Source organism: Streptomyces sp. NPDC017890 (genome assembly GCF_044328675.1).
GTDB lineage: Bacteria > Actinomycetota > Actinomycetes > Streptomycetales > Streptomycetaceae > Streptomyces.
The window spans coordinates 1-46,082 of sequence record NZ_JBIRHU010000031.1; the positions used below are offsets into that span (position 1 = coordinate 1).

The window sequence follows — 46,082 nt, forward strand, 5'->3', positions numbered from 1 at the left end:
CGGGGCCCCCCCCCCCCCCCCCCCCCCCCCGGCCCCCCCCCCCGCCCCCCCCCGCCCCGCGGGGGGGGGGGGGGGGGCCCCCCCGCCCCCCGGGGGGGCCCGCCCCCCACCACCGGTGCCGCGCGCCGCGCCGCCGAGCGCGCCAGTACGCCGAAGGCGCCGGACCCCTCGAAGGAGGGCCGGCGCCTTCGGCGTACCGACGGGCTGACCGCTACACCCCCGCGATGGCCTCGGCCGCCGCCCGGCCACAGACGCGGGCCGCGCCGTGGGTGGCCAGGTGAAGGGCGCCGCGGGGCTCGGCGCGGGGCACGCCCATCTCGACCACGATCGTGTCGGGGCGGGCCGCCAGCAGGGTGTCGAGAGCCGCCGCCATCCAGGGGTGGCGGTGCTCGTCGCGGACCACGGCCACGACGCGGCGCCGGCCGGCCGCGGCCAGCACCTCGCTCCCGGCGTCCGCTCCGGTGAAGCTGCCGGTCTCCGTGCCGGGGAGCAGGCGGAAGAGTTCGGCGGCGACGCCCCAGGGGGTCTCGTCACCGACCGCGATGTTCGCGACGGGCGTGAGGGCGGCGACGTACGGCGGTTCGGTGAGGGGGGTGAAGCCCTCGGCGCCGGTGATCCGCACGGCGCGGCGGGCGGCGCGCAGGCCCACGTCCCCGTCCTCGCCGGTGGTCTCCGGGCCCCGGAGGTCCGTCCGGTTGGCCGTGGCCCAGCGGGCCAGGGCGCGGACGCGTTCCGCCGCGTCGGCCAGGCGCTCCTCGGGCAGCTCGCCCGAGCGGACGGCCCCGACCAGCGTGTCGCACAGCCGCCGCACGATGTCCTCGTCGGCCAGTCCGCCGCCCACGCAGATGGCGTCGGCGCCGGCCGCGAGGGCCAGGACGCTGCCGCGTTCGATGCCGTACGTGCCCGCGATGGCCTGCATCTCCATGCCGTCGGTGACGATCAGGCCGTCGTAGCCCAGCTCGCCGCGGAGCAGGTCGGTCAGGATGCGGCGGGACAACGTTGCCGGATGGTCCTGGTCCAGGGCCGGGACCAGGATGTGGGCGCTCATCACCGCGCGGCTGCCGGCGGCGATGGCCGCGCGGAACGGGATCAGGTCGCGTTCGGCCAGCACCTCGGCGGCCACGTCGATGCGCGGCATGGCGAGGTGGGAGTCGACGCCCGTGTCCCCGTGCCCCGGGAAGTGCTTGGTGCAGGCCGCCACGCCCGCCGACTGCATGCCGGTGACGTAGGCGGCGGTGTGCCGGGCCGCCAGGCCGGCGCCGGCGCCGAAGGAGCGCACGCCGATGACCGGGTTGTCCGGGTTGGAGTTGACGTCGGCGGACGGGGCCCAGTTGAAGTTGACGCCGCAGGCCGCGAGCCGGCGGCCCAGTTCAGCGGCCACCTCCCGGGTGAGCCCGACGTCGTCCACCGCGCCGAGGGCGAGGTTGCCGGGGAAGGAGGAACCGGTGCGCACCTCCAGCCGGGTGACGTCGCCGCTCTCCTCGTCGATGGCGACGAGGACGTCCTCGCGCTCGGCGCGCAGCTGTGCGGTCAGCGCGGCCACCTGCTCGGCCGAGGCGATGTTGCGCCCGAACAGGCCGACGGAGGCCAGGCCCTCGCCGAGGCGGCGCAGCAGCCAGTCGGGGGCGGTGGTGCCGGTGAAGCCCGGCTGGAGAACGGTGAGCGCGTCACGCGTGAGGGTGTCGGTGGCCCTGGCGATGGTCGTCATCGTTGGCGTTATCCCTTCACGGCGCCGGCGGTCAGACCACTGACGGCCTTGCGCTGCAGGAAGACGAAGAGGATCAGGATCGGGATGGCGAAGAGCGAGGACGCGGCCATGGTCGCACCCCAGTTGTCGCCGAAGACGGTCTGGAAGCTGGTCAGCCACAGCGGCAGGGTCTGGGACTCGGCCTCCTTGTTGACGACCAGGATGAGGGGCAGCTCGTTCCAGGCGGTGATGAAGCCGAACATCGAGGTGGACATCAGGCCCGGGGCGAGCAGCGGCAGGATGACCCGGCGGAACGCCTGGCCGCGGGTGCAGCCGTCGACCAGCGCGGACTCCTCCAGCTCCCTGGGCACGGCGGCGACGAAGCCGCGCAGCGTCAGGATCGTGAAGGGCAGGATCATCATCATGTAGAAGAGGGTGAGCGGCACGAGGCTGTTCAGCATCGACGCGTCGCGCACGATCATGTAGATCGCGATGACCATGACTTCCCAGGGCGCCATCTGGGCGAGCATGAAGCCGACGATGAAGCCGCGCCGTCCCCTGAACCGCATCCGTGCCAGGGCGAACGCCCCGGCCAGCGCGATGACCAGCGAGAAGACGACCGCGCAGACGGTGACGATGAACGAGTTGCCGACGTACGTCCAGAAGTGGTCGGCGTTGACCGCGGTCTTGAAGTGCTCCAGGGTGACGTCGGTCGGGAACCAGACCGGGTCCTCCGAGATGATGTCACCGGTCGGCTTGAAGGCCGTGGCGAACATCCAGTAGACGGGGAAGACGAGGCCGATGAACAGGACGACGGCCGTGACGTTGGGCCACAGGCGGCCGAAGAGCGAGCGCTTCACAGCTCGTCCTCCTCTTGCTTGAGCACGATCCTGAGGTAGTAGGCGGTCAGGCCGAGCAGGATCAGGATGGTCAGGACGGCGATCGCCGCGCCCATGCCGTAGTGCTGATTGCCGACACCCTCGATATAGGCGTAGACGGGCAGGATCTCGGTGAGACGGTCCGGGCCGCCGCCGTTGAACGTGTAGACCTGGACGAACGCCTTGAAGATCCAGATGATCTCCAGGAAGGTCGTGGCGTAGAGGAACGGCCGCAGGACCGGCAGGGTGACCGTGGTGAAGCTGCGCCAGGCGCCGGCTCCGTCGAGGGAGGCGGCCTCGTACAGCTCGGCGGAGATGGTGGTGGTCGCCGCGTACAGGTTGATCGCGACGAACGGGACGGACATCCAGACGATGAGCACGGTGACGACGAAGAAGGTCGACATCTGGCTGCCGGTCCAGCTGTAGTCGGCCATGGAGTGCCAGCCGAGCTTGTCCAGGACCCAGTTGACGACGCCGAAGCGCTGGGCGAAGAGCCACTGGTAGACGGTGGTCGCGGCGACCACCGGCATGGCCCACGCCAGCACCAGGCCGATCAGCAGAACGAGCCGCATCACCCTGCCGAGGCGGGCGAGCAGCAGGCCGATCAGGCCGCCCACCACCATGGTGAGGGCGACGTTGACCGCGGTGAAGATGATCGAGCGGACGGTGACCCGCCAGAAGTCCTCGCCGGTGAGGACCTCCTTGTAGTTGTCGAGGCCGTTCCACTCGGTGACGTGCTGGATCAGCTGCGACATGTTGAGGTTCTGGAAGGACAGCAGGGCGTCCTTCAGCAGCGGCCAGCCGAGCAGCAGCACGGTGGCCGCGCAGGCGGGCAGCAGCAACAGGTACGGGAGGAGCGCGCCGGTGCGCGACGCGGCTCTCTGTTTCGGCCCGCCGGCCTCCCCGCCGTCCGTCTTGCGGACGTCCGCCGGGCCTGAGGGCGGCCGTTCGGTCTGCACGGTCATGCTCGCGGTCTCTCTCTTCTCGACCTGTTCACCTCGACGCCGGGGCGGGGGCCGTCCTGTGCCGGCCCCCGCCCCGGCTCACCCGGTGCTACTGCTGCTGCGCCAGGCGCTTGTTGAACTCGCCCTCGACCTGCTTGGCGGCCTCGGCCGGGGTCTTGCCCTTCAGCACGGCCGTCAGATAGGTCTTGATCGGGTTGGGGTCGTTCTCGACCGCGGCCCACTCCGCGATCAGCGGCGTGGTGTCACCGAACTCGGCGGCGGGCGCGGCCGCCTCGGCGGCGGCGTTGCCCTGCAGGTTGCTCTGCAGCGCCTCCTTGTTCGGGATGACGCCGTTGGCCTTGGCCAGCGCGCCCTCGTACTTGTCGGACAGCGCGATCTTCAGGAACTCCTTGGCCAGCTCCTGCTTCTTGCTGCCCGCGGCGACGGCCAGGTTGGAGCCGCCGAGGAAGACGCCCTCGGGCTTGTCCGCCGTGGCGCCGGGGATGGTGAAGTAGCCGAGGTCCTTCTCGATCGCCGGGTTGGTGGTGATCGCGGTGGCGCCCTCCCAGCCCATGCCGATGATGGCGCCGGTCTTGCCCTTGGCGAAGATCTCACCCTGCTGCGGGGTGGCCTCGTCCTTGTCCTTGGGCGCCTTGGAGAGGGCCTGGAACTTCTTGTAGGTCTCGGTGGCGGCTGCGACCTTCGGGTCGGCGAGGTTGGAGACGTACTTGTCGCCGTCCTTCTTGACCAGCTCGGCGCCCTCACCGATGACCAGGCCCACGAAGTGGTACCAGTTCTGGCCGGGCAGGTAGATCGGCTCGGCGTCGGTCTTCTCGCCGATCGTCTTGAGGGCGTTGTAGAACTCGTCGCGGGTCTTGGGCGTGCCCTTGATGCCCGCGTCAGCCCAGATCTTCTTGTTGTAGACGACCACGCGGTTGACCACGAACCACGGGGCCGCGTACTGCTTGCCGTCGTAGACGGCGGACTTGTTGAGGGACTCGGACCAGTCGGTGCCGATCTCGCTCTTGAGGTCGCTCAGGTCGGCCAGGCCGCCGGTCTTGGCGTAGGCGGGGGTCTGGGTGTTGCCGATCTCGAAGACGTCGGGCGGGTTCTCCTCGGAGAGGGCGGTGGTCAGCTTCTGCTGGATACCGTTCCACTTCTGGATCTCGAACTCGACCTTGGCGTTGGTCTTCGCCTCGAACTCCTTGGCGAGGTCCGCCTGCCAGCCGTCGGGCGAGGAACCGTCCATCACCCACACCTTGAGCGTCTCGCCGGCGGCCCCGGACTCCTCGCCGTCGTCGCCCCCGCACGCCGCGACCGAGACCATCATGCCCGCGATACCGATCGCGGCTATCAGCTTGCGCTTCACGCCAACCCTCCTCAGGGATGCCACACAACCCCCCTGCCTCCCCGCGGTTGCTCGTCGACGCGGACCGCCCATGGGGCCGGGACCTGGACCAATGGTGTAGACCAGTACGGGGAGCTTGGCCCAGACCAATAGGGCTGTCAAGGGTGTTCAACCGCGCTCGACACGTCCGTGATGCGACCGAGATATGCAGGGACCTTTCATTGCGCAAGCGACAGATCGGGCAGACCTGCACCGGGTGTACCACCTCCTACCGAATGACGTGCCGATACGGTTCCGAACGCGCGTACCAGCGCCTCTGGGCGGCGCTGTGGACTAGACCAGCGTGGGTCCCGGAGGTATACAGAAGGGATCACGGAGCGTGCGGGACCATACCGGCACGGAGCCGTGCCACGATGTGAGCCGTGGCCGCCAGGGGTATCGGTCGCTTCGGCACCCGGAGCCGGGAAGGCAGAGCATGAGCACCGACGTCAGCAGTGCGGAGAACGAGGGTGGGGCGACCGTCCGTACCGCGCGCGTGCCCAAGTACTACCGACTGAAGAAGCATCTGCTCGACATGACCCGGACACAGACCCCGGGCACCCCGGTCCCGCCCGAGCGCACGCTGGCCGCGGAGTTCGACACCTCGCGCACCACCGTGCGCCAGGCCCTGCAGGAACTGGTGGTCGAAGGCCGGCTGGAGCGCATCCAGGGCAAGGGCACCTTCGTCGCCAAGCCCAAGGTGTCGCAGGCCCTGCAGCTCACCTCGTACACCGAGGACATGCGGGCACAGGGCCTCGAACCCACCTCGCAGTTGCTGGACATCGGCTACGTCACCGCCGACGACCGGCTCGCCGGACTGCTGGACATCACGGTCGGCGGACGGGTGCTGCGCATCGAGCGGCTGCGCATGGCCAACGGCGAGCCCATGGCCATCGAGACCACCCACCTCAGCGCCAAGCGGTTCCCGGCGCTGCGCCGCTCCCTGGTGAAGTACACGTCCCTGTACACGGCACTCGCCGAGGTGTACGACGTCCATCTCGCCGAGGCCGAGGAGACCATCGAGACCTCCCTGGCCACCCCGCGCGAGGCCGGCCTGCTCGGCACCGACGTGGGCCTGCCCATGCTGATGCTCTCCCGGCACTCGCAGGACCGGACGGGCCAGCCGGTGGAGTGGGTGCGCTCGGTGTACCGGGGCGACCGCTACAAGTTCGTGGCCCGGCTGAAGCGGCCCCAGGACTAGTCCCGGGCCGGCTCCGGGACCGGCTCCGACGGCTGGTGCGTACCCGGCAAATCCCCGCACGCGCGGCCGCGAAGTTGCAGTTGAGGACCGATATACGGACGAGGTCTTCCGCTGTCTCGACACCGTCCCCTACATTTCGTGCGCACTGCACGAGGTGATCAGCGAGGGGACGGAGCCACCGCATGTCACAAGCCCCGGAAGTGAGCAGAGGGCCGACGGTGACGCCGGTGCGCGTCGTCATCGGCCTCTGCCTCGCCGCACCGTTCGTAGCCATGCTGTGGGTGGGTTCGTACGCGAAGACGGACCCGACCCTCATCGGCATCCCCTTCTTCTACTGGTACCAGATGGCATGGGTGATCGTCTCCACCGTGCTCACGGTGATCGCCTACAAGCTGTGGCAGCGTGACCAGCGCGCCCGCCGGGAAGGCGGGGCCAAGTGAACGACGGCGTGAACGGCGTCGCACTCGCCGTCTTCATCTTCTTCTTCGTCCTCGTCACCGCCATGGGCTTCCTGGCCGCCCGCTGGCGCCGGGCCGCGAACGACCAGAGCCTCGACGAGTGGGGCCTGGGCGGCCGCTCGTTCGGCACCTGGGTGACCTGGTTCCTGCTGGGCGGCGACCTGTACACCGCGTACACCTTCGTGGCCGTGCCGGCGGCGATCTACGCGGCGGGCGCGGCCGGTTTCTTCGCAGTGCCGTACACGATCCTGATCTACCCGCTGATCTTCACCTTCCTGCCGCGGCTTTGGTCGGTCTCCCACAAGCACGGGTACGTGACGACCTCGGACTTCGTGCGCGGCCGGTTCGGCTCGAAGGGGCTGTCGCTGGCGGTCGCCGTGACCGGCATCCTCGCCACGATGCCGTACATCGCGCTCCAACTGGTCGGCATCCAGGCCGTGCTGGACGTGATGGGCGTCGGCGGCGGCGAGGACACCAACTGGTTCGTCAAGGACCTGCCCCTGCTGATCGCCTTCGGCGTGCTGGCGGCGTACACCTACTCGTCGGGGCTGCGCGCGCCCGCGCTCATCGCGTTCGTCAAGGACACGCTGATCTACATCGTGATCGCGGTGGCCATCATCTACATCCCGATCAAGCTCGGCGGCTTCGACGACATCTTCGCCGCGGCGAACGACAAGTTCACCGAGTCGGGCAACGGCGGACTGGTGCCGGACCACGGCGGCCAGTGGACGTACGCCACCCTGGCGCTCGGCTCGGCGCTCGCCCTCTTCATGTACCCGCACTCGATCACCGCGACGCTGTCCTCGCGCAGCCGTGAGGTGATCCGGCGCAACACCACCATCCTGCCGCTGTACTCGCTGATGCTCGGCCTGCTCGCGCTGCTCGGCTTCATGGCGATCGCGGCGGGGGTGAAGGTGGAGAACGGGCAGCTGGCCATCCCGCAGCTGTTCGAGAACATGTTCCCGGACTGGTTCGCCGGCGTGGCCTTCGCGGCGATCGGCATCGGCGCCCTGGTCCCGGCGGCGATCATGTCGATCGCCGCCGCGAACCTCTTCACCCGCAACATCTACAAGGACTTCATCAAGCCGGACGCCACCCCGGCCCAGGAGACGAAGGTCTCCAAGCTGGTGTCCCTGCTGGTGAAGGTGGGCGCGCTGGTCTTCGTCCTGGGCATGGACAAGACGGTCGCGATCAACTTCCAGCTGCTCGGCGGCATCTGGATCCTGCAGACCTTCCCGGCGCTGGTCGGCGGCCTGTTCACCCGCTGGTTCCACCGCTGGGCGCTGCTCGGCGGCTGGGCGGTCGGCATGGTCTACGGCACGGTCGCCGCCTACGGTGTCGCCTCGCCGACGCAGAAGCACTTCGGCGGCTCCTCGAAGGAGATCCCCGGCATCGGTGAGATCGGCTACATCGGCCTCACCGCCTTCGTGCTGAACGTCCTGGTCACCGTGGTCCTGACCTTCGTCATGAGGGCCCTCAAGGCGCCCGACGGCGTCGACGAGACCAAGCCCGGCGACTACACGGCGGACGCCGGCGACCCGGGCGTCGAGACGGAGCTGCCGCCGGCCACGGCCGGCACCTCGCACTGACCTCCCGCACGCGTCGGGCCGTCGGGCCGCCGGAGGAATCCGGCGGCCCGACGTCGTCCGCGGCCGCGTACGGCCGCGGAACACGGCCCGTGAACTGACGCACCGGCACGGAGGTACGGCACTACATCTGGGGGTGCTCGCGGAGCACGGCACAAGATGTATGCTCATGCTCGCTGTCGCCGCAGGGGAATCCGGTGCGAATCCGGAACTGTCCCGCAACGGTGTACTTGCGTGCTTCTGTACGTGAGTCCAGTCCGAGGACCTGCCGACAGTGCGCCCGGCCGTCCCGGTCCGGGTGCCATGACGTCCGGGCCTCGTGGAATGGGCCGGTGGACGCGACGCCGTGTGCGCTCGTGAGCTGCCCCTGCCCTCCGCCAGGCCCCGTGCCGAGCGAGGGAGTGCCCCCACGTGACCATCGCGCCAGCCGACCCGGCCTCAGCGACCCCGGTGACGACCTCAGCGACCCCGGTGACCGAGGAACCCGACGGCCCCGGTGCCGCCCTGCTGCGGACCCTGACCGAGCTGACCGCCGACCTCCCCGACGCCGACCCCGGCCGGGTCGCCGCCGCCGCACTGCGCGGCCGGTCCGCCCGCGCGGACGAGTCCGAGCTGCGCGAGCTCGCCACCGAGGCGGCGGCCGGGCTCATCTCGGAGGACCCGGCCTACTCCCGGCTGGCCGCCCGGCTGCTGACCCTCGGCATCCGCGCCGAGGCCGCCTCCCAGGGCGTCACCTCCTTCACCGGCTCGGTCGCCGCCGGCCATCGCGAGGGTCTGATCGCCGACCGCACCGCCGCGTTCGTACGGCTGCACGCGGACCGCCTGGACGCGCTGATCGACCCGGCCGCCGACGACCGTTTCGGCTACTTCGGGCTGCGCACCCTGTACAGCCGCTACCTGCTCCGGCATCCGATCACCCGCAAGGCCGTCGAGACGCCCCAGCACTTCCTGCTGCGCGTCGCCGCCGGGCTCGCCGAGGACGACACCGTGCGGTCCTTCGACGAAGTGGCCGCCCTCTACGGACTGATGAGCCGCCTCGACTACCTGCCCTCCTCCCCCACGCTCTTCAACTCCGGCACCCGGCACGCCCAGATGTCGTCCTGCTACCTCCTCGACTCCCCCAAGGACGAGCTGGACTCCCTCTACGACCGCCTCCACCAGGTCGCCCGCCTCTCCAAGCACGCCGGCGGCATCGGCATCGCCTACTCCCGCGTCCGCGCCCGGGGTTCGCTGATCCGCGGCACCAACGGGCACTCCAACGGCATCGTCCCGTTCCTGAAGACGCTTGACGCCTCGGTCGCCGCCGTGAACCAGGGCGGCCGGCGCAAGGGCGCGGCGGCCGTCTACCTGGAGACCTGGCACGCGGACATCGAGGAGTTCCTGGAACTGCGGGACAACACCGGTGAGGACGCCCGCCGCACGCACAACCTGAACCTGGCACACTGGATCCCCGACGAGTTCATGCGCCGGGTGGACACCGACGGGCAGTGGTCGCTGTTCTCCCCCGCCGACGTGCCCGGGCTGACCGACCTGTGGGGCGAGGAGTTCGACACCGCGTACCGGAGGGCGGAAGCCGCGGGGCTCGCCCGCAGGACCCTCCCCGCCCGCGAGCTGTACGGCCGCATGATGCGCACCCTCGCGCAGACCGGCAACGGCTGGATGACCTTCAAGGACACCGCCAACCGCACCGCCAACCAGACCGCCGAGCCGGGCCACGTCATCCACTCCTCCAACCTCTGCACGGAGATCCTGGAGGTCACGGACGACGGCGAGACGGCGGTCTGCAACCTGGGCTCGGTCAACCTCGGCGCGTTCGTGGACCACGCGGCCGGCGACATGGACTGGGAGCGGCTGGACGCCACCGTCCGCACCGCCGTCACCTTCCTGGACCGGGTCGTCGACATCAACTTCTACCCGACCGAGCAGGCGGGCCGCTCCAACGCCCGCTGGCGCCCGGTGGGCCTCGGCGCGATGGGCCTCCAGGACGTCTTCTTCCAGCTCCGCCTGCCCTTCGACTCACCCGAGGCCAAGGCGCTCTCCACCCGCGTCGCCGAGCGGATCATGCTCGCCGCGTACGAGACCTCCGCCGGCCTCGCCGAGCGGAACGGCCCGCTGCCGGCCTGGGAGAAGACCCGGACGGCCCGGGGTGTGCTGCACCCCGACCACTACGGCGTCCAACAGGCCTGGCCGGAGCGCTGGGCGGCCCTGCGCGAGCGCATCGCCGCGACCGGCCTGCGCAACTCCCTGCTTCTCGCGATCGCCCCGACGGCCACCATCGCCTCCATCGCGGGCGCCTACGAGTGCATCGAGCCGCAGGTGTCCAACCTGTTCAAGCGCGAGACGTTGTCCGGCGAGTTCCTCCAGGTCAACTCGTACCTGGTGAACGACCTGAAGCGGCTCGGCGTGTGGGACGCCCGCACCCGCGAGGCACTGCGCGAGGCGGGCGGCTCGGTGCAGGACTTCACGTGGATCCCCGACGACGTCCGCGCCCTGTACCGCACCGCCTGGGAGATCCCGCAGCGCGGGCTGATCGACATGGCCGCCGCCCGCACCCCGTACCTCGACCAGGCGCAGTCCCTGAACCTGTTCCTGGAGACGCCGACCATCGGAAAGCTCTCCTCGATGTACGCGTACGCCTGGAAGCGCGGCCTGAAGACCACGTACTACCTGCGCTCCCGCCCGGCGACCCGCATCGCCCGCGCGGCCGCCCGAGCCACCGTCCCCGTGCAGGCCGGCCCGGACCCCGAAGCGGTCGCCTGCTCCCTGGAAAACCCCGAGTCCTGCGAGGCCTGCCAGTGATGACCACCGAGACCCCCGCGACCCCCGCCACGAAGAACCTGCTCGACCCCGGCTTCGAGCTGACCCTGCGCCCCATGCGCTACCCGGACTTCTACGAGCGCTACCGGGACGCGATCAAGAACACCTGGCACGTCGAGGAGGTCGACCTCCACTCGGACGTCGCCGACCTGGGAAAGCTCAGCCCCGAGGAACAGCACCTGATCGGCCGGCTGGTGGCCTTCTTCGCCACCGGTGACTCGATCGTCGCGAACAACCTGGTGCTCACCCTCTACAAGCACATCAACTCCCCCGAGGCACGGCTGTACCTGAGCCGCCAGCTCTTCGAGGAGGCCGTCCACGTCCAGTTCTACCTGACGCTGCTGGACACCTACCTGCCCGACCCGGAGGACCGCAACGCGGCCTTCGCCGCGGTCGAGAGCATCCCCTCGATCCGCGAGAAGGCCGGGTTCTGCTTCAAGTGGATGGACTCGGTCGAGTCGCTCGACCGCCTGGAGACCAAGGCCGACCGGCGCCGCTTCCTGCTCAACCTCATCTGCTTCGCCGCGTGCATCGAGGGCCTGTTCTTCTACGGTGCCTTCGCCTACGTCTACTGGTTCCGCAGCCGGGGCCTGCTGCACGGCCTGGCCACCGGCACCAACTGGGTGTTCCGCGACGAGACCATGCACATGTCCTTCGCGTTCGACGTCGTCGACACCGTGCGCAAGGAGGAACCGGAGCTCTTCGACGACGCGCTCGAGCAGCAGGTGACCGACATGCTGAGGGAGGCCGTCGAGGCCGAGCTGCAGTTCGCGCGCGACCTGTGCGGCGACGGCCTCCCGGGCATGAACACCGATTCGATGCGGCAGTACCTGGAGTGCGTGGCCGATCAGCGCCTGACGCGCCTCGGCTTCGCCCCGGTGTACGGCTCCGAGAACCCCTTCTCCTTCATGGAGCTGCAGGGTGTTCAGGAGCTGACCAACTTCTTCGAGCGGCGTCCCTCGGCGTACCAGGTGGCGGTGGAGGGCACCGTCGACCTCGACGAGGACTTCTGAGCCTCCTTCTCCATCCCGTGGTCCTCCTGGGCCTCCCTGAGCTGACGGTCGATGCGCCTGTCGCGCACGATGCCGATCACCGAGGGGAGGACCACGAGGACGAGGAGTCCGAAGGCCACGAGCATTCCGATCAGGGCTTCTGTCTGGTTTCCGGTCATGACACCACTGTCGCGCCGGATACTCCTTACCGGGAGTGGCAGGACTGCCGTAGGACCTCGATTTCCTGCCACTTCCGAGGCACACTGGCGGCATGCTGCAGAACGTGGCCGCCGTCCTGATGGACGGCGCGCATCCCTTCGAACTCGGTGTGGTCTGCGAGGTCTTCGGCATCGACCGGAGCGACGAGGGCCTGCCGGGGTACGACTTCGCCGTGGTCTCCGCGGAGGGCCCGGAGCTGAGCACCCATGTCGGCGGGCTCTCCGTCTCCACGCCGTACGGGCTGGACCGGCTGGAGGAGGCCGACCTGATCGCCGTGCCGGCGGGGAACGACTACGCCCGCCGGGAGTATCCGCCCGAGCTGCTGGACGCCCTGCGGCGGGCGGTGGACCGGGGCGCGCGGGTGCTGAGCGTGTGCTCCGGGGTGTTCGTGCTGGGCGCCGCCGGACTGCTGGACGGACGGCGGTGCGCCGTGCACTGGCACCACGCGGCCGAGCTGGCCCGGCAGTACCCGCGGGTGGCCGTCTCGCCCGACGTGCTCTACGTGGACGAGGACCCGGTGATCACCAGCGCCGGCACCGCCGCCGGCATCGACGCCTGTCTGCACATCGTCCGCAAGGAACAGGGGCCGGAGGTCGCCAACAGGATCGCCCGGCGCATGGTCGTGCCGCCGCACCGGGACGGCGGTCAGGCACAGTACATCGAACGGCCGCTGCCGCGCTCCTCCTGCGACACCGTCGGCGAGGTGCTGGCCTGGATGGAACAGCACCTCGACGAGGAGGTCACCGTCGAGCAGCTGGCGGCCCGGGCGCACATGTCCCCGCGCACCTTCGCCCGCCGCTTCCAGCAGGAGACGGGCACCACTCCCTACCGCTGGATCCTGCGCCAGCGCGTGCTGCTGGCCCAGCGGCTGCTGGAGGCGACGGACGAGACGATGGACGCGATCGCGTGGCGCACCGGCTTCGGTACGGCGGCGGCCCTGCGGCACCAGTTCGTCAGGTCCCTGGGCACCACTCCGCACGCCTACCGGCGCGCCTTCCGGGGCCCGGACTCCGTCGCCCCCGGCCGCGGCACCGCACCGCTCACCGTGCCACGGGCCTGACCAGCAGGTCGTGCGGACGGAGCGTGATGCCCACGCGGACCGCGTCGTTCGAGCCCGCCACCTGCTCGAAGCGGTACTTCGTGGCGAGCGCGGCCGTGATCAGCGTCAGCTGCGCCATGGAGAAGTGGTCGCTGGGGCACTTGCGATTGCCCACACTGAACGGCTTCATGGCGTATTTCGGCACATCCGCCGCGCGTTCCGGCAGCCAGCGGTCCGGGTCGAACTCCAGGTGGCCGTCGTACGACTTCGGATCGCGCTGGATTGCGTACGGACTGTAGATGATGTCCGACCCGGCCGGAATGCGGTAGCCACCGAGTTCGGTCTCGACCACCGCGCGCCGCGTCAATACCCATACGGCGGGACGCAAACGCATGGCCTCCACGATGACATTGCCGGTGTGCGTGAGCTTGCGGACGTCTTCGAATGCCACGGGGCGTCCGCCGGTGACCGCTTCGACTTCGTCGCGTATGCGGTCGGCATGTACCGGATGGTCGGCAAGTGCCTGCAGCAACCACATGATCGTGGAGGCGATGGTTTCACTGCCGGGGGTGAGTATCGCGACCACCTGGTCGTGGATCTCCTGTTCCCCGATCGGCTCCCCGTTGTCGTCCTTCGCCTCCAGCAATGCCGTCAGCAAATCGTCCGGCTTTTGACCGGATGCGCGGCGCTCGGTGATGATCTCGTCGACCAGGAGATGCAAATCGGCCAGCGCGTTGTTGAATTCGCGATTGGCCGGCAGCGGCAGCCGGTAGAGCGGGCCCAGCGGGACCACCATCCGCCGGTACATGCCCCGGAAGACGGTGGCGAGCGCGACGCACAGCCGCTCGGCCCGCTCGTCCATGTACTGGCCGCGCAGCAGACACCGGGCCGCGACGCGCACGGCGACCCGGAAGGACTCGGAGGTGGCGTCGACGGTCCGCCCCGGCTGCCAGCGCTCGGTGAGCGCGTGCGCCTCCTCCTCCATGATCGGTCCGTAGGCGGGGATCGCGTCGAGCTTGAACGCCGGCTGGATGGTGCGCCGCTGGCGGCGGTGGAGCGGGCCGTTGGCGGTCGCCACGCCCTCCTTGCCGAGCAGGCCCTCCAGCGACTCCCACAGCGGGCCGGCTATGTGGTAGTCGGGGCTCAGGGCCAGGGCGCCGGTGAGCTCCGGGGTGGTGACCGCGTAGACGGTCTTCGGGCCGAGCTTGATGCGCACGATGTCGCCGTGGTCGCGCAGCTGGGACATGTAGGCCAGCGGGTCGCGGGCCAGCTTCCAGCCGTGGCCGAGGAGCGGAACGCCGCCGCCCGCCACGGGCGGCACGCGCAGCTCCGGTGCCCCATCGGCACGGGTTTCGGGGGATGGGGACACCCCCTGTCCGAGCGCGGCCGAGGACTTGGGGGAGGAATCGACGGTCATTTCTCACCTGCCGGTTCGTTGTTGACGTACGGGGGCGTGGACCGGTCGTCCCAGCTGTCGACCATGTACCGGCCGGACTCGTGGTGGAACCAGTAGACGGAACTGAACCAGTTCCGCATATTGCCGACGTTGGCCCGTACGGCGCAGCTCATTTCCTTTCCGTGTACGGTTCCGTCATCGAGTTCGTCGGCGAGCCGTAACGCGTCCTGTTCCACGGCGAGGAACTCGGTCACACATTCCTCGACGCGTCGCCGGACTTCTTCCACTGCTTCTTCCAGGGTCAGTCCGTGATGGGTTATGAGACTGATCCCGAGATTATGGACCTCGTCGCCCGCTATTTCTTTCGGGAGTGAGCACAGGTCGTTGTACCAGGCGGCGAAATCCTGGCTCAGCAGCGCCGACCGGCGATATGCCGGGTGTTTCCGGACGGCGTCCGGCAGCTCGCAGCCCGCGCTCGGCTCGAGCAGGTCGGTCCAGATCCAGTGGGCGAAGGTGAGCCGGCGCAGTTCGAGGTACTCCTCGACGCCGGGCACGATCCCGCGGGTGCGGTTGTGGAATTCGCGGTCGTACGCCTCGATCACCGCGTGGAAGTGCCGGGCGAACCGGGCGTTCCACGTCGCCGGCGGCGGCAGGAAGGCGTACAGCCGCCGCACACTGTCCGCGAACCCCGCGACCAGCGCGTCCTCGTGGTACAGGTGGTCCTCCGGTGAGTCGAGCGCCGCGTGCAGCCGGTCCCGCAGTCGCCGCCAGGCGACCGGACGGCCATGGACGATGTCCCGGTCGTGCCGGTCGTCCCAGACGAAGAACCACGCGCTGTAGTCCGCTATCGCCTGCATGACCTCGTCGGGGGCGCCCAGGTAGTACCCCGCCATGAGGTCCGTGTAGCACAGGCCATCGGCATATTCCTCGACCTTGCCCGCCGGCATGAGCCGTTTTTCGAGCATCCAGGTACGGGTCGTCTCCTGGAGCTTCGGCCAATACGGGTGCAGTTGCCGGGGAAATGCCGCCTCGATCACCGGAAGGCGCAGCGATGGCGGTACTGCGATCGCTGTCGGTGTCGCTGTGGTGCCGTGTGAGAAAGCATGCACGAACAAACCCCTCTCAGCCGCCGGTGGCGCACCCCTCACACTGATCGGGACGTGCGCCGTTGCGTATCCCCGCACTTCCCATTCAGCACCACAACTGACCGTTCTGGGAACGGATTTGCTTCATTCGCCACCCCTCGGTGCCGGAATTCTCCTGGTGTGTGGCAGGTTCCGGCAGACGAACGGCGCCCGCTCGGGTGAGTCCCGAACGGGCGCCGTGCGCGCGGTGGTTGTGTGACCGGTGGTGCGGTGTCAGTCGTTCGCGACCACGGGGTAACGCGGCTCGTTCTCGGCCATCTGCCGCAGCGCTTCCTTGCGTTCACGCTTGGAGAGCCGGTCGATGTAGAGGTACCCGTACAGGTGGTCCGTCTCGTGCTGCAAACACCGTGCGAAGTAGCCGGTGCCGCGTACCTTGACCGGGTTGCCCTTCTCGTCCTGCCCGGTCACCTCGGCGTAGTCGGGGCGGGCGAGCGGCGCGTAGGCGGTCGGCACGGACAGGCAGCCCTCGTTGCTGTCGTCCAGGCTGCGGCGGTCGGCGGGCAGTTCGACGAGGACGGGGTTGCAGACCACGCCGACGTGGCGGACGCCCTCGTCGTCGGGGCAGTCGTAGACGAAGACCTTCTTGCCGACGCCGATCTGGTTGGCGGCCAGGCCCACGCCCTCGGCGGTGCGCTGGCTGGCGAACATGTCCGCGACCAGCTGCTGGAACTCGTCGCCGAAGTCGGTGACGTCCTCGCACTCCTTGTGCAGCACCGGGTTGCCGACCACCGTGATCGGACGCGAGGTGCCGCGCTCACGCCAGGCCGCCTCGCGCTCCTCGCAGTCCTCGGTGTCGACGACGAACCCCTCGTCGTCCACGGGGAGCACGCCCGCGTGCTGCTGATCGGTGTCCTGCTGGGCCATGACCGACGTATGCCTTCCTCGTACAACCAAGGGGTGATGCTGATGGTGACTGCTGCTGCAGAGTCCTGGTAAAGACTACGGGGCCGCTCAGCAGACCTCTTCCAGGTCCCGCCAGTCCCGGGAGTCGGGGCTGTCCGCGACCCAGCCGTCCAGCAGCCCCTTCACCAGCGCGGCCGGCGCGGCCACCCCGCACTCCCGCTCGGGCACCCACAGCTGCCCGTCGGTGCGGTGGCCCAGCGGCCCGGGGTGTCCCGGTTCGCTGTGGTCGTGCGGGTCGAGGTGCTCGCCCTCACCCTCGTCGGACGGCATCCGTGACTCGGAGCACATCCGGCACAGCAGCCGGACCGACGACGACCAGTCCTCGGCGGCGAACCCGGCGTCGGCGGCGAGCTGCTCCAGGGCGTCCCGGTCGGACTCGGTGGCGGCCTCCAGCAGGACCACCCAGGTGGGCACGGGCGACGGCGCCCACAGCTCGATCTCGTCGAAGACGGGGTAGGCGTGCCCGGCGGTGGTCGTCCGTTCCCCGTGCGGCACCCCGTCGTGCAGGACGACCTCGCCCCAGCGACGGCCGGAGGACGGCAGCGGGATGGACAGCACCTCGATGCGGGCGGGGTCCAGCCGCCGCCCCCACACCACCTCGGCCTCTCCCTCCGGGGACAGCCGGACGGCCGCGCTGCCGAGGTCCATGCCGAGCGGCTCACCGGCGTCGGTCGCGTCCCCGGGGGTGCGCAGTCCGTAGGCCTGCCAGGCGCGGCGGGCCAGCGGCCAGTCCTGCAGGGCGGTCGCGGCGATGCCGACGTTCCACCAGTCGGGCGCTCCGATGTCCCGGTCGAGCAGCGCCACCGCCCTGAGGCCGGCCGCCCTGGCCTGCTCCCAGTCGTGCCGGAACTTGTGCAGCAGGGCGAGGTTGAACCACGACTCCGACAGCCAGGGTTCCAGGTCGGCGGCCCGCGTCAGCAGGGCGCCCGCGTCCTCGTAGCGACCGTCGCCGATCAGCGTGAACGCGCGGTCGGTGGCCTGCCGCCAGGAGGCGGAGGGCCGGTGCCGTCCCTTGCCGAAGATCCTCACGATTCCCGCCTGCCAGTTCCGTTCATTGGGCTGGCTGTGCCTTTCCGCGCCCCCGGACACCTTCTCCTTCGCATCCAACCACGTACGGCTGGAAGGGCGCTCATTACCCATGGGTTACCCAGCCGCGGGCGCGGTAAGACTGCCCGTCCCGCTCCCGCCCCGCCCTCAGCCGGGACGCTCACGCGCCGCCCCTCCCTGCCGGGAGAGCACCCGGGCCAGTGCTTCCACGACATCGGGAGCGTAGTCGCCCACGGTGGCCAGACGCAGCTCCTCCAGCGCCGTGAGGCCGGCGCCGGGCCCGGCGTCCCGTGTCTTCTCCTCGTAGGCGTTCACGGCCCGCACGATCCGCGCGGCGACCGGCTGTTCCCGGCAGGGGTCGGCCTGCCGTTCCACGACCACGGCGACGGCCGCGCCGACCCCGGTCTGGCGGACGACGGCCCCGCCGAGGAGCGCGATCCTTCGCTGTTCCGCGGCGGGCAGGCCGGCGGTGGCTCCGGCCGGGACCGGGTCGACCAGGCTCAGCTGGCCGATGTCGTGCATGAGGGCCGCGTACTCCAGCACGGTCAGCTCGGCCCCGGACAGCCCCAGGTCCCGTCCGACGGCGCCGCTCAGTTCGGCGACGCGGCGGGCGTGCCCGGCCGGGGTGTACCCGGCGATCTCGGTGGCCCGGGCCAGGGAGGCGATGGTCTGCCGGCAGGTGGCGCGGACGGCCGCGTACCGGCGGTAGGACAGCTGGGTGAGCAGCAGCGGCACGCAGAGGACGGGGAGCGCCCACAGTCCCGCGGCGGCCACCGCGAGCGCCATCACCGCCCCGGTCGCGCACACCGCGGACGTGACCTCGACCATGCCGCGCAGTTCCTCGCGCAGCAGCGGGCCGAAGGGCCGCCCGGTGCGCGCGTGCGCGGGTGCCGCGGCGAGTACGGCGTCGCACAGCGTGGACAGGGCGAGCAGCACGATCAGCAGCAGTGCGTGGGCGGGGCCGCTCCAGTCACGGAGGAGGCCCTGGCTGGACAGCGGCTGGAAGCACACGGCGGCGAAGGCGACGGTGAGCACGCGCCGCGCCAGGGGTTCCAGCACCGGCCCGCCGCCCCGCGCGGTGTAGGGCACGCTGCCGAGCAGCGAGGCGGCGAGCACCACCGTGACCGTCTGGGCGACGCCGTGGTGCGTGGGCCGCCCGGCGACGTCCCCGAGGAGCGCGTACGCCAGCGCTCCGGCGGCCCCGAGCGGCGCGGCCTCCCGGGCCTCGGCCCGGGCCCGCCGGGTGAGTTCACCCAGGGCGACGAGGGCGCCGAAAGCGAGTGCCACGGGCCGCTCGGCCAGTCCCGACCGAAGGACGGAGGCGAGACAGCCGAGCGCGAGGAGCCCGGCGCAGGCGGGGATCAGGAGGAGAACCAGCGGGAACCGGATGCGGGGCCCGGCCGGCGGCAGCGTCCGCGGCCGGCCCCTGTGACGCGACGTCGACGGGGAGGGGGGCCGGGACGGTGTCATGGCAGGCCCCGGCCGACGTGGTCACCCCGTTCACCGCGGCGGCCCCCCGCCGGCCCACGGCAGCCCGGCCGACCCGTCGCCGCACGGCCCACCGTCCCTCGCGCGGGCCCGGCCGGCATCCGGTGGGCCACCGTCCCCGGGCGTCGAGCGCGCCCCGGGTGCGAGCCGCGGCGACGGCCCGCCGGGGTCCTCGCCCCTGTCATGGCGCTCCCCTCGCGGCACTGTTCCGCGCGCTCTCGCCCCGGCCCGGGAGCCCGCCGTCGGGGAGGGCCGGTGTGCCGTCCGCCGTCGCCGCCGGGCGCCGGCCTTCGCATCCCAAGGCGCGGACCAGTGCCCCGACCATCCGTGGGTCGAACTGCGCCCCGGCGCACCGCTGGAGCTCCTCCACCGCCGCCGCGACGGGACGGGCCCGGCTGTAGGAACGCGTGGACGTCATCGCGTCGAAGGCGTCGGCGACGGCCACCACCCGGGCCGATTCCGGGATGCGGTCGCCGGTCAGACCGTAGGGGTAGCCGCTGCCGTCCAGCCGTTCGTGGTGGTGCAGGACGGCGGCCCGGGCCTCCCCCAGGAAGCCGATGCCACGCACCATCTCGTGCCCGTACTCGGGGTGCAGTTCGATCACCCGCCGCTCGTCGGGCGTCAGCGGCCCGTCCTTGCGCAGCAGCCGGGTGGGCACGCCGAGCTTGCCCACGTCGTGCAGGATCCCGGCGAAGCGGAGCGTCTCGACGCGCTCGTCGTCCATGCCCAGCTCGCGGGCGATCATCATCGAGGCCTGTCCGACGCGCTCACTGTGCCCGCGCGTGTAGCCGTCCTTGATGTCGACGGCCTGCACCAGCGCGCGGACGGTCGCCCGGTGCGCGGCCCGCTCCCGGTGGTACTGGGCGAACGCCCACCACGCCACGCACATCGGCAGCAGCACGAGCAGCGCGGCGACGGGACCGTACGGGCTGCGCCACAGGACGGCCATCATCAGCCCGGCGAGCCCGTGCACGGCGATCGGCGCGAGCGACCGGGAGAACAGCCCCCGCCAGGCGCGGCCTGCCGGGACCCGGTCGGCGAACGCCAGAATGCCGCCGTCCAGCAGGGTCAGCACCAGGCAGAACGCCAGAACCGCGGCCCCGGCCGGTACGAGCGCGTACGGGAAGTCGGGGCCGACGACCGCCTCACGCCCGCCCAGCTCCCAGTGGACGTGGGCCGCGGCCCACACGGCGAGTGTCAGCTGCGCGGCCCGCCAGACGCGCCGCAGGGCGACGGGCCGCTGCGCCACCGGGGACAGCAGGGCCCCGGGCAGCGCTACGAGCGCGGCGGCCGGCGGCGGCAGCAGGAAGGCCCCGGCGAGCAGCACGGGGTAGCAGGTCCCGACGGAGCGGGACCGGGCGACGAGTTCCGAGCCCGCGTACAGCGCGGCGAGGAGCAGCACCGCCCACCAGGCCATGTGCGATCGGGGCAGTGGCCTCAGACAGAACAGGGCGGCGAGGGCGACACCGGCGACGTACACACGCGCCCGCGCCGGTACCGCGTCCATGAGGCCCTCCCCCGGCCATGCCTGTCAGACTCCGGAGCCTAGGACGGCGGCAGGGGGAACGCGGGCAGATAACCCGCGGATTAGCACGTACGAGTGACGCGGCACGCGTGACATGACGCGACCGACGCGGCATGTCCCGTACGTGGACCGGCTCAGGACTCCTGAGGAGTCGGCGGCGCGGCCGTGACGTCGTGCTCGGGCACGGACTGCCCGGAGCGGATCAGGTCGATCCGGCCCATGACCTTGGACCGCAGGTCACCCGGCACGTCGTCCTGTCCGCAACACCGCTTGACCAGCTTCTTCACGGCCTGCTCCAGCCCGTACTTCTCCAGGCAGGGCGAGCACTCCTCGAAGTGGTGCTCGAACTTCACGCAGTCCGAGTCAGGCATCTCCTTGTCGAGGAACTCGTAGAGATGATCGAGGATCTCGCTGCAATCCGTTTCGTGCGGCTCTCCGCAGCTCATGACCCCGAGCCTTTCGCTTCGTTCGACTCTCCGGCGCCGGCCGGGACCAGGCCGCGGTCGCGGGCGTAGTCCTCCAGCATGCCGCGCAGCTGACGGCGTCCACGGTGCAGCCGGGACATCACCGTACCGATGGGTGTCCCCATGATGTCCGCGATCTCCTTGTAGGCAAAGCCCTCTACATCCGCCAGATACACGGCGATGCGGAACTCCTCGGGGATCGCCTGGAGTGCCTGCTTCACGTCCGAGTCGGGCAGGTGGTCGAGCGCCTGGGACTCCGCGGAGCGCAGACCCGTCGACATGTGCGACTCGGCGCGCGCCAGCTGCCAGTCCTCGATCTCCTCGGCCGCGCTGCGCTGGGGTTCGCGCTGCTTCTTGCGGTACGAGTTGATGAAGGTGTTGGTGAGGATGCGGTACAGCCACGCCTTGAGGTTGGTGCCCTCGCGGAACTGGTGGAAGGACGCGTACGCCTTGGCGTAGGTCTCCTGCACCAGGTCCTCGGCGTCGGCCGGATTACGCGTCATGCGCAGCGCGGCCGAGTACATCTGGTCGAGGAACTCGAGCGCGTCCCGCTCGAAGCGCGCGCTGCGCTCCGCGGTCGACTCCGCGCCCGTGCCCCGGCCCTCGGGCTGCTCCGCCTGGCCGTGTTCGGTCCCTGCGTCGGTCCCAGTGACCGGACCCACCTCCTCCAGTGTTGTCGCGAGACCGAGACCGGCCCCACTCGAATCGGAGGATAGACGACGATCCGGTCCGCCCGCCGCCCGAATAGGGGCGGTCTTCGCCGCGTGCAGCACCGTCCAGTCCAGGTCGGCGCGGCTGCTGCGACTTGGGCAGAAGGTCGAACCCATGCGGCGGACTTCCTCTCCTACGGCGGCGGTGCTGATGGTCAGCAACGTATGTCCGCCACAACAGCGGCCGCCTGCCGGTCATTCCCGGGCGTTCACCCGAGTGAGGCGACCCACTTCGCGACGCCTTCGGTGATCGAATCCAGGGCCTGCTCCTGCGTGGTCCCGGCCCGCTTGGGCACCGCGAAGCCGTGGTCGGCGTTCGCCACCTCGATCAGGTCGTACGTCCCCTCGGGGGCCTCGGGGAACTCCACCGGCCTGCCGAACGGGTCGTTGCCGCCCTGGACGACGAGGGTGGGCACACCGGCCCCGAGCAGCTCGTCGGCGCGGGACTTCTCCGGCTTGCCCGGCGGGTGCAGCGGGAAGCTCAGGGCGAGGACGGCGTGGGCGCCCAGTTCGGCGGCGGTGCGGCAGGCGACGCGGGCTCCGGCGCTGCGGCCACCGGAGATCACCGGCAGCCCCCGCGCGGCCAGCGCCGGCCAGATGCCGCGCCAGCCGGCGTCGAGGGTCTTCGGCGCGGGGGCCAGCTTCTTGCCGGCCACCCGCCAGGGCTGTTCGACGAGGGCGACGCTCACGCCGTGCGCGGGCAGTGCGGCCGCCAGCGCCCGCAGGTCGCGCGCCTCGATGCCGCCGCCGGCGCCGTGGCTCACGGCGAGGACGAGGCGGGGCTTCCGCGCCGGGTGCCAGGTGATGCGGGCGGGGCCGGCTCCGGTGTCGACGGTCTCGGGGGTGTCGGCGGCCTGGGAGGTCTCGGTGTCGACGGTCTCGGGGGTGTCGGCGGCCTGGGAGGTCTCGGGGGTGTGGACGGTGTCGGATGTGTCGGAGGTCTCAGGGGTGTCGGAGGTCTCAGGGGTCTTACTGGTCACGTCAGAAAAGTGTGCCCTCTTCCGGCCCCTCCAGCTCCTTCAGCAGCTCCGGCCCGTTGTTGCGGACGCTGCTGACGGCCGTGGAGACGGGGAACGCCCGCATCAGCCCGGCGGGCGGGGGCGTCAGAAGGGAGGTCAGTTCGGCGGGGTCGGTGCGTGCCGGGTCGAGCCAGTCGTCCCACCGGTCCGGCGTGAGCATCAGCGGCATCCGCGGGTGGATGTCGGCCAGCGCGTGCGGGCCGTCGGCCGGGGCGACCGCGAGCGGCGTGGCCTCCGCCTCGGTGGTGATCACCGAGCACGTCACCCACCAGGCCCGCGGGTGGTCGTCCGGCAGGGTCCTGTCCCGCCAGAACTCGTACAGACCGGCCATCGCGAAGACCGAGCCGTCGGCCGGGGTCACGAAGTACGGCTGCTTGCGGGGCCGCTTCTTGCGCCCCTCGACCTCCAGGTCGCGCTCCTGCTTGCCGGTGACCCACTCGTAGTAGCCGTCGGCGGGCAGGATGCAGCGCCGGGTGGAGAAGGCGCGACGGTAGGACGGCTTCTCGTGGACGGTCTCCGCGCGCGCGTTGATCATCCGGGCGCCGCCCTCGGGCGTCTTGGACCAGGAGGGCACGAGGCCCCACTTCAGCTTCCGCAGCTGGCGAACCGGCTTCGGGTCCTCGACGTCTTTCAGGGGACGGTCCAGGACGGCGTAGACCTCCTTGGTGGGGGCCACGTTGTAGTCGGGCTCCAAGGTCTCCTCGGGCTCCCACTTCTCGATCTCGAAGATTCCCGCGAGATCCTCGGGTCGACGACTCGCCGCATACCGTCCGCACATACGTGCCACACTGCCAGACCCCGCGCGCATACGAGGAGCCCTCACCGAACATGGACCACCTCGCAACGGCCTCGCTCACCTCCCTCTGGGACGAGGTCTCCGGCACCCAGCCCGATCCCGACCTGTGGGTGGTGATCGCGGCCCTGGTCGCCGCGCTCGCCGTCGTCGTGCCGCACGGGCTGTGGCGGATAGCGCGCAACGCCATCACCATCGCCCACGAGGGCGGCCACGGGCTCGTGGCCCTGCTCACCGGGCGCACGCTGACCGGCATCACGCTGCACTCGGACACCAGCGGCCTGACCGTCAGCCGGGGCAAGCCGCACGGGCTCGGAATGATCCTGACCGCGGTGGCCGGCTACACCGCTCCCCCGCTGCTCGGCCTCGGCGGCGCCGCGCTGCTGGCCGCGGGGCGCGTCACCCTGCTGCTGTGGCTGGCGACGGCGCTGCTCGTCGCCCTGCTGGTGATGGTCCGCAACGCGTACGGGGTGCTCACGGTGGTGCTCACCGGCGCCACGTTCGTCCTGGTGTCCTGGCTGGCCGGTCCTCAGGTGCAGGCGGCGTTCGCGTACGCCGTGGTGTGGTTCCTGCTGCTGGGCGGGGTGCGGCCGGCGTTCGAACTGCAGGCCAAGCGGGCGCGGGGCGGTGCCGGGGACTCGGACGCGGACCAGCTGGCCCGGCTGACCCACGCACCGGCGGGGATCTGGTTCTTCCTGTTCCACGCGGTGTCGCTGTGCTCGCTGATCGGCGGGGGGCGCTGGCTGCTGGAGCTGTGAACCGGGGCGTGCCCGGCCCCACGCTTCCGCATATATGCACGGCAATTGCAGAGCCGAATTGCACTGTCGCGCATTCGGCCGGGTTTCGCCGCTTTTGATCAAGATCTCCCGGCTTCCTCAGCCATTAAAGTGGGGCCCATGACCGTGAACCCCGCGCACACCGCCCTCTGGCCCGCCCCGCACGCGAGCGGAGCCGTCGACGCGACCGTCCACGTGCCCGGATCCAAGTCGGTCACCAACCGCGCCCTGGTGCTGGCCGCCCTCGCCTCCGAGCCCGGCTGGCTGCGCCGCCCGCTGCGCTCCCGCGACACCCTGCTGATGGCCGGCGCCCTGCGCGCGATGGGCGTCGAGATCGAGGAGGGCGTCGGCCCGGAGGGCACCGGCGAGTTCTGGCGCGTCATCCCGGCCGGCCTGCGCGGCCCGGCCACGGTCGACGTGGGCAACGCGGGCACGGTCATGCGCTTCCTGCCGCCGGTCGCCACGCTCGCCGACGGCGCCATCCGCTTCGACGGCGACCCGCGCTCGTACGAGCGCCCCCTGCACGGCGTGATCGACGCGCTGCGCGTCCTCGGTGCCCGCATCGACGACGACGCGCGCGGCGCGCTCCCGATGACCGTGCACGGCGGCGGCGCGCTGGAGGGCGGCCCGGTCGAGATCGACGCGTCGTCGTCCTCACAGTTCGTCAGCGCGCTGCTCCTGTCCGGCCCGCGCTTCAACCAGGGCGTGGAGGTCCGCCACACCGGCTCCGCGCTGCCGTCCATGCCGCACATCCGCATGACCGTCGACATGCTGCGCTCGGTCGGCGCCCAGGTCGACACGCCGGAGTCCGGCGGCGAGCCGAACGTCTGGCGGGTCACGCCGGGCGCGCTGCTCGGCCGGGACCTGACGATCGAGCCGGACCTGTCCAACGCCCAGCCGTTCCTGGCGGCGGCGCTGGTGACCGGCGGCAGGGTCGTCATCCCCGACTGGCCGTCCCGCACCACCCAGCCCGGTGACCGGCTCCGCGAGATCTTCACCGAGATGGGCGGTTCCTGCGAACTGACGGACTACGGACTCGTCTTCACCGGTTCGGGCGCCGTGCACGGCATCGACGTCGACCTCGGCGAGGTCGGCGAGCTGACCCCGGGCATCGCGGCCGTCGCCGCCCTCGCGGACTCCCCCTCGACCCTGCGCGGGGTGGCTCACCTGCGCCTGCACGAGACGGACCGGCTGGCCGCGCTCACCAAGGAGATCAACGAACTCGGCGGCGACGTCACCGAGACCGCCGACGGACTGCACATCCGTCCCCGGCGCCTGCACGGCGGCGTCTTCCACACCTACGAGGACCACCGCATGGCCACCGCCGGCGCGATCATCGGCCTCGGCGTCGAGGGCGTGGAGATCGAGAACGTGGCGACGACCGCCAAGACCCTGCCCGAATTCCCCGACCTGTGGACCGGGATGCTCGGGGCGTAGGGACGTTTCGCCATGCGCCGCTACGGCAAGCACACCGACGAGGACGACATCCGCTCCCGCCCCAACCGCAAGGGCAACCGGCCGCGCACCCACATCCGGCCCAAGCACGAGGACGCCGCCGAGGGCCTGGTCCTCACCGTGGACCGCGGCAGGCTGACCTGCCTCGTCGAGGACCGGATCGTCATGGCGATGAAGGCCCGCGAACTGGGCCGCAAGGCGGCGGTCGTCGGCGACCGGGTCGCGCTGGTCGGCGACCTCACCGGCAAGAAGGACACGCTCGCGCGGATCGTCCGCATCGAGGAGCGCACCTCGCTGCTGCGCCGCACGGCGGACGACGACGACCCCTACGAACGCGTGGTCGTCGCCAACGCCGACCAACTCGCCATCGTCACCGCCCTCGCCGACCCCGAGCCGCGCCCCCGGCTGATCGACCGCTGCCTGGTCGCGGCGTTCGACGGCGGCCTCACCCCGCTGCTGGTGATGACCAAGTCGGACCTCGCGTCACCGGACGAACTCCTGGAGCTGTACGGGGCGTTGGACATCCCCTACGTCGTCACCAGCCGCGAGGAGCTGGAGAACGGCGCCGCGGCAGGCCTCGTACGAGAGCACCTGGACGGGAAGATCACCGCGTTCGTCGGCCACTCGGGCGTCGGCAAGACGACCCTCGTCAACACCCTGGTGCCCGAGGAGCGCCGCCGTGTGACGGGCCACGTCAACGCGGTGACGGGTCGCGGTCGGCACACGACGACCTCGGCCCTCGCCCTGCCACTGTCCTCCGAGGCGGGTGGCTGGGTCGTCGACACCCCGGGCGTACGGTCGTTCGGGCTGGCGCACATCGACCCGTCCCGGGTGATCAACGCCTTCCCGGACCTGGTGCCCGGCACGGAGGGCTGCCCGCGCGCGTGCAGCCACGACGAGCCCGACTGCGCGCTCGACACCTGGGTCGCCGAGGGGCACGCCGATCCCGCGCGGCTGTACTCGCTGCGCCGGCTGCTGTCGACGCGGGAGCGGAAGGAAGGCGACTGACCTCCGCGTTGTTTGCCGTGCCGTGGTACCGGTAAGTGCATAATCGCACCAAGCCGGATCCAAGTCCGAGCAAAGCCGGTCGAAGCGACTGATCGGCGCAGCGGTCACGGTACGGGACTACGGGAGGACAACACATGGCGTGGCTGCTGGTCATAGTGGCCGGGGTGCTCGAAACCGGCTTCGCCGTATGCCTGAAGCTGTCGCACGGCTTCACCCGGCTCTGGCCCACCATCGCCTTCTGCGTCTTCGCGCTGGGCAGTTTCGGCCTGCTTACCATGTCCCTGAAGAAGCTCGACGTCGGCCCCGCGTACGCGGTGTGGACCGGCATCGGCGCGGCGGGCACCGCCATCTACGGCATGATCTTCCTCGGTGACCTGGTCTCGACGCTGAAGATCGTGTCGATCAGCCTGGTCATCATCGGCGTGATCGGACTGCAGCTGTCGGGCTCGGCGCACTGACGCGTTCGCCGTCACTCCGTCAACCGGCGCGGCAGGGCGGCGCGTACGAGTTCCGCCACCCCGCGCTCCGCGGGCGGCGCCGCGACGCAGGACAGGGCGAGGCGTACGGCCAGTTCGCAGGAGCGGGCCAACTCGGTGGCGTCCGGCCGCGGAAACGTGCCGCCGCCCTTCAGGACGGCCACGGCACGGTCGCGCACGAGGGCGACGAAGTCGCCGGGCGAGGGCAGCGGGCCATCGGCCCGGCGCTGGGCCGGCACGGCCGAGGACGACGCCACCGCGGTGAGGGCCGGGGAGGGCAGGCGCTCGCTCCAGCAGCCGGTGAGCATGGCCCGCACCAGCGCGTTCTCCCGGGCGACGGACGCGGTCCACTCGGCGGTCGCGGTGAGCCGCTCGTACGGGTCGCCCCCGGAACCGCCGGCGAGGGCGCGCTCCACGCCGGCCAGGTATCCGTCCGCCTCTCTGCGGACGAGCGCCCGGGCCAGGCCGTCCTTGCTCCCGAACTCGTTGTACAACGTCTGCCGGGACACCCCGGCCGCCGCCGCGACGTCCACCATCCGCACAGCCGACCACGGCCGGCGCGCCAACGCCGTACAGGCGGCATCGAGCAGGGACTCCCGGGCTGCAGGCACCATCGCCTCCCTCGGACCGAGCGACCTGGTGCCCAGGTTTGACGGGCCCGGGGGCACTGTCAAGAGCCTTCGCGCATGCCGTCGGCCGAGGTCGGTCGCACCCCGCCACGCCGGGCCGCGCACCCACCTCCGCCCCGTCCCGGCGGACCCGCACCCCGCCGGGCACCGGGCCGCGGGCCCACCCGGCGCCGGCACCCGCTCCCCGCCCGCCGAACCCCTGGTGGCCCCGCGCCACCCCCGGCAGATACCGTGACCGCATGGCCGACTACCTCGACGACCTCCGCCTCGCCCACGTTCTCGCGGACGCCGCCGACGCCGCGACGATGGAACGCTTCAAGGCCCTCGACCTGAAGGTCGAGACCAAGCCGGACATGACCCCGGTGAGCGAGGCCGACAAGGCCGCCGAGGAACTCATCCGCGGCCACCTCGCCCGCGCACGCCCCCGCGACGCGGTGCTCGGCGAGGAGTACGGCGTCGAGGGCACCGGCCCCCGCCGCTGGATCATCGACCCGATCGACGGCACCAAGAACTACGTGCGCGGCGTCCCCGTCTGGGCCACCCTGATCGCCCTCACGGAGGCGGGCGACGGGGGCCCCTCCCGCTCGAGCGAATTCGGGAGCGGGGGAGGCTGCCGTCCCGTCGTCGGCCTCGTCTCCGCCCCGGCGCTCGGCCGCCGCTGGTGGGCGGTGAAGGACCACGGCGCCTTCACCGGCCGCAGCCTGACCTCGGCCTCCCGGCTGCGGGTCTCCCAGGTCTCCGCGCTCTCCGACGCCTCCTTCGCGTACTCGTCGCTTCAAGGCTGGGAGGAGCAGGGCCGGCTCGACGGCTTCCTCGACCTGACCCGGGAGGTGTGGCGCACGCGCGCGTACGGCGACTTCTGGCCGTACATGATGGTCGCCGAGGGCTCGGTCGACATCTGCGCCGAACCCGAGCTCTCCCTCTGGGACATGGCCGCGAACGCGCTCATCGTCACGGAGGCCGGCGGCACCTTCACCGGCCTCGACGGCCGCCCCGGCCCGAACAGCGGCAACGCGGCGGCGTCGAACGGCCGGCTGCACGACGAGCTCCTCGGGTACCTCAACCAGCGCTACTGAGCGCCTCCCTGACGCACTCCGCACGCCCTTCGCCCGCCCGCTCGTCCGCCCCCTTGTTGACCCGTGCTTTACCTGTCACTCTGGGAGTCCCCCACTTGTGAACTTGTGAATCCATGAACCAACTCATGGATCACGGCAGGAGGTGGCTCCACCCATGCTCGTCCGCGAAGCCATGAGCACGGTCGTCCTCACCATCGGCCCCGCCCACACCCTCCGCCAGGCCGCCGCCCTGATGTCCGCGCGCCGCGTCGGCGCGGCCGTGGTGTACGACCCCGACGCCGACGGCATCGGCATCCTCACCGAACGCGACGTCCTCGTCTCGGTCGGCCTGGGCCAGGACCCGGACACCGAACGCGCCCACGCCCACACCACCACCGACGTCGTGTTCGCCGCGCCGTCCTGGACCGTGGAGGAGGCGGCCCGGGCGATGGCGCACGGCGGCTTCCGCCATCTCATCGTCCTCGACCGCGGTGAGCCCGCCGGCATCGTCTCGGTGCGCGACATCATCCGCTGCTGGGCACCGGCACGGTCGCGGCACGAGACACCGGCGGTGACCGCCTGACGGCAGTCCGTCCGGCGCCACTGCCGGTGACCCTCCCGGTTTCACTCCCGCGACACGACGAACGGGCCGGACCCCCGTCTCCGGGGATCCGGCCCGCCGCTACGACAAGCGGTCCAGTGCTGGACGTCAGCCGCGCAGGGCCTGGACCGCGGCCTCCAGCCGCTTGCCGAAGTCACCGTCGGCCTGACGGAAGTTGTTGACCGCGCGCTCGATGATGTCGTCGCGCGAGACGCCGGAGAGGGCGCCGGCCAGGTTGTTGATCAGCCGCTCCTTCTCCTCGTCCGTCATCAGCCGGTAGAGGTTGCCCGCCTGGACGAAGTCGTTGTCCTCGGCGTGCGACGGAGTCGCGGTCTCGCCGGTGACACCGGAGACGGCGACCGGCTGCCACAGGGGCTTGTCCGTCTGGAACGGGCCGCCGAAGCTGTTCGGCTCGTAGTTCTTCGCACCCTTGTGGCGGCCGTCGTACAGGTAGCCGTCACGGGAGTTCGTGCGCGCCTCGGTGGCGTGCGGACGGTTCACCGGCAGGTGGTCGGCGTTGATGCCGACGCGGTAGCGGTGGGCGTCGCCGTAGCCGAACAGACGGCCCTGGAGCATCTTGTCCGGGGACGGGCCGATGCCGGGCACGAAGTGCGCCGGGGAGAAGATCGACTGCTCGACCTCGGCGAAGATGTTCTCCGGGTTGCGGTTGAGCTCCAGCTTGCCGAACTCGATGACCGGGTAGTCCGCGTGCGGCCACACCTTGGTCAGGTCGAACGGGTTGAAGCGGTAGTTCGCGGCCTCGGCGACGGGCATGATCTGCACGCCGACGGTCCAGGACGGGAAGTCGCCGCGCTCGATGGCCTGGCGCAGGTCGCGCTGGTGGGAGTCGGGGTCCTCACCGGCGAGCCTGTCGGCCTCGGCCTGCGTGAGGCACTTGATGCCCTGGTCGGTCTTGAAGTGGTACTTGACCCAGAAGGCCTCGCCGGCCTCGTTGTTCCACTGGTAGGTGTGCGAACCGAAGCCGTCCATGTGGCGGTACGACGCCGGGATACCGCGGTCACCGAACAGCCAGGTCACCTGGTGCGTCGACTCGGGCGACAGGCCCCAGAAGTCCCAGACGTTGTCCATCTCCGTCGAACCCGTGTAGGGGTCGCGCTTCTGCGTGTGGATGAAGTCCGGGAACTTGATGGCGTCCCTGATGAAGAACACCGGGGTGTTGTTGCCGACGAGGTCGTAGTTGCCCTCTTCGGTGTAGAACTTCAGCGCGAAACCGCGCGGGTCGCGGACGGCGTCCGCCGCGCCCAGGTTGCCGGCCACGGTGGAGAAACGGAGGAAGGTCTCCGTCTCCTTGCCGACCTCGGAGAGGAACTTCGCCCGCGTGTACTTGGTGACATCGGCGGTGACCGTGAAGGTGCCGTAGGCGCCGGCGCCGCGGGCGTGCACGACACGCTCCGGGATGCGCTCACGGTTGAAGTGGGCCAGCTTCTCCAGCAGGAGCTGGTCCTGGACGAGCACGGGGCCGCCGATGCCCGCGGTCTCACTGTTCTGGTTGTCGGCTACCGGAGCCCCGGCCTCCGTAGTGAGCGGTCCCTGAGTCACGTACGCCTCCTGCGCCAATCCTGCAAAACCTGTCCCTTGGCTAATGCCGCTCCCGATCCTACAATGGACAATGTCTAAGTCAAGTGAGACTCCAAAGTCACACACGTTCGGGACCTGGTCCCCCTTGCTGTTAGGCTGGCCTGTATGAGTGACCTACTGGAACGGCTGCGTGGTCGCGGATGGCGCATGACCGCGCAACGGCGCGTCGTGGCCGAGGTCCTCGACGGCGAACACGTCCACCTGACGGCCGACGAGGTACACGCCAGGGCCGTGGACAAGCTCCCCGAGATCTCCCGGGCGACCGTCTACAACACTCTGGGCGAGCTGGTCTCACTCGGTGAGGTCCTGGAAGTCGCGACGGACAAGCGCGCCAAGCGCTACGACCCGAACGCGCACCAGCCGCACCACCACCTGGTCTGCGCCCAGTGCGGCGCGATCCGCGACGTCCACCCGGTCGGCAACCCGCTGGCGGACCTCCCCGACTCGGAGCGCTTCGGCTTCACCGTCTCGGACGTCGAGGTGACGTACCGCGGAACCTGCCCGAACTGCGTTGCGGCGTAATCCCTTCCACTCGCACGAGCGCCCCGGCCCCGATGGGAGCCGGGGCTTTCGCGTGAGAGCGAGCTTCGCGTGAGAGCGAGCGCAGTGAACGTCAAACACACCGAGGGCCGGAACCCTTTCGGATTCCGGCCCTCGGTCTTCAGTAGCGGGGACAGGATTTGAACCTGCGACCTCTGGGTTATGAGCCCAGCGAGCTACCGAGCTGCTCCACCCCGCGGCGATGAATGGAACATTACGTCAAGCCCACGACGGGAAGCAAATCGCCCCGTAGCTGCGGGCAGTCGCGGCCGCCGTAGCTGCGGGCAGTCGCGGCCGCCGTAGCTGCGGGCAGCCGTGCCGCTGGGGCGGCGCGGGTGGGCGACAGGGGTCCCCCGCTCGGGCGCAGCCGAGAGCGGGGGAGGCACCCCGCCGGCGCCGGGCCGCGCGACCCGCCCCCGCCCCAGCGACAACGCCCGCCCTCCACCCGCACACCAACCCCAGCCAGCGCAGCGTCACGCGTCACGCCGACAGCTCCTGCCGCAACGCGTCCCGCAGCCGAGCCGCCCGCTCCCCCACTTCCCGCGGCCCCAGCGACACCGCCCGGTCGGCCCACCGCTGCCCCTCGGCCAGCTCCCCGCGCCGCGCGCAGACCAGCGCCAGCCGAAGCGCCGCCCGCCCGTGGCCGGCGTCGGCCGCCCGGCGCCACCACACGACGGCCTCCGGCTCGCTCCCCTCCCGGGCCAGCAGCAGTCCGAGGTTGAACGCGCCGTTGCGCGACCCGGCCTCGGCCGCCTCCCGGTACCACCGCGCGGCCTCCACCACGTCGCCCCGCGCCGCGGCCAGCATCCCGACCCGCACCTGGGCCCGCCGGTGCCCCTGGGAGGCCGCCCGCTCGTACCACTCCTCGCACTCGGACTTCTCCTGTGCCGTCTCGCCCAGCTCGTGCGCCGGCGCGGGCGGGCGGCGCGCGTCCAGGACCGTCGCCAGGCGGTACGCGGCCTCCGCGCTGCCGCCCCCCGCCGCGCACCGCAGGAACCGCTCGGCCTCGCGCTCGTCCCCGTCCCGCAGACGCGCCATCCCGACCTGCAGCGCCGCCTCGGTGTGCCCGGCGGCCGCGGCCCGCTCGTACCAGCGCAGCGCCGCCCGCTCCTCGTCCCGTCCGGCGTGCAGGATGCCGAGGTTGAACGCGGCGTCGACGCTGCCCGCCTCGGCGGCCTTGGAGAACCAGGGCTCGGCACCGGTCTCGTCCCCGCCGCGCAGCAGCAGGATGGCCAGCGCGTTGGAGGCCTCCCGGTGCCCGGCGTACGCGGCCCGCCGGTACCACTGCTCGGCCTGCGTGGTGCGCCCCTGTTCGGCGCAGAGCAGCCCGAGGTTGTACGCCCCGTTGTCGTCCCCGGCGTCCATCGCGGCCCGGTACCAGCGCTCGGCGGTCTGGGTCTCGCCGCGCTCGGCGTGCAGCGCGCCCAGCGCGTTGGCGGCGTTGCCGTCGCCGTCCTGCGCGGCCCGCAGCCACCACACGGCGGCGCTCTCCGTGTCCCCGGCGTCGCGCAGCAGGAAGCCGAGCGCGCAGGCCGCGCGGGCCTCGCCGTCCTTGGCCGACGTGAGGTACCAGCGGCCGGCCTCCTTGAGCTCGCCCCGCTTCTCCAGGATCGTCCCGAGGTGCAGGGCGGCCCGCCGGTGGCCGCGCGCGGCGGCCTGCCGGTACCACTGCTCGGCCCCCTCGGCCACGGGGGCCGCCGCTCCGTCTCCGCCGTCACGGTCCCGCCCGGCACCCCGGTCCAGGGTCCGCGCCAGCCGGTACGCGGCCTCCCGGTGCCCGCGCTCGGCCGCGGCCCGCATCCACCGCTCGGCCCCGGCGTCGTCACCGCGGTGCTCCAGCAGGTCGGCGAGTGCGTAGGCGCCCAGCACATGGCCCTGCTCGGCGGACTGGCACAGCCAGTACTCGGCGGCGGGTTCGTCCCCGCGCTCGCGGAAGTGCCGCCCCAGTGCGTGGGCGGCCGGGGCGGACCCGGCGACGGCGGCGATCCGCCACCACCCGGCGGCGTCGTCGGCGTAACCGCGCTGGTGCAGCAGCACGCCCAGGTTGTTGGCGGCGGCCCGGTCACCGGCCGCGGTGGCGGCACGCAGATACGACTCGGCTCCGTCGAAGTCGCCGCGGCGCAGCAACATCGCGCCGAGGACGCTCATCGCCTCGACGTCACCGGCGTCGGCCGCGAGCCGCCGGCGTACTTCCTCGGCGGCCTCGTCCGCGGCTTCCTGGGCCTCGTCCGCGCTCTCCTCCTGACCGGACGGCTGGGCAAAACGCCCTGTCCCGAACAGATTTGCCATGTCCCCCATAACGTCCATCGTCGCACCACCTGCAACCTGGGTACATCCGGTATACCGCAGCCAGTGAGGTCACTTCAGCGTTTTGTCGACATGCCCACAGGGAGACAAGTCAAACACAGATCTCCCCAACTCCCCTTGGCGGCGCGGCCGTAGACACCACCGGCACATGCGTTCGCACATCACAAAGGCCCGGATCCCTTTCGGAATCCGGGCCTTCGTGGTCGTTCGCCCATGGCTCACGACTTCAGTAGCGGGGACAGGATTTGAACCTGCGACCTCTGGGTTATGAGCCCAGCGAGCTACCGAGCTGCTCCACCCCGCGCCGTTGTGTTCACAACTCTAACACGGCGCGGGATGGGCTTTGACCAGCTCGAACGCCCGCCTCGAAGCAGCGGGGTCAGCCGCTGTCCGAGCCTCCACCGGAATCTCCGGTCGGGGTCGGCCCCGGACCGGCCTTGCCGTCCTCGGCCTTGTCCCCGGTCTTGTCGTCCCCGTTCTTCCCGCCGGCGCTCTCGTCGGCCTTGGCCTGCGCCGCCTCGGCGCGCTGCAGGGCCGCCTCGAGGTCCTTCTGGGCCTTCGCGTACGCGGCCAGGTCCTTCTGCTCCAGGGCCTTCTGGCCGGCGTCGAAGGCCTTCTGCGCGTCGCTCAGCGCTTCCCGGACCGTCGGGTTGGTGGACGTCGGTGGTGGCTCGGTCGTGCCCTCACCCTCGTCCGCCGGCGGCTCCGGCGTGGAAGCCTGCGCTCCGAAGACCTTGCTGAGCGCCTCGTCGAGCGTGTCCTCGAAGGCGGTGGCGCCCCCGTAGCTGACCAGCACCTTGCGCAGCAACGGGTACTTGAGATCGCCACCGCGTACGTAGACCGGCTCCACGTACAGCAGTCCGCCGTCGAGCGGCACCGTCAGCAGGTTGCCGTACTCGACCTCGGAGTCGCCGCCTCTGAGCAGCCTGATGGACTCGGCGATGTCCTGTTCGGAGTTGAACTGGCTCTGGACCTGTTTGGGCCCGTTGACGGTGGTGCTCGTCGGCAGCTTCAGGATTCTGATCTTGCCGTAGCCCTCGGTCCCCGCCTCGGCGTCGACCGCCATGAACGCGCTGAGGTTGTCTCGTCCGTTGGGCGTCAGCGTCGTCGTGAGCGAGAACGCCTGCTTGTCCTGATCGGGCATCTTCATGCTCAGGTAGTACGGCGGCACCGCGTCGCCCGACTTGTTGGTCGGGTCATCGGGCACCTGCCACACCTCGCTGCCGCTGAGGAACGTGTTGGCGTCCTTCACGTGGTAGCGCGTGAGCAGCTCGCGCTGGACCTTGAACAGGTCCTGCGGGTAGCGCAGATGCGCCATCAGCTCGCCGGAGATCTCGCTCTTGCCCTGCACGGTGTTCGGGAACGCCTTCATCCAGGTCTTGAGGACCGGGTCCTTGGTGTCCCACTGGTAGAGCTTCACGTCGCCGCTGTACGCGTCGACGGTCGCCTTCACCGAGTTGCGGATGTAGTTGACCTGGTTCTGCTGGGCCACCACCGCGCGCTGGTCGTTCGCCGCGGTCAGCGAGTCGGCGGTCGTGTCACCGAGCGTCGTCCGCGAGGCGTACGGATAGCCGTTCGTCGTCGTGTACGCGTCGACGATCCACTGGATACGGCCGTCCACCACCGCGGGATAGGCGTCGCCGTCGATGGTCAGCCATGGGGCGACCGCCTCGACGCGCTCCTTGGGCGTCCGGTTGTAGAGGATCTTCGACCCCTCACCGATCGCACCGGAGTAGAGGATCTGCGGCTCGCTGAACGCCGCCGCGTATGCCGCCCGGTTGATCGGGTTGGACAGGTCGACCCCGCCGTCACCCTTGTAGCTGAACGTCTTCTCGCCGCTGTCGTCGGAGTAGTCGATCTCCTTCTGGGGACCGCCGACGATCGAGTACGTGGTGGTCTTCTCACCGTAGTAGATCCGCTGCTCGTACGTGCCGAGGTCGCCCTCGGACGGCAGGTTGGACTCGGTGAAGACCGGGCGGCCCTCGGCGTCGACCTCGGTGCCCTTGGCCGCGACCACGCCGTAGCCGTGGGTGTAGCGGAAGTGGTTGTTGATCCAGTTCTTCTTCGGGATGCCGGCCAGGTTCAGCTCGCGCAGACCGATGACCGTGTCCTGGTCCTTGCCGTCCTTGGCGTAGCGGTCGACGTCCAGGTTGTTCGGGAACGCGTAGTAGTTCCGCATCTGCTGGAGCTGCTGGAACGTCGGCGAGATGACGTTCGGGTCCATGATCCGGATGGACGCGGCGGCATCCACGTCGTCCCGGAGCTTGGTCTTGTCCTGGGTCTGGCTCACGCCCGGGTACTCGGTGACCTGGGTGCCCGCGATGCCGTAGGCGTCGCGCGTCGCCTTGAGGTTCTTCTCGACGTACGGCGCTTCCTTGGCCTGCTCGTTCGGCTGGACCTGGAACTTCTGCACGAGTGCCGGATACAGGCCGCCGATGAGGATGGCGGAGAGCACCATCAGACCGAAGCCGATCACGGGCAGCTGCCAGGTGCGCCGCCAGATGGTGGCGAAGAACAGCAGCGCGCAGATGACGGCGATGCAGAACAGGATCGTCTTGGCCGGCAGGTAGGCGTTGGCGTCGACGTACCTCAGACCCGTCCAGCTGTCGGTCGCCTTGAAGTCACTGGACTTCACCGCCAGCCCGTACCGGTCGAGCCAGTAGGCGACCGCCTTGAGGGCGACGAAGACGCCGATGAGCACCGACAGGTGCCCGGTGGCCGCGGCCGTGGCGCGCGCACCCGGGCTGGTGACGCGGAGCCCGCCGTACAGGTAGTGGGTGAGCGCGGCGGCGATCACGGAGATGATCACGGCGGCGAAGCCGAAGCCGAGCAGGAACCGGTACCAGGGCAGGTCGAAGGCGTAGAACGAGACGTCCAGCTTGAACTGGGGGTCCTTCTGCCCGAAGGACACCCCGTTGACCCACATGAGCCAGGTCCGCCACTGACCGGACGCGGAAGCGCCGGCGATCAGACCGACCAGGGCGGTGATGCCGAGCAGCAGCCACTTCTTGTACGGGGCGATGCCCATGCGGTACCGGTCGAGGTTCTGCTGCTCCATCGACATGGCGCTCAGCGGCGGCCGCAGCCGGTGGGCCAGCCAGATGTTGAACCCGACGGCGAGCGCCATCAGCAGGCCGAAGACGAAGAAAAGCCCGATCTTGGTCCACAGGGTCGTCGTGAACACCGACGAGTAGTGGACCGACCGATACCAGAGCCAGTCCGTCCAGAACCCGGCGAACATGGTGAACGCCATGCCGAGCACGGCGAGGACACCCAGTGTCATCAGCAGGATTCGGACACGCCGGGACGGGCGGCCCACTCTGATCCGCGGCCCCGTCGGGGGGCCTCCGCCGCGGTCCGGCATCTGGAAAGCCAAGGTGCGCACCTCGAAAGTTCGCTGTTGATCCGTCAGGCCCTCGGGTTCGCGGGCCCCCCGTGCGCCCCCGTGATCGTGGGCCCACACCTATGCAACTTACTCATCGTTTACTCGGTTCCCGATTCGGGCCATGAACGAGGCAGGATTGTGACCATGTCCAACACCCCCATGGCAGCGAGCCCCCTCACCCGGGCCGTACTCGAGATCGACGAGTACGTCTCCGGACTCGGCTGGGACCAGCCCGCACGCCTCTTTGCACTTGTCGACACCGCCCGGCTCCGGGCCGATCAGCCCTCACTCGCGGACCGGCTCGGTCTGCAGGACGAGTCGGAGAGCTCCGGCCTGACCCCGATCGAGCAGGACGAAGTTCCAACGGACCAGCCGCTCGACGAGTTCCTGGGCACCATCGCCTGGCCCGACGCGGTGGTCGGCTGCGCCCTCGCCGTGGAGCGCCTGATGCTGCCGCCGTCCGCCGAGGCCCAGGTCCCCGAGGGCCTGAACGAGACCAAGCTGGCGCGGTGGGTGGCGGAGCACCCCGACCGCCAGGAGGTCCGCATGACGGTCGCGGTCCTGCGCGACGGCGCCCGCGACTCTGCCCTGCGGCTGCGCGAGAAGGACGCGGCCACGGAGGTCCTCACGGGCTCCGACCTGGTGCCGGGGCTGGCCCAGGCGCTGACGGCGACCTTCGAGGAGTAGCCCCTCGGGGCTCTAGGCGGCCGCTCGGACCGTCATCCGGTCGTGCACTTCGGCAGGTCCGATGTCGTCCCCGAGCGGATGTCCTTCAGCGCGCCGAGGGCGTCGTCGATGGTGTCCACCTTCACGAGGGTGAGCCCGTCGGGGATGTCCTCGGCGGCGGCCGCGCAGTTGTCGGCGGGCGTCAGGAAGTACTGGGCGCCCTTGTCGCGTGCGCCGATGGTCTTCATCCCGATGCCGCCGATCGGGCCGACCTTGCCGTTGTCGTCGATCGTCCCGGTGCCGGCGACGAACTTGCCGCCGGTCAGGTCGCCCGGCGTGAGCTTGTCGTAGATGCCGAGGGCGAACATCAGACCGGCGCTCGGGCCGCCGACGTCGGCCAGCTTGATGTCGATGGAGAACGGGAACGTGTGATCGGTCCCGGCGGCGATCCCCACGATGGCGCGCTTCTCACCGGCGTCGTCCGAGGCCGCGGTGGTGATCGTGACCTCCTGCGTCGCGGTGGGCGTCCGCCCCTCCTTCTCCGCGGCGGCCTGCTCCTTGGCGGGCACGATCGTGAAGACGACGTCCTGTCCGGGCTTGTGCTCGGTCACCAGCTCGGCGACGTCCGCGGGCTTCTTGACGGCCGTGCCGTCCACCGCCTTGATCACGTCTCCGGCGTGCAGCCTGCCCTCGGACGGCGAGTCCTTGACGACCGTGGAGACGACCACCCAGGACTTCACCGGGATGTCGAGTGCCTTGAGGGCGGCGACCTTGGCGCTCTCCTGGGACTGGCTGAACTCCTCGGCGTTCTCCTGGGTGGCCTCTTCCTCGGTCTTGCCGTCCGGGTAGAGGGTGTCGTGCGGCACCACGCGGTTGTCGTGTGCCAGCCAGCCGTAGACCGCTTCCACGAGGTTCATCTGGTACTCGGCGCTGGTGACCCGGACGGTGGTCATGTTCAGATGGCCGCTCGCCTCGTAGGACTCGCGCCCGTCGATCTGCAGCACCGGCTCGCCGTCGTGATCCCCGAGGGTGTTCACCGTCGGCCCCGGAGACATCTCCGAGTAGGGCACGGGAATGAACACACCCGCGCACAGGAGCGCGATCAGCATCAGGGTGGAGGCGAGCATCGTCGCGGTGCGGCGTGGCATGGCACGACAGTACGGGACTGGGCTGTCAGAGCACCGTCAGGGCTGCACCGTCCGGTCAGGGCCCGGTGCGGGGCCTTTCCATGGCCTCGCGGAAGCGGGCGTACCCGTCCAGCTCGGGCCCGTCGCTCCGCGCCTTGCGGGTCCTGTTGGCCCAGCTGCCCCACAGACCCGCGCCGACAGCAGCCACAAGCGGAATCAGCAACCAGGCAAGTGCTGCCATGTCGACCTCCCAACCCCATGAGCGTCCGCCACTGACTGATCAGCAGATTAACCATCCGCAGTGACAACGCTCACGCCGGGGGGTCGGTTACGCAACCGGAGTCACGGGAGCGGTGCCGCTCTCAGCAGGCGCCGACCCACTCCTCGGTACCGTCCGAGAAGGTCTGGTGCTTCCAGATGGGCACCTCGTGCTTCAGGTCGTCGATCAGCTTCCGGCAGGCGTCGAAGGCCTCGCCCCGGTGCGGGCAGGACACGGCGACGACCACGGCGAGATCCCCGACCTCCAGATCCCCCACCCGGTGTACCGCCGCGAGCGCCCGTACGGGGTACTCCGCGACGACCTTCTCGGCGATCCGCCGCATCTCCGCCTCGGCGCTGGGGTGGCACGAGTACCCGAGCCGGTCGACGTCTGTCCCGCCGTCGTGGTTGCGGACCGTCCCGACGAACAGGGCGGTCCCGCCGGCCGCGTCGTCTCCGACGGCCCGGAAGACCTCGTCCACGGAGAGAGGTGTCTCCCGGATTCCGATCAGCTTGACGGGGTCCGGCGCGGCCAGTTCACCGGGGTGGTCGTTCGTGGTTGCCATGCGCCCATCGTGCCCCACCACGCGGACGGCGTGGAATAGCGCTATCACCCGGCACGCGCGCGTACCGCTTTGGAGCCTTCTACAGGACCCGCGGCCGGTGTGCGGGCGGGAGAAGGCCGGGCGCGGCGCCGCGTCCGCCTCAGATCCGCCGCCGGACCTTCCGCGCCCGTCGTACCACCGCGGCCGCGCCCAGCAGGGCCACCGTCGCTCCGGCGGCTCCCGCCGCGGTCGCGTCCTTGCGCCCGAGGCGCCGCCCGGCGACCGTGTGCCGCCCGGAGACCTCCTCCAGCAGCTCCGCGAGCACCTCCTCGTTGGTGTACTTCGGCCGCCATCCGGCGTCGTGCAGCCGGCTGCCGCTCACCACCCAGGGGTACATCGTGTACGCCAGGTCCCCGGCCGGAGAGGGCGTCAGCCCGATGCGGTGCAGCCGGGCCGCCGCGCCGAGCGCGACCGCCGACGGCAGTTCCATCCGACGGATGCCGCTGAGCTCCTCGACCTCTTCCTGCTCCAGCCAGCCGTCGCAGCCGACGGCCAGTTCCCCGTCGGCCTTCTCCAGCACGGCGTACTCCAGGGCACTGCACAGGTCGTCGACGTGGCAGAACTGCCAGGCCGGGCGCGACCCGGCCACGACAAGCAGCCGCGGCGACTCGAAGTACCTGGTCAGCGCGGTGTCCATGCCTCCGACCAGCACCGCCGGCCGGACGACGGTGACGTTGAGGCCGGGATGCGCCCGAGGTGCGCGACGCGCGAGCCGCTCGATCTCCAGCAGGTCGCCGACCCCGGTGGCCTCAGCCGTGGCGCGCAGTTCGGCGTCCTCGGAGAGCGGCAGCTCGTTGTCGGGGAGGGCGCCGTAGACCATCGCGGAGGTACACAGCACGACACGGTGCACGCCGGCCGCCGCCGCGGCGGTCAGGACGGTCTGCGTCCCCCGGACGTTGTAGGCCGTCCGGGCGGCGGCGTCGGTCTCCAGATCGAGGTCGAGTGCCAGGTGCACGACCACGTCCGCACCACGCAGTTTCTCGGCGATGGCCGGGTCCCGTACGTCCAGAATGTGCCACTGTGCCGCGGCGCATCCGCCGCGTCGTTCGTCGATGGCCACGACCTGTCTGACCTCGTCGGACGCGGCGAGCCGCTCGGTGAGCAGCGCCCCGACCCCGGACGCGGCACCGGTGACCGCGACGACGGGTCCGCGCGCGCCGGGGCGGGAGGAACTGGTTGACTGGTTTCGCGCTGCGCGAACCTGCGGATCTGGGGAACTCACCGGGCGTCTCCAGCGGTTGTCTTCAGTACGGGCGCGAGCGACGCGTACGTACCAGGTGGCATCCATCCTGCCGCAGGCCGTCAGTCGGCGAAGCACCGAGGCCCGAACCGCCCCGGGTGTCTACGCTGGGTGGTGATGTCGGGCAGCCGTGCCGCCGGAAAGAACCGGCGGCCCTACCAGCCGAGGAACCCCGTGAGTGACACCCCATTCGGATTCGGCCTTCCGCCGGAGGAGCCGGACGACGGCGACGAGGGCAAGAAGAAGGACCAGCAGGGCGGCGGTGGTCAGGGACCGGCCAACCCGTTCGGATTCGGGCCCGGAGCCGGCGGCCTTGGCGGCCCCGGCGCGGACAACCCGTTCGCTGCCATGTTCGGTTCCATGAACCCCAACGACCTGGGCGCCGCGTTCCAGCAGCTGGGCCAGATGCTCTCCTACGAGGGCGGCCCGGTGAACTGGGACATGGCCAAGCAGATCGCCCGCCAGACGGTCTCCCAGGGCACGCCGGACGGCACGAAGGACGCCAGCATCGGCCCCAGCGAGCGCACCGCCGTCCAGGAGGCAGTCCGCCTGGCCGACCTGTGGCTGGACGACGCGACCGCCCTGCCCTCCGGCGCGGGCACCGCGGTGGCCTGGAGCCGCGCGGAGTGGGTCGAGGCGACCCTGCCCGCCTGGCGGGAGCTCGTCGACCCGGTCGCCGAGCGCGTCGGCACCGCCATGGGGGACGTGCTGCCCGAGGAGATGCAGGCCATGGCCGGCCCGCTGATCGGCATGATGCGCTCCATGGGCGGCGCCATGTTCGGCACGCAGATCGGGCAGGCCGTCGGCGTCCTCGCCGGCGAGGTCGTCGGCTCGACCGACGTGGGTCTGCCGCTCGGCCCGGTCGGCAAGGCCGCGCTGCTGCCAGCGAACATCGAGGCGTTCGGCAAGGACCTCGGCGTGTCCCAGGAGGAGGTGCGGCTGTATCTCGCCCTGCGTGAGGCCGCGCACCAGCGCCTCTTCGCGCACGTGCCGTGGCTGCGCTCGCACCTGTTCGGCGCGGTCGACGGCTACGCCCGCGGGATCAAGGTCGACACGGCCAAGCTGGAGGACGTGGTCGGCCAGTTCGACCCGCAGAACCCGGAGCAGTTGCAGGAGGCTCTCCAGCAGGGCATGTTCCAGCCGGAGGACACCCCGGAGCAGAAGGCCGCCCTGGCCCGTCTGGAGACGGCTCTGGCACTCGTCGAGGGCTGGGTGGACGCGGTGGTGCACACCGCCGCCAAGCCGCGCCTGTCCTCCGCCGACGCACTGCGCGAGACGCTGCGCCGTCGTCGGGCCTCGGGCGGCCCGGCGGAGCAGACGTTCGCCACGCTGATCGGCCTGGAACTGCGCCCGCGCCGCCTGCGTGACGCCTCCCGTCTGTGGGCGTCCCTGACGGACGCGCGCGGGGTCGACGGCCGGGACGGCCTGTGGGCCCACCCGGACATGCTGCCGACCGCGACCGACCTGGACGACCCGGACGGCTTCGTCCACCGTGAGCAGCTCGACTTCTCCGAGCTGGACAAGATGCTCGGCGAGGCAGCCGGCAAGCCCGACCTGAAAAAGAAGAACGAGAAGGGCCAGGACGAGGCCGACGGCAAGGGTGACGACGCCGGGTGAGCCTCCACGACGACGCGGTCCTGGTCCTGAAGGACCACGAGGGCCAGGACGAGCTGCGTCAGGTGTACCTGGACCACCTCGCGGCGCACCCGGACGGCCTGTGGAAGGCCTGCGGGGACGGGCACATCACAGCGAGCGCGCTCGTGATCGACCCTTCTCGCGAGCGGGTCCTGCTGACCCTGCACAAGAAGCTGCGCATGTGGCTGCAGATGGGCGGCCACTGCGAGCCGGCCGACGAGACGCTGGCGAGGGCGGCTCTGCGCGAGGCGACCGAGGAGTCGGGCATCGCAGGCCTGGCCCTGGCCCCGGGCGGCCCGGTGCGGCTGGACCGCCACCGCACGCCGTGCGCCTGGCACCTGGACGTCCAGTACGCCGCGGTGGCTCCCGAGGGGGCCGTGGAGGCGATCAGCGACGAGTCCCTCGACCTGCGCTGGTTCCCGTACGCGGAGGTCCGGGACGTGGCCGACGAGTCGGTCGTACGCCTGCTCGAGGCAACCCGCGCCCGGCTCTGAACCCGTAAGGGGTGACCGCCCATTGCGATCACCCCTTACCGGACTGCGCGTACCGGGCTGCGCTCCGCGCTCAGCTCCAGACGTTCCCCTGGTTCTGACCACGGGCTCCCTGCTGCCCCATGCCGTACTGCGCGGCAACACCCTGCCCGAGCTGGGCGTTCTGCGGCGGCAGCAGTTCACTGGGCTGGACGAGCGCGAAGCCGCTGCCCATGAAGTTGAGCTCCCAGCCCTCGCCGGTGCTGCCGCGACGCCGCCACACCCCGGAGGAGTGCGTCTGGGCCTGCATCTGCACCCGCAGGCCGGTGGACCAGGCGACGATCGCGTCGGCGTCGCAGTTGACGTACTTGTCGGGCGTCACCTGCATCAGCAGCGGGGCGCCCGAGGTCATCAGGGCGACCTTGCCACGGCCGGTGATGTTGAGCTGGTACTTCCCCGAGCCGGAAATGCCGTACAGGCTGTCGACCGCGATGACCTCGTGGTGCAGGGACGAGTCCATCGCCAGCACGTAGCTGCTGTCGACGGTGAGACCGTCCTGGTCGACCTCCATCACGTGGATGCACTGGGCGAGGTTGGCGAAGAAGACCGTGCCCTGCCCGTGGCAGCGCATCAGGTCCAGGCCCTCACCGGTGTGCGCACGCGCGCGTGACTGGTTGTTGTTCTGGTACTCGGCGTCGAACTCGACGAGCCCCTGGTAGGCGACCATCGTGCCCTTGCGGGCGAGCACGTCGTCGTGGCCCTCCAGGGCGACGCGGAGCATGTGCTTGTTCTGCAGGCTCCAGGCTTCCTGGCTCTGCTGGTCGTTGTAGGCGAAAAGCGGGCTCTGCATGATGTTCTGGTCTCCCCCTCAGCCCCGGACCCGGAGGCGGTCGGTGCTGTCCTCGCTGGGCTGGACGACGACGATGCCCTGACCGGAGAAGGCCATCTGGTAGGCCTCGCCGCTGCCGCGGCCGATCAGCGACTGTGCCTTGAAGCTGCGCTTGCCCTTCACCTTGAGGTTCGGGGACCAGGCGACGAGCGCGTCCGGGTCGACGTACGTCTCGTCCTCACCGCCGCCGCAGTCGACCACGATCGGCTTGCCCCGGGAGGTGAGCGCGACCCAGCCCTGACCGGAGATCTTGGTGTTCCACAGGCCCTGACCGGCGAACTTCGCCAGGCCCTTGACCCGCTCCACACCCCAGGTGAGGTGGGCGTCGAAGGCGAGCAGGTTGGTCGCGTTGACGGAGATCCCGTCGCCGTTGAGGTTGATGACGACGACGTTGGCGCCGTAGTCGGCGAGGTAGAGCAGGCCGTCGCCGGAGCACTTCATCAGCGGCGCGCCCTCGCCGGTGGCCCAGTCGCGGGCGATCTGGCGGACGGCCGGCGGGTTGGGCTCGTACTGGACGAAGCCCTCGTAGGCGGTCATCGAGCCCACGCGCGCGAGGAGGTCGTTCCCGGTCTGCATGGCGACCTTCAGCATGTGGTTGCCGTGGTTCTCCATGCGGGCGGTGACCGGTGCGGGAGCATAGCCCGCGAGCGGCTGGTTCATGTCGGGCTCTCCCTCAGATCTCGTACGGCTGGACGACGACGAAGTTGCCGGGCGCCGCCCGGAACTGCAGGTTGACGCTCTCGCCCGTGTCGCCCGCGTAGGAGTTGCGGCGCATGCGCACCTGGCTGGAGACGACCACCTGGGCGGCGGCCGACCAGGCGACCACGGCGTTGCAGTCGGCGAACGTGGTGGGCGTGACCGGCAGCACCACGGGCACGCCGTGCGTCTTGACGACGATCGTGCCGGTGCCCTGGAACTGCATCGTGAACAGCGCGCCACCGGGGATGCCGTGTCCCTCGATGCGGCGGACCTCGTACTGGAGGCTCTCGTCGAAGGCGAGGACGTTCTCCGCGGAGACGCACACGGCGTCGCCCTGGAGCTCGATGGGGTGCAGCATCGCGCTGTTGTCGGCGAGGAACACCTGTCCCTTGCCGGTGCAGCGCATCAGCTGCATCTCCTGGCCGGTGGCGTTGCCCACGACCCGGCCGGCGAATCCGGCGCCCTTGTAACTGAAGTCGACCTTGCCCTGGTAGAGCACCATGCTGCCCTGGCGGGCGAGCACGGGCTGGCCTTCGGCGCCGAGGTCGACACGGACGAGCTTCTTGTTCTGCTGGGTCCAGCGCTGCCCGGTCGCCGTCTCCTTGAACTGCTGGAGCGCGGCCATCACTCCGGCGCCCTGCGGCGCTCCCTGAGGCATGCCCTGCGGGGCGCCGAGGGGGGCCTGCTGGCCGTAACCGGGGGGCGGGGTGGGCTGGCCGTAGCCCGGCGGCGGGGTGGGCTGGCCGTAACCGGGGGGCGGGACCGGGGCCTGGGGGGCCTGGGGCTGGCCGTAACCGGGGGGCGGCGGGGCGGTCTGGCCGGACACCTGACCGTACGGCGGCTGCTGACCAGGCTGGCCGTAGCCGGGAGGCGGCGGGGCGGTCTGGCCGGACACCTGACCGTACGGCGGCTGCTGACCAGGCTGGCCGTAGCCGGGAGGCGGCGGGGCGGTCTGGCCGGACAC

Annotated in this window: 42 protein-coding genes, 2 tRNA genes and 1 riboswitch; of the genes, 16 read left to right on the forward strand and 28 right to left on the reverse strand. The window is 70.8% G+C overall.

Annotated elements, in window-relative coordinates; all coding sequences use genetic code 11:
* Positions 1-211 precede the first annotated feature (211 nt).
* The 4 genes from ACH4F2_RS31375 to ACH4F2_RS31390 all read right to left on the reverse strand — a co-directional run bounded on the left by ACH4F2_RS31375 (position 212) and on the right by ACH4F2_RS31390 (position 4,878).
* Positions 212-1,708, reverse strand: coding sequence for a glycoside hydrolase family 3 protein (locus ACH4F2_RS31375; protein WP_398136137.1), 1,497 nt, complete (start codon positions 1,706-1,708; stop codon positions 212-214).
* A gap of 8 nt (positions 1,709-1,716) precedes the next feature.
* A complete protein-coding gene (locus ACH4F2_RS31380) occupies positions 1,717-2,547 on the reverse strand; it encodes a carbohydrate ABC transporter permease (protein WP_398136138.1) in 831 nt (276 codons plus the stop codon).
* Positions 2,544-3,530, reverse strand: a complete 987-nt coding sequence (locus tag ACH4F2_RS31385; RefSeq protein WP_398136139.1) for a carbohydrate ABC transporter permease — start codon at positions 3,528-3,530, stop codon at positions 2,544-2,546. Before ACH4F2_RS31385 ends, ACH4F2_RS31380 begins: the two co-directional genes overlap by 4 nt.
* Positions 3,531-3,618: 88 nt before the next feature.
* Complete coding sequence (locus ACH4F2_RS31390; RefSeq protein WP_398136140.1) at positions 3,619-4,878, reverse strand: extracellular solute-binding protein; 1,260 nt, start codon at positions 4,876-4,878, stop codon at positions 3,619-3,621.
* A gap of 454 nt (positions 4,879-5,332) precedes the next feature.
* On the opposite strand from ACH4F2_RS31390, the gene ACH4F2_RS31395 reads away from it, so the two are divergent.
* The 5 genes from ACH4F2_RS31395 (at position 5,333) to ACH4F2_RS31415 (ending at position 11,971) form a co-directional block, all read left to right on the forward strand.
* Positions 5,333-6,097 carry a GntR family transcriptional regulator gene (locus tag ACH4F2_RS31395; RefSeq protein WP_398136141.1) on the forward strand — a complete coding sequence of 255 codons (765 nt, stop codon included), beginning with the start codon at positions 5,333-5,335 and terminating at the stop codon, positions 6,095-6,097.
* A 182-nt stretch (positions 6,098-6,279) separates the two neighbouring features.
* Positions 6,280-6,537: a DUF3311 domain-containing protein gene (locus ACH4F2_RS31400; RefSeq protein ID WP_398136142.1), complete on the forward strand. Its 258-nt coding sequence runs from the start codon at positions 6,280-6,282 to the stop codon at positions 6,535-6,537.
* Complete coding sequence (mctP, locus tag ACH4F2_RS31405; protein ID WP_398136143.1) at positions 6,534-8,144, forward strand: monocarboxylate uptake permease MctP; 1,611 nt, start codon at positions 6,534-6,536, stop codon at positions 8,142-8,144. The genes ACH4F2_RS31400 and mctP overlap by 4 nt, the downstream gene beginning before the upstream one ends.
* Positions 8,145-8,329: 185 nt before the next feature.
* Positions 8,330-8,407, forward strand: a riboswitch (cobalamin riboswitch).
* Between the two features lie 145 nt (positions 8,408-8,552).
* The gene (locus tag ACH4F2_RS31410; protein ID WP_398136144.1) at positions 8,553-10,940 is read left to right on the forward strand and encodes a ribonucleoside-diphosphate reductase subunit alpha; all 2,388 of its coding nucleotides are present in this window, start codon (positions 8,553-8,555) and stop codon (positions 10,938-10,940) included.
* On the forward strand, positions 10,940-11,971 hold the full coding sequence (locus tag ACH4F2_RS31415; RefSeq protein ID WP_398136145.1) for a ribonucleotide-diphosphate reductase subunit beta: 1,032 nt from the start codon (positions 10,940-10,942) through the stop codon (positions 11,969-11,971). The genes ACH4F2_RS31410 and ACH4F2_RS31415 overlap by 1 nt, the downstream gene beginning before the upstream one ends.
* Here ACH4F2_RS31415 and ACH4F2_RS31420 read toward each other — a convergent pair.
* Positions 11,884-12,129, reverse strand: coding sequence for a hypothetical protein (locus ACH4F2_RS31420; RefSeq protein WP_398136146.1), 246 nt, complete (start codon positions 12,127-12,129; stop codon positions 11,884-11,886). The two genes, ACH4F2_RS31415 and ACH4F2_RS31420, sit on opposite strands and share 88 nt — an antisense overlap.
* A 92-nt stretch (positions 12,130-12,221) precedes the next feature.
* Here ACH4F2_RS31420 and ACH4F2_RS31425 point away from each other — a divergent pair, with 92 nt between their 5' ends.
* Complete coding sequence (locus tag ACH4F2_RS31425) at positions 12,222-13,229, forward strand: GlxA family transcriptional regulator (RefSeq protein ID WP_398136147.1); 1,008 nt, start codon at positions 12,222-12,224, stop codon at positions 13,227-13,229.
* Here the strand turns inward: ACH4F2_RS31425 and ACH4F2_RS31430 are convergent.
* From ACH4F2_RS31430 to ACH4F2_RS31475, 10 genes are all read right to left on the reverse strand, one after another.
* Entirely contained in the window at positions 13,210-14,625 is a 1,416-nt protein-coding gene (locus ACH4F2_RS31430; RefSeq protein ID WP_398136148.1) for a cytochrome P450, read from the reverse strand. The genes ACH4F2_RS31425 and ACH4F2_RS31430 overlap by 20 nt on opposite strands.
* Positions 14,622-15,713, reverse strand: a complete 1,092-nt coding sequence (gene cyc1 / locus ACH4F2_RS31435; RefSeq protein WP_398136149.1) for an epi-isozizaene synthase — start codon at positions 15,711-15,713, stop codon at positions 14,622-14,624. Before cyc1 ends, ACH4F2_RS31430 begins: the two co-directional genes overlap by 4 nt.
* A 249-nt stretch (positions 15,714-15,962) precedes the next feature.
* Positions 15,963-16,613, reverse strand: coding sequence for a peptide deformylase (gene def / locus ACH4F2_RS31440; RefSeq protein WP_398136150.1), 651 nt, complete (start codon positions 16,611-16,613; stop codon positions 15,963-15,965).
* Between the two features lie 87 nt (positions 16,614-16,700).
* Positions 16,701-17,681, reverse strand: a complete 981-nt coding sequence (locus ACH4F2_RS31445; RefSeq protein WP_055417933.1) for a hypothetical protein — start codon at positions 17,679-17,681, stop codon at positions 16,701-16,703.
* Positions 17,682-17,846: 165 nt separating this feature from the next.
* Positions 17,847-19,169 (reverse strand): HD-GYP domain-containing protein, encoded by a 1,323-nt coding sequence (locus ACH4F2_RS31450; protein ID WP_398136151.1) that lies wholly within the window; start codon positions 19,167-19,169, stop codon positions 17,847-17,849.
* A gap of 199 nt (positions 19,170-19,368) precedes the next feature.
* Positions 19,369-20,694 carry an HD-GYP domain-containing protein gene (locus ACH4F2_RS31455; protein WP_398136152.1) on the reverse strand — a complete coding sequence of 442 codons (1,326 nt, stop codon included), beginning with the start codon at positions 20,692-20,694 and terminating at the stop codon, positions 19,369-19,371.
* Positions 20,695-20,846: 152 nt separating this feature from the next.
* A complete protein-coding gene (rsrA, locus tag ACH4F2_RS31460; RefSeq protein ID WP_386316574.1) occupies positions 20,847-21,158 on the reverse strand; it encodes a mycothiol system anti-sigma-R factor in 312 nt (103 codons plus the stop codon).
* Positions 21,155-21,838, reverse strand: coding sequence for an RNA polymerase sigma factor SigR (sigR, locus tag ACH4F2_RS31465; protein WP_003973756.1), 684 nt, complete (start codon positions 21,836-21,838; stop codon positions 21,155-21,157). Before sigR ends, rsrA begins: the two co-directional genes overlap by 4 nt.
* Positions 21,839-22,095: 257 nt before the next feature.
* Positions 22,096-22,692 carry an alpha/beta family hydrolase gene (locus ACH4F2_RS31470; RefSeq protein WP_398136194.1) on the reverse strand — a complete coding sequence of 199 codons (597 nt, stop codon included), beginning with the start codon at positions 22,690-22,692 and terminating at the stop codon, positions 22,096-22,098.
* Positions 22,693-22,867: 175 nt separating this feature from the next.
* Complete coding sequence (locus ACH4F2_RS31475) at positions 22,868-23,683, reverse strand: SOS response-associated peptidase (RefSeq protein ID WP_398136153.1); 816 nt, start codon at positions 23,681-23,683, stop codon at positions 22,868-22,870.
* A gap of 50 nt (positions 23,684-23,733) precedes the next feature.
* Here ACH4F2_RS31475 and ACH4F2_RS31480 point away from each other — a divergent pair, with 50 nt between their 5' ends.
* The 4 genes from ACH4F2_RS31480 to ACH4F2_RS31495 all read left to right on the forward strand — a co-directional run bounded on the left by ACH4F2_RS31480 (position 23,734) and on the right by ACH4F2_RS31495 (position 27,395).
* A complete protein-coding gene (locus tag ACH4F2_RS31480; protein WP_398136154.1) occupies positions 23,734-24,456 on the forward strand; it encodes a M50 family metallopeptidase in 723 nt (240 codons plus the stop codon).
* Between the two features lie 138 nt (positions 24,457-24,594).
* Positions 24,595-25,911 carry a 3-phosphoshikimate 1-carboxyvinyltransferase gene (aroA, locus tag ACH4F2_RS31485; protein ID WP_398136155.1) on the forward strand — a complete coding sequence of 439 codons (1,317 nt, stop codon included), beginning with the start codon at positions 24,595-24,597 and terminating at the stop codon, positions 25,909-25,911.
* Between the two features lie 12 nt (positions 25,912-25,923).
* Positions 25,924-26,937 carry a ribosome small subunit-dependent GTPase A gene (gene rsgA, locus ACH4F2_RS31490; RefSeq protein ID WP_398136156.1) on the forward strand — a complete coding sequence of 338 codons (1,014 nt, stop codon included), beginning with the start codon at positions 25,924-25,926 and terminating at the stop codon, positions 26,935-26,937.
* Positions 26,938-27,071: 134 nt separating this feature from the next.
* Positions 27,072-27,395 (forward strand): DMT family transporter, encoded by a 324-nt coding sequence (locus ACH4F2_RS31495; protein WP_386782913.1) that lies wholly within the window; start codon positions 27,072-27,074, stop codon positions 27,393-27,395.
* A gap of 11 nt (positions 27,396-27,406) precedes the next feature.
* On the opposite strand, the gene ACH4F2_RS31500 is transcribed toward ACH4F2_RS31495, so the two are convergent.
* Positions 27,407-28,027 (reverse strand): TetR/AcrR family transcriptional regulator, encoded by a 621-nt coding sequence (locus ACH4F2_RS31500; RefSeq protein ID WP_398136157.1) that lies wholly within the window; start codon positions 28,025-28,027, stop codon positions 27,407-27,409.
* Between the two features lie 254 nt (positions 28,028-28,281).
* On the opposite strand from ACH4F2_RS31500, the gene hisN reads away from it, so the two are divergent.
* Together hisN and ACH4F2_RS31510 are read left to right on the forward strand one after the other, a co-directional pair.
* Positions 28,282-29,118 (forward strand): histidinol-phosphatase, encoded by an 837-nt coding sequence (gene hisN / locus ACH4F2_RS31505; RefSeq protein ID WP_398136158.1) that lies wholly within the window; start codon positions 28,282-28,284, stop codon positions 29,116-29,118.
* Positions 29,119-29,272: 154 nt separating this feature from the next.
* Positions 29,273-29,680, forward strand: a complete 408-nt coding sequence (locus ACH4F2_RS31510; RefSeq protein WP_398136159.1) for a cyclic nucleotide-binding/CBS domain-containing protein — start codon at positions 29,273-29,275, stop codon at positions 29,678-29,680.
* Positions 29,681-29,806: 126 nt separating this feature from the next.
* On the opposite strand, the gene ACH4F2_RS31515 is transcribed toward ACH4F2_RS31510, so the two are convergent.
* Complete coding sequence (locus ACH4F2_RS31515) at positions 29,807-31,258, reverse strand: catalase (protein ID WP_398136160.1); 1,452 nt, start codon at positions 31,256-31,258, stop codon at positions 29,807-29,809.
* 144 nt (positions 31,259-31,402) lie between these two features.
* Between ACH4F2_RS31515 and ACH4F2_RS31520 the strand changes: the two genes are divergently transcribed.
* Positions 31,403-31,819 (forward strand): Fur family transcriptional regulator, encoded by a 417-nt coding sequence (locus ACH4F2_RS31520; protein ID WP_398136161.1) that lies wholly within the window; start codon positions 31,403-31,405, stop codon positions 31,817-31,819.
* 143 nt (positions 31,820-31,962) lie between these two features.
* Here ACH4F2_RS31520 and ACH4F2_RS31525 read toward each other — a convergent pair.
* The 4 genes from ACH4F2_RS31525 to ACH4F2_RS31540 all read right to left on the reverse strand — a co-directional run bounded on the left by ACH4F2_RS31525 (position 31,963) and on the right by ACH4F2_RS31540 (position 37,508).
* Positions 31,963-32,036 (reverse strand) — tRNA-Met (locus ACH4F2_RS31525).
* 281 nt (positions 32,037-32,317) lie between these two features.
* The gene (locus ACH4F2_RS31530) at positions 32,318-34,135 is read right to left on the reverse strand and encodes a tetratricopeptide repeat protein (RefSeq protein WP_398136162.1); all 1,818 of its coding nucleotides are present in this window, start codon (positions 34,133-34,135) and stop codon (positions 32,318-32,320) included.
* A 239-nt stretch (positions 34,136-34,374) separates the two neighbouring features.
* Positions 34,375-34,448 (reverse strand) — tRNA-Met (locus tag ACH4F2_RS31535).
* Positions 34,449-34,523: 75 nt separating this feature from the next.
* The gene (locus ACH4F2_RS31540) at positions 34,524-37,508 is read right to left on the reverse strand and encodes a UPF0182 family protein (RefSeq protein WP_398136195.1); all 2,985 of its coding nucleotides are present in this window, start codon (positions 37,506-37,508) and stop codon (positions 34,524-34,526) included.
* Between the two features lie 165 nt (positions 37,509-37,673).
* On the opposite strand from ACH4F2_RS31540, the gene ACH4F2_RS31545 reads away from it, so the two are divergent.
* Complete coding sequence (locus tag ACH4F2_RS31545) at positions 37,674-38,216, forward strand: PPA1309 family protein (RefSeq protein WP_398136163.1); 543 nt, start codon at positions 37,674-37,676, stop codon at positions 38,214-38,216.
* A 32-nt stretch (positions 38,217-38,248) separates the two neighbouring features.
* On the opposite strand, the gene ACH4F2_RS31550 is transcribed toward ACH4F2_RS31545, so the two are convergent.
* The 4 genes from ACH4F2_RS31550 to ACH4F2_RS31565 form a co-directional block, all read right to left on the reverse strand.
* Complete coding sequence (locus tag ACH4F2_RS31550) at positions 38,249-39,343, reverse strand: PDZ domain-containing protein (RefSeq protein WP_398136164.1); 1,095 nt, start codon at positions 39,341-39,343, stop codon at positions 38,249-38,251.
* Positions 39,344-39,398: 55 nt separating this feature from the next.
* Positions 39,399-39,563 (reverse strand): hypothetical protein, encoded by a 165-nt coding sequence (locus ACH4F2_RS31555; RefSeq protein ID WP_398136165.1) that lies wholly within the window; start codon positions 39,561-39,563, stop codon positions 39,399-39,401.
* Between the two features lie 121 nt (positions 39,564-39,684).
* Entirely contained in the window at positions 39,685-40,146 is a 462-nt protein-coding gene (locus tag ACH4F2_RS31560) for a molybdenum cofactor biosynthesis protein MoaE (RefSeq protein WP_386308092.1), read from the reverse strand.
* Positions 40,147-40,285: 139 nt separating this feature from the next.
* Entirely contained in the window at positions 40,286-41,407 is a 1,122-nt protein-coding gene (locus ACH4F2_RS31565; protein WP_398136166.1) for an SDR family oxidoreductase, read from the reverse strand.
* Positions 41,408-41,599: 192 nt separating this feature from the next.
* On the opposite strand from ACH4F2_RS31565, the gene ACH4F2_RS31570 reads away from it, so the two are divergent.
* Positions 41,600-43,042, forward strand: a complete 1,443-nt coding sequence (locus ACH4F2_RS31570) for a zinc-dependent metalloprotease (RefSeq protein WP_398136167.1) — start codon at positions 41,600-41,602, stop codon at positions 43,040-43,042.
* Positions 43,039-43,554, forward strand: a complete 516-nt coding sequence (locus ACH4F2_RS31575; RefSeq protein WP_398136168.1) for an NUDIX hydrolase — start codon at positions 43,039-43,041, stop codon at positions 43,552-43,554. The genes ACH4F2_RS31570 and ACH4F2_RS31575 overlap by 4 nt, the downstream gene beginning before the upstream one ends.
* A 70-nt stretch (positions 43,555-43,624) precedes the next feature.
* Here the strand turns inward: ACH4F2_RS31575 and ACH4F2_RS31580 are convergent, their stop codons facing one another.
* The 3 genes from ACH4F2_RS31580 to ACH4F2_RS31590 form a co-directional block, all read right to left on the reverse strand.
* Positions 43,625-44,380: an AIM24 family protein gene (locus ACH4F2_RS31580; RefSeq protein ID WP_398136169.1), complete on the reverse strand. Its 756-nt coding sequence runs from the start codon at positions 44,378-44,380 to the stop codon at positions 43,625-43,627.
* A gap of 18 nt (positions 44,381-44,398) precedes the next feature.
* Entirely contained in the window at positions 44,399-45,079 is a 681-nt protein-coding gene (locus tag ACH4F2_RS31585; protein WP_398136170.1) for an AIM24 family protein, read from the reverse strand.
* Positions 45,080-45,092: 13 nt separating this feature from the next.
* Positions 45,093-46,082, reverse strand: a 990-nt coding sequence (locus tag ACH4F2_RS31590) for an AIM24 family protein (RefSeq protein ID WP_398136171.1), incomplete at its 5' end; no start/stop codon positions are given.

What these genes read in the sequence shown, in the direction of transcription:
- ACH4F2_RS31520 (WP_398136161.1), top strand. Translation starts at nt 31,403, where the DNA reads ATGAGTGACCTACTGGAACGGCTGCGTGGTCGCGGATGGCGCATGACC.
- ACH4F2_RS31375 (WP_398136137.1), bottom strand. Translation starts at nt 1,708, where the DNA reads ATGACGACCATCGCCAGGGCCACCGACACCCTCACGCGTGACGCGCTC.
- ACH4F2_RS31550 (WP_398136164.1), bottom strand. Translation starts at nt 39,343, where the DNA reads ATGCCACGCCGCACCGCGACGATGCTCGCCTCCACCCTGATGCTGATC.
- def (WP_398136150.1), bottom strand. Translation starts at nt 16,613, where the DNA reads ATGGCCCAGCAGGACACCGATCAGCAGCACGCGGGCGTGCTCCCCGTG.
- ACH4F2_RS31585 (WP_398136170.1), bottom strand. Translation starts at nt 45,079, where the DNA reads ATGAACCAGCCGCTCGCGGGCTATGCTCCCGCACCGGTCACCGCCCGC.
- ACH4F2_RS31500 (WP_398136157.1), bottom strand. Translation starts at nt 28,027, where the DNA reads ATGGTGCCTGCAGCCCGGGAGTCCCTGCTCGATGCCGCCTGTACGGCG.
- ACH4F2_RS31580 (WP_398136169.1), bottom strand. Translation starts at nt 44,380, where the DNA reads ATGCAGAGCCCGCTTTTCGCCTACAACGACCAGCAGAGCCAGGAAGCC.
- rsrA (WP_386316574.1), bottom strand. Translation starts at nt 21,158, where the DNA reads ATGAGCTGCGGAGAGCCGCACGAAACGGATTGCAGCGAGATCCTCGAT.
- ACH4F2_RS31475 (WP_398136153.1), bottom strand. Translation starts at nt 23,683, where the DNA reads ATGTGCGGACGGTATGCGGCGAGTCGTCGACCCGAGGATCTCGCGGGA.
- ACH4F2_RS31555 (WP_398136165.1), bottom strand. Translation starts at nt 39,563, where the DNA reads ATGGCAGCACTTGCCTGGTTGCTGATTCCGCTTGTGGCTGCTGTCGGC.
- ACH4F2_RS31455 (WP_398136152.1), bottom strand. Translation starts at nt 20,694, where the DNA reads ATGGACGCGGTACCGGCGCGGGCGCGTGTGTACGTCGCCGGTGTCGCC.
- ACH4F2_RS31430 (WP_398136148.1), bottom strand. Translation starts at nt 14,625, where the DNA reads ATGACCGTCGATTCCTCCCCCAAGTCCTCGGCCGCGCTCGGACAGGGG.
- ACH4F2_RS31540 (WP_398136195.1), bottom strand. Translation starts at nt 37,508, where the DNA reads ATGCCGGACCGCGGCGGAGGCCCCCCGACGGGGCCGCGGATCAGAGTG.
- ACH4F2_RS31545 (WP_398136163.1), top strand. Translation starts at nt 37,674, where the DNA reads ATGTCCAACACCCCCATGGCAGCGAGCCCCCTCACCCGGGCCGTACTC.
- ACH4F2_RS31510 (WP_398136159.1), top strand. Translation starts at nt 29,273, where the DNA reads ATGCTCGTCCGCGAAGCCATGAGCACGGTCGTCCTCACCATCGGCCCC.
- hisN (WP_398136158.1), top strand. Translation starts at nt 28,282, where the DNA reads ATGGCCGACTACCTCGACGACCTCCGCCTCGCCCACGTTCTCGCGGAC.
- ACH4F2_RS31385 (WP_398136139.1), bottom strand. Translation starts at nt 3,530, where the DNA reads ATGACCGTGCAGACCGAACGGCCGCCCTCAGGCCCGGCGGACGTCCGC.
- ACH4F2_RS31450 (WP_398136151.1), bottom strand. Translation starts at nt 19,169, where the DNA reads ATGACACCGTCCCGGCCCCCCTCCCCGTCGACGTCGCGTCACAGGGGC.
- ACH4F2_RS31480 (WP_398136154.1), top strand. Translation starts at nt 23,734, where the DNA reads ATGGACCACCTCGCAACGGCCTCGCTCACCTCCCTCTGGGACGAGGTC.
- ACH4F2_RS31425 (WP_398136147.1), top strand. Translation starts at nt 12,222, where the DNA reads ATGCTGCAGAACGTGGCCGCCGTCCTGATGGACGGCGCGCATCCCTTC.
- ACH4F2_RS31495 (WP_386782913.1), top strand. Translation starts at nt 27,072, where the DNA reads ATGGCGTGGCTGCTGGTCATAGTGGCCGGGGTGCTCGAAACCGGCTTC.
- ACH4F2_RS31560 (WP_386308092.1), bottom strand. Translation starts at nt 40,146, where the DNA reads ATGGCAACCACGAACGACCACCCCGGTGAACTGGCCGCGCCGGACCCC.
- ACH4F2_RS31530 (WP_398136162.1), bottom strand. Translation starts at nt 34,135, where the DNA reads ATGGGGGACATGGCAAATCTGTTCGGGACAGGGCGTTTTGCCCAGCCG.
- ACH4F2_RS31400 (WP_398136142.1), top strand. Translation starts at nt 6,280, where the DNA reads ATGTCACAAGCCCCGGAAGTGAGCAGAGGGCCGACGGTGACGCCGGTG.
- ACH4F2_RS31415 (WP_398136145.1), top strand. Translation starts at nt 10,940, where the DNA reads ATGACCACCGAGACCCCCGCGACCCCCGCCACGAAGAACCTGCTCGAC.
- aroA (WP_398136155.1), top strand. Translation starts at nt 24,595, where the DNA reads ATGACCGTGAACCCCGCGCACACCGCCCTCTGGCCCGCCCCGCACGCG.
- ACH4F2_RS31420 (WP_398136146.1), bottom strand. Translation starts at nt 12,129, where the DNA reads ATGACCGGAAACCAGACAGAAGCCCTGATCGGAATGCTCGTGGCCTTC.
- rsgA (WP_398136156.1), top strand. Translation starts at nt 25,924, where the DNA reads ATGCGCCGCTACGGCAAGCACACCGACGAGGACGACATCCGCTCCCGC.
- ACH4F2_RS31395 (WP_398136141.1), top strand. Translation starts at nt 5,333, where the DNA reads ATGAGCACCGACGTCAGCAGTGCGGAGAACGAGGGTGGGGCGACCGTC.